Genomic DNA, 56,959 nt, shown 5'->3' with positions numbered 1-56,959 from the left:
GATGGCGAACGCGGCGGCCAGCGCCTGGCTGAGGATCGCGAAGTACGCGCCCTTCACCCGGCGGCGGAACACGAAGAAGCCGAGCAGCGCGGCCACCGCCATCGGCAGCAGCACGGTCGCCGCGAGGGCGAACACCGGGTCGGCGAACGGTTTCCACCACCACGGCAGGGCGTCGCCGGTGCCGTACAGCTGCATGAAGTCGGGCAGGGTCTGGCCGGTGACGGCGGCGTCGGCGAGTTTGAGGTGCATCGCCATGGCGTAGCCGCCGAGCCCGAAGAAGACGCCCTGGCCGAGCACCAGCAGCCCGCCGCGGCCCCAGGCGAGGCTGACGCCGACGGCGACGATGGCGTAACACAGGTACTTGGCGAGGAGGCTGAGCCGGAAGTCGGAGAGGACGAGCGGGGCGATCCCGAGCAGGAGCAGGGCGCCGAGGAGGAAGGCGCCGGGGACGCGGAAGCGTTCCAGGAACGGCGCCGGGGGCTCGGAGACCGGCGGCTTCGTGGCCGTCTTCCCGGCCAGGGGTGTCGTTGTGGTCATGCGAGGCTCCGGGTGCGGAGTGTGTACAGGCCCTGGGGTCGCCACTGGAGGAACACGACGATCGCGACGAGCACGACGACCTTGGCGACGCTGACGGTGGTGGAGTACTCCAGCACCGACTGGAGCACGCCGAGCGCGAAGGCCGTGATGACGCTGCCCTTGAGCTGGGCGATGCCGCCGACGACCACGACGAGGAAGGCGTCGACGATGTAGTTGGTGCCCATCGTCGGGCCGATCGGACCGACCAGGGTGAGCGCGACGCCGGCCACGCCCGCCAGGCCCGAGCCGATGAAGAAGGTGGTGCGGTCGACGCGTCCGGTGGCGATGCCGGACACCTCGGCGAGGTCGCGGTTCTGGACGACGGCCCGGATGCGCCGCCCGAGCGGGGTGAGCCGCAGGATCAGCGTGAGGGCGAGGACGCACAGCAGGGCGAGGCCGAGGATGAACAGCCGGTTGCCGGCGAGGGTGACCCCGCCGACGGTGATGTGCCCGGTGAGCAGGTCGGGGGCGGTGGTCTGCACGTTGGGGGCGCCGAAGACGTCCCGGGCGAGCTGCTGGAGCATCAGGGAGACGCCCCAGGTGACCAGCAGGGTGTCGAGCGGCCGGGTGTAGAGCCGGCGGATGAGCAGCCACTCCAGGAGGGCGCCCATCGCCCCGGCGACGAGGAAGGCGAGCGGCAGGGCGACGAGCAGGGAGACGCCCGCGCCGCTGACCGACTGCTGGAGCACGTAGGTGGTGTAGGCGCCGGCCATGATGAACTCGCCGTGCGCCATGTTGATGACGCCCATCTGCCCGAAGGTGAGGGTGAGCCCGAGGGCGATGAGCAGCAGCACGGCACCGATGCTGATGCCGGTGAAGGACTGGTTGAGGACGACCGTCATGAGGCGGCTCCGGATCGGGGACGGAGGGTGCGGGCGCGGGGCGGACCCGGCCTGCGGGAGGCCGGGTCGGCGTCGTGGGGGACGGGCGGCCTCAGGAGAGGCCGGCGGCCCAGTCGTAGCCCTTCAGGTACGGGTCCGGCTTGATCGGTGCGCCCGAGTTCCACACCTCGGTGATCAGGCCGTCCGCGCCGACCTTGCCGATGCGGGCCGTCTTGTGGACGTGCTGGGTGGCGCCGTCGACGGTGACCTTGCCCTCGGGTGCGTCGAAGGTGATGCCGTCCGCGGCGGCCTTCACGTCGTCCACGTCGAAGGAGCCGGCCTTCTCGACCATCGCCGCCCACAGGTGCACGGAGGTGTAGGCGGCCTCCATCGGGTCCGACGTCGGCTTGTCCTTGCCGTAGGCCGCCTGGTACGCCTTCACGAACGCGGCGTTCGCCGCGCCGGGGGTGGTCTGGTAGTAGTTCCAGGCGGTGAGCTGCCCCTCCAGGTACTGGGTGCCGATGGACTTGACCTCCTCCTCGGCGATCGACACCGACAGCACCGGCAGGCTCTTCGCGCCGAGCCCGGCGGACTTGTACTCCTTGAAGAAGGCCACGTTGCTGTCGCCGTTGAGGGTGTTGAACACGGCGTCCGCGCCGGCGTCCTTGACCTTGTTGACGATGGTGCTGAACTCGGTGGAGCCGAGCGGCGCGTAGTCCTCGCCGACCACCTCCATGCCGTTGGCCTTCGCGTACGCCCGGATCTCCTTGTTGGCGGTGCGCGGGAAGACGTAGTCGCTGCCGACCAGGTAGAGCCGGGTGAGTCCCTGCTTCTTGAGGTAGTCGAGAGCGGGGACGATCTGCTGGTTGGTGGTGGCGCCGACGTAGAAGATGTACGGGGACTGCTCAAGGCCCTCGTACTGCACCGGGTAGAACAGCAGCGACTTGTTGCGCTCGAAGACCGGCTTGACGGCCTTGCGGCTGGCAGAGGTCCAGCAGCCGAAGGTGGCGACGACCCTGTCCTCGGTGATCAGGGTCTGCGCCTTCTCGGCGAAGGTGGGCCAGTCGGAGGCGCCGTCCTGGCTGACCGGCTTCAGTTTCTTGCCGAGGACTCCGCCGGCGGCGTTGATCTCCTTGACGGCGAGAAGAAGCGCGTTGTGCACGGTCACCTCGCTGATGGCCATGGTGCCGGACAGTGAATTCAGCAGGCCCACTTTCACGGTGTCGCCGGAGGTGTCGGCTTTCGCGCCTGAGGCGGAGGACGTGTCGCTTCCGGTCTTGGCGCCGCATGCGCCGAGAGCGGCGGAGGTGCCGAGGACGGAGAGACCGGTCAGAAGACCGCGCCTGCTGATGCTGAGTCCGGACATGCGGAACCTCCTTGCCCGGAAGGGCGATTGAGGGAAGTGGGGACGGAGGGGGGACTCTCCGGGCCGGTCGCCGAAGTGCGTCCACAGCCTGGGGCGGAACTGTTTCCCCGGTGTTTCCGCGCAATTGACGAACCGTATCCAACGGCTTTTGTTCGCCCCTTTATTGCTTCCACGGGAAAGGATCAGTTCGCGTCAATGCCCTGTCATGCGAGCGTGATTCGCAGGTACGCTCGGCCCGTCCCCAGGGCGGGGACGTACCCCGGACGCATGCTGAGGAGTGCGATGGCGAGGCGGCCCCGGCGGCCCGAGGAACTGCTTCATCTGCTGACGCGGGCCGAGCGCCTCTCGGCGGAGCGGATCCGGTCCGTGCTCGACGAGTTCGGCTGTTCCGTGGAGGCGTGGCGGGTGCTGGGCCTGCTCTCCGACGGCGCGGGGCACAACATGACCGCCGTCGCCGACCACGCGTTCCTGCCCGCGCCGACGCTGACGAAGCTGGTCGACCAGCTCGTCGACGACAACCTGGTGTTCCGCCGTATCGACTCGGCGGACCGGCGCCGCGTCCTGGCGCAGCTCACCCCGCGGGGCCTGGAGCGCTGGCAGCAGGTGTCGCGTGCGGTGCGGGCGGAGTGGGCGGAGGCGGAGCCCTTGGCCCCGGGGGACGAGGACGCGCTGCGGACCCTGCTGGCCCGGCTCGGCGACGCGTGGGAGGAGACTCCGGAGGGGATCACAAGAGCTCGTGCGGGGCGCGCAGTTGAGCGAGGACGGTGAAGTCGGGCCCGTCCGCCTGCGCGAGATAGATGCGCTGGCGCACATGCCGTCCGTCGAGACCGAGCAGCCCGCGCGGCCCTTCGTAGCGGACGTCGCCTGCGGCCGCGCCGATGGCGGACACGTCGAGGGTTCGGGCCCGCTCGACGAGGGCGGCGAGCAGCAGCACGCCCTCGTAGCAGGACTCGCCGAGGCTGCCGGGCACGGGCGCGTCGACGCCGAAGCGCGCGGCGTAGCGGCCGTGGAAGTCGAGGGTGTTGCGGTCGGCGAGCGAGGCGAAGTAGCCGGCCGTGCTGAAGAGGTCGACGGTGGCCTCGGGACCGCTGGCGAGGAGCATGTTCTCGTCCATGAGCGTGGACAGCCGCAGACAGCGCCGGTCCAGTCCGGCGGCGGCGAACGCCCGGTGGAAACGGACGGCGTCACTGCCCACGAGGAGCACGATCACCCCGTCGGCGTCGGCGCGCTCGACGCGCCGCAGCAGCCCGGCGAACTCGTCGGTGCCGAGCGGGAGATACGCCTCTCCGCAGACGCGCCCCCGGCTCTCGCGGGCGTAGCGCCGGGCGGCGCGGGCGGTGTGCCGGGGCCACACGTAGTCGTTGCCGACGACGAACCAGCGGCGCACGCCCCGCTCCTCGGCGAGCAGCCGCATCGCGGGGAGCAGCTGCCAGGAGGGCGTCTCGCTGGTGAGGTAGACGCCGTCGGTGCGCTCGCCGCCCTCGTACAGGGCGGTGTAGACGTACGGCACGCGGTGCGCGATGCGCGGGGCGACGGCCTGGCGTACGGAGGAGATGTGCCAGCCGGTGACCCCGTGCACGGCGCCGGTGGCGACGAGGGCCTCGACCTCGTCGGCGACCTGCCGGGGGCCGGCGCCCCCGTCGACCTCCACCAGCCGTAGCTCCCTGCCGAGCACACCGCCGGACCGGTTGACCTCCTCGGCGGCGAGCTGTGCGCAGGACTCGCAGGTGGGCCCGAAGATGCCCGCGGGCCCCCGCATCGGGTACACGAGGGCGACGTTCAGGACCGACCCGTCGGCAGTGAACCACTCGGGGGCGCGGAGACGGGGCGGCGGCCTGTGCATGGCCCACATGATGGCGGCCCGGGGTGGAGCTCCCCAACCGGCGGTTCGCAGGGTGAGACCGCCGGCCGGGGAGGACGTGGCGTCCGGGGTCAGCCGGAGACGGTGATGGTGGAGCTGCCGCTGCTCTGGTAGCCCTCGGTCGCCATGATCATGTAGTACCTGAACTGGCCCATGTTCATGCCCGCGCGCGCCCAGGCGTCGAAGTGGTTGCCGGTGGTGATGGTGCCGGAGCCGCTGGTCACCTTGGACTGCCGGACGCTCCAGTACTGGTCGAACGTGCGGGTGCCCTCGACGGAGGGGGCGTTGTACCGGGTCGTCTTGTAGATGTCGTAGGTGCCGCCGTCGCTGTGGACGGTGCCCCGGTACTCGCCGGTGGGCCGGTAGCTGCCCCAGTTGTCGACGATGTAGTACTCGACGAGCGGGTTGGAGGTCCAGCCGTAGAGGCAGCCGTAGCCGTTGCCCGACGGGTTGAACCAGCCGGTGTACCGGACGGTCCGGCGCCCGCCGTTGGCCCAGCCCTTGCCGGCCACGAAGTTGCCGCAGTTGGTCCACCGGGTGCTGTAACTGCCGCCGCCGTTGAGCGTCATGGAGACGGAGCCGCCGCCGTCGGTCCAGAACGAGTAGTACATGCCGTCGTACCCGGTCTGGTTGGTGGTGATGGTGGTGGCGGCGTGCGCGGTGCCGGGCAGCAGCAGCCCGGACCCGGCGACGGCCGCGGCGGCGCCCGCGCCGGCGCCGACGAGGAAGCCCCGCCGGCTCAGGCCGCTGAAGGGGGGCGGGTTCTGCTCGGACTCGTACCGCTTGCCGTCCTGGTTCATGCGTCCTCCCGATGAAGGCTGGTGGGGGGCTGGGCGGCTGCTGCCACCCGCTGCCTTGCAGGGCCGACCTCCGTGACGCCCAAGTAACGCCTGGGGTACGGGGGTTGGCTGTCGTGCGGTGGCCACAGTGTTCGTAGGCGGACATGAGCGTGTCAACAGTTTCGGCAACCTTTCGGAAACTTCGCCTTCACACTTCAAGGCTCGCGCACCGTGTAAGCACAGGTCAGGCACCACGATGGCCGTACACCTTCGCCCGGATGCATGCACCTCCAAACAATCGAGGCGCAAGCCCGTGTGAAGGGATCGAAAGTTTCGCCGCCCGGGTACAGGCACGTGCACCCGTCACCACGGCCACCGGGACCCGCTCGCCGCACCGAGATAACGAAGCCCGCCCCACGACCCGCGAGAACCGGCCATCGGCGAGTTCACGCCACGCCGCGGGTCGAAGCGCCGCTTGACGTCAGCCGCTGCATTTCAGCCAATTCGGAGACTGAAGCACTTCGTTACCGAGAGCGTTACAACTGTTTCCCATGGTGACGGGCATCACTCCCGGTAACCGTGGGTTAACCCTGTTTCCACCCGTTTATCACGTTGGACGAGCCACCAAGATCCGGATTCGATAAGGGACTTGAACCACGGGGGGTGGCGGGATGTCCCCTCGGAGCCGAGAAGGGGGTCTCGATGCCAGGGGCACGGGAGACATTCAGCAGACGCCAGTCATTGGCCATCCTGGGCGGGATCGCGGCGGGTACCGCGCTGCCCCTGGGGGTGTTCGGGTCCCGGCCCGCGTACGCGGCGGACCCGGCGCCGGCCGACGGCGGCGTGGGGCTGCCCGACACCGACCGCGCCAAGGCCGTGCGGGCGTACCGGACGGGCGGCCGGGCGGTGCGCACGGCCGCGGCGGCGGCGCTCGTGGGCAACGCGGACGAGGTGACCGCGTTCCTCGGCGAGCGGCTGCCGGCGGCCCTGGCCGAGGACAACCGGTTCGTCCTCACCCAGGCCCTGGTCAGCGCGGGCAAGGCGACGCGGGCGGGGATCGGGGAGGCGCTGTCCGGCGGGGACGCGGCCGTCGCCGCCTACCTGGGAGGCGGCTTCCAGTCGGCGGTGCGCGAGGACCTGCGGGTGGCCGTCACCACGGTCAACGCGCACGGCGGCAAGGCCGTGAAGCGCGAGTCCTCCGAGGCGCTGACGGCCGGGACGGACTTCGCGCTGCGGTCCTTCCTCAGCGGCGGGCAGTACGACGCGCTCCACGAGGACCGGCGCGTCCAGGTGACCACGATCCTCGTCACCGCCTCGCCGCAGGTGCGGGAGTACGCCGAGCGGGCGCTCGACGACGGGTCACCGCGGGCCATCCAGTGGTTCCTGACGACGGGGCAGTACATCGCCCGGGCGCGGGACGAGGAGACGGCCACGATCCAGCAGCTGGTCAAGATCGTGGAGTCGGAGGGCAAGCTCGCCGAGCGCAGGACCGACGAGGCCGTCGAGCTGTCGCAGCAGGCGGTCCAGGCCGCCGAGAAGGCCAAGGCGGCCGCGCTGGAGGCGAAGGCCGAGGCCCTGGCCGCCGAACAGGACGTGCAGCGCTCGGCGAAGGCGGCGAACAAGGCGGCGCGGGCCGCCCAGGGAGCCGCGGCCGCCGCCTCGACCGCGGTGTCCGCCTCGCGTACCGCGCAGGCCGCCGCCCGGCGCTCGGTGTCCGCCGCGAACGCCGCCGCCGCCGCGGCCGCATCGGCGGGGCGCGCCGCGTCGCGTGCCTACCACGCCGCCATCAGCGCGTCGAAGAACGCGAACATGGCGGAGGCCGCCAACCAGGCGGCGCAGGCCGCGAAGGCGATGGTCAGCTGGGTCCGTACCGTGGCCGCGAAGGCCCGGCTCGCGGCCCTCGCCTCCGACGCCGCGGAGTCCGCGGGCCTCGCCGCCGCCGGTGCCGCGGTCGACTCGGCCGCCGCCGCGCGCGCTTCGGCCGACGCCGCCGCGGCCTCCGGCGCCGCGCAGTCCCAGGCCGCCGAGGCGCAGCGCCAGGCCGCCGTCGCCGAGGCCGCGGCGGGACGGGCCACCGCGGCCGCGAGCCGGGCCTCGGCCCTGTCCCGCAGGTCGGCGGCCGCCGCGCGCACCGCGGCCGCCGCCGCCGACAGCGCGGCCGACCACGCGGACAAGGCTGCCCTCGCCGCCGAGGAGGCGGCCCTCAACGCCGGCAAGGCCGTGGACTACGCCAACCGCTCCACGGCCGCCGCGAACGCCGCCGTCGAAGCCGCGAACAAGGCCTACGACGCCGTCACCGAGGCGCGGGAGGTCGAGCAGGAGGCCCGTGAGGCCGAGATCGCCCGGCTGAACGAGGAGACCGAGGAAGCGATCGAGGTCGCCCGGCAGCAGCGGCGCGAGGAGACCGACCTGCTGGAGCGCGCCAACCAGCGGCGGACCCAGCAGACCCGGCTCTCCGAGGAACTGCTCGCGCTGATCACCGCGATGGACACGGCGTTCGCCGAGGGCCGGACCGGGGAGGCCGTGGACAAGGGGCGGCAGGCCGCCGTCCTGCTCCTCGACCGGTCCGGTACGTGGACCCGGGAGGCCGCCGAGTTCGCGCTGGCCGGCTCGGACGAGGACGTCCTGCGCTGGATCGAGGCCGACCGGCTGATCGCCCTGGAGCAGGACAACGCGGAGAACGCGGCGGCCGTCGCCGCGATCTCCACGCGCAACGTGGCCGAGGCCGCCGCCAAGGCGCTGGGCGCCGAGGACGCCGCCACCATCAGGACGTTCCTGGAGAGGGGCGCGGTCGAGGCGGCCCGGGACGACAACGAGGTGGAGGTCACCACGCTCCTCGCCGACCCCACCACCGGCACCGCCGTACGCAGGGCCGCCGAGGCCGCCCTGGCGGACGGCTCCGCCGAGGCGCTGCACACCTTCCTGCACGTGGAGCGCGCCGCGGCCGTCCACGAGGACGACCGGGTGGCGGCCACCACGCTGCTGGCGAGCGGCGGTCCCTACGTACGGGCCGCTGCGCAGGTCGCGCTCGAGGGCGACACGCACATGCTGCGCCAGTTCATCGGGACGACTCAGTACGAGTTCGCGCGCATCGACCACGACCACGCCACGCACATCAGCGCGATCCGCGCGGCCATCGCCCGGGCGGCCAAGGTCGCGCAGGACGCGCTCGAGGACGCGGCGTATGCCTCCGAGGCCGCGGCGCTCGCCCGCCAGGCCGCCGAGGAGGCCACCGAGTGGTCCGACAAGGCGAAGGGCTGGGCGGCCGACGCCAAGGCCTCCGCCGAGGAGGCCCGCAGGAACGCGGAGGCCGCGGAAGCCTCCGCCGCCTCCGCCGCCAGGTCCGCCGAGACGGCCGCGAGCGCCGCCGCGACGGCCCGCAGGGCGAGCGCCGTGGCGCGGGACGCGGCCAACCGGGCCGTGCGCTCCGCCTCGACCGCCGCGGCCTACGCCGCCGACGCGCAGGCCTCCGCGACGAAGGCGCGGCAGGCGGAGCTGGCGGCCGGCAAGTCCTACGCCCAGGCGGCGAGGGCCGCCACCGAGGCGCGGATCCTGGTGATCCAGGCCGCGATCCGGCAGGCGATCCAGGACGCCATCGACAACTCCAAGGTGCCGATCGACGGCAAGACCGGGCTGCCCGACGGCGCGGAGAGCTGTCTGACGCCGTTCGGCGACCCGATCGAGCACAGCAACAGCACCAACCCGTGGGAGCTGGGCCTGAGCTGGCTGACCGGCGACGGCCCCCGGGCGCAGTGCTTCGGCCCGAACGACGAGTTCACCCGTCTCTACCGCGAGCACGCGCACACCAGGGGCGTGATCGCGTACTTCCTCAGCGAGTGGCAGCGCACCGGGAAGTACCAGCTGGGCAAGACCTACATGTACGACTACCAGCTCAGCGGCTTCGACGGCGTCGGCAAGTACCTCACCGACTACGGCACGCTCGCCACGGCCGGGCTCACCGGCAACCTCGCGTACACGTTCCTGGGCTCGCACCAGGTCCGTATGACTCCCGTCCGGGAGAACGCGGACGGCTCGGTCACCTGGCGGTACACCGCGTACAACGAGTCGGACATCGAGTCGGCGACGCACCCCCCGGTCATCGGGTACACGGACTGGTGGAGCGACACCGTGGGCGCGTTCGTCGACAAGGTCGTAGGTGACGAGGGGCCGATGTCGCCCAAGACCCAGGTGATCGAGTTCGACGTCACCCTCGGCCCGTGACGCGCGGGACGGCACGGGCACGGTGGCTGTCCGCCGTGCTCGCCGCTTCCGCCCTGCTCGTCTCGGGGTGCTCGGAGGAGGTCGACCCGCTCGAACTGCCCGGTGTGTACCGGAACGACGACGGCGGGCGGATCGAGCTCTCGGCGGACGGGACGTTCACGGCCACCGGGGTGACCACGGACGAGGGCGCCGGGCCGGCCGACTTCAGCGGCACCTGGGACTACGAGAGGCCGAGCACGTCCGGCGACTTCGTGTACCTGGGCGTGGAGGACGGCGGGCTCGGGACCACCGGCGGGATCCAGCTCTACGTGGAGGACCAGGACACGCTGTACTTCCAGCTCGATCCCGACGGTCCCGTGACGCAGACGTACGACAGGGCGAGCTGAGCCGCCCTCTTCCCCAAGGGCGCGAGCCCGAGAGATCCGACCATCTAGGACTGTGATGAAGACACGCAACGCACTCGTGCGCCTGCTGGGCGCCGCGGCCACCGCCGGCGCGCTGGCCTGGGCCGTGCTCGCCCAGGGCGGCGCCGCCGGTTCCCCCACCGAGGCCGTCGCAGGCGACACGCCCGGCTACGCCGTCGAGGACTACGCCTACCCGAACGCCGACACGATCCTGGCCGAGCAGGACATCGTCCTCAAGCGCGGCGACGGCCACATCGTGCTCGCCGACTGCGCCGCCGGGGCCGACCTGCTGCGGTTCCTCGCCCGCGACCGCGAGGACGTCTGCTTCGAGGTCACCGCCGACACCGGCTTCCTGACCCTCGAACTGCCCGCGGTGCACGGGGTGAAGACGGACGACTCCGCCAACACCCACCTGGAGATGACGGCCGAGGACGACCAGGTCGAGTACGACATCCCGGCGGACACCTGGGCGGGCGTCGGCGAGTCCGTCGACGGCCGGGAGCACGTACTGGTCGAGATCCACGTCACCAACTGAAGCCACGCCTCCCCATGATTGAGGAACCCACTTTCATGTCCTTCATCAGACGTCCTCGGCCGGCCGGGCTCTGCGCCGTCCTGGCCGCCGGGTCGCTCGCGCTGAGCGCGGCGCCCGCCCTCGCCGTCACCGGCGGTACGCCGGTGGCCGCCTCGGACACCACGTACGCCTACACGGCGAAGATCACCGTCGGCGCCCACGACCGCGGCTGCTCCGCCGTCCTGGTGGACCCGGAGTGGCTGCTGACCGCGGCCAGTTGCTTCGCCGAGGACCCGGCCGCCTCGCTCGCCGTCCCGGCCGGCGTTCCCGCCAAGGCGACGACCGCGGTGGTCGGCCGGTCCGACCTCACCGGCACGCAGGGCGCCGAGCGCCGCGTCGTCGAGCTCGTACCGCGCACGGACCGTGACGTGGTGCTGGCCCGCCTCAGCCGGCCGGTCACCTCCGTGACCCCGGCGGCGTTCGCCGGCGGCGCGCCCGCGGCCGGCGCGGAGCTGACCTTCGCCGGATACGGCCGGACGAAGACGGTGTGGGCGCCGAACGAGCTGCACACCGGCGTCCACACCGTGGACTCCACCGCGGGCACCTCAGTGAACGTCACCGGCAAGGGCGGGGTCGCCGCCTGCATGGGCGACGCCGGCGGCCCGGTCCTCTCCGGCGGCACGCTGGTCGGCCTCACCAGCCAGTCGTCCCAGGGCGGTTGCCTCGGCACCGACGAGACGCAGACCTCCACGGCGGGCGTCGTCGCGCGCGTCGACGACCTCGCCGCCTGGGTCGCCCAGAAGACCGGCGCCACCCGCATCACCGACTTCAACGGCGACGCCGTCGAGGACATAGCCGTCGGCGACCCGATGGCCACGGTCGGCGGCGACACCACCGCGGGTCTGGTCCGGGTCGTGTACGGCGGCGGCAAGGGCACCGCCGAGATCACCCAGGACCTCGACTGGGTGCCCGGCGGCTCCGAGCCCGGCGACCACTTCGGCAACCACCTCGCGACCGTCGACTACAACGAGGACGGCTACACCGACCTCGTGGTGTCCGCGTCGGAGGAGGATCTCGGCACCGCGACCGACGCCGGTTTCGTCGACATCCTGTTCGGCGGCAGGAACGGTCTCGGCACCGGTCCGGCCGCGCGCCACCTCGAGCAGGGCGCCGGCACCGGCTCCATCGGCACCGCCACGCCCGAGAGCAACGACCGGATGGGCGCCGCCCTCGAGGCGGGCACCACCGCCGAGGGCAGGCCGTGGGTCCTGATCGGCGCGCCGGGCGAGTCGATCGGTTCGCTCGCCAAGGCGGGCGCCGCCTTCTACGTGCACGGCGACACCAGCACCGACATCAACCAGGACTCGCCCGGCGTCCCCGGCGCGGCCGAGGCGAACGACGCCTTCGGCACGGCCGTGACGGGCGACTCCAACTACATCGCCATGGGCGCTCCCGGCGACGCCATCGGCGGCGACGCGAACGCCGGCAACCTCGCCGTGTTCAGCCACACGCTGGACGCCGCCGGACGGCCCACCCTGGTCACGGGACTGGACCAGGACAACGAGAAGATCAACGCCGGGGCCGAGGCCGGTGACAAGTTCGGTCAGGCCCTCGCGCTCGTCGCCTACCGCCCCGCCGGCGCGGCCGCGGCCACCGACTCGATCCTCGCGGTCGGCGCGCCGGGCGAGGCCCTGGCGGCCGAGACCGGCGGCGCGCAGCTGGCCGAGGCGGGCAACGTCCTCCTCCTGCACATCAAGGGCGACGGCACCTGGGACTACCTGCGCGCGCTCAACCAGGGCTCGGGGACCGACGACCGCTCCGGCACCATCGAGGCGGGCGACCGCACGGGCGCGTCCCTGAGCGCCGTCAACACCGCGCCGCGCCAGGTCGGTTCGGCCGAGACGCTGAAGGTCGCCGTGGGTGTCCCCGGTGAGGACCTCGCGGGCGTCACCGACGCCGGCGCCGTCCACACCTTCTCCCTGATGGGCGCGGCGGGCGCGAACGACTCGTGGATCGAGGCCGGCGACGGCGACGGCGTCCCGGGGCCCCCGAGCGCCGGCGCCAAGATGGGCACGAGCATCCACTTCACCCCGCGGAACCTCTACGTCGGCATGCCCTACGGGCCCGCCGCGACCGGGGCCGTGCACGTCCTGCCGTTCCCGAACGCCGTGACGGGCGGCACCAGCGCGCCCGCCACGACGTACCGGCCGGGCCAGGACGGACTCCCCGCCCACGGCGAGTACTTCGGCTACGCAGTGCGGTGACGGACGCGGGTGCACCACACCTCGGACGGCGGCGTCCTGCGCCGCCGTCCGAGGCAGCCACTCCAGGCCCCGCCGGGCGCGCCCCGGCGGGGCCGCGTGCTGCCCGGCCGGGCCGCACCGGCTCCTCCGTGCGGAGAGGTGACCTCACCGCACTCGCGGTGACGGTCCCTCCGCCGTCACGACCAGCGCCGCCTGGTCGTCGTCGACCGTGCGCCCGTTCGTGAACGCCTCGATGTCCTCCGTCAGCGTCCGCACGATGTCCGTCGCGGCCGGACGGGCCGGGGCGGAGGCCAGGGCCTTGAGCAGGCGTGCGTCCCCGTACTGTTCCCTGCCCGCGGCCCGGCACTCGGTGATGCCGTCGGTGTACAGCACCAGGCTCTCCGTGGGGCGCAGCGTGAGGCGGACGGCGTCGAGCCGGGGCGGGATGCCGATGCCGATCAGGCCGCCGTGGGCCTCGACCGGGGTCACCGTGTGACCGGCGTCCAGCAGGAGGGGCAGGGTATGGCCCGCCCGCACGAGCTCGACGGCGAGTCCGTCGTCGACCGGCGTCAGATGGCCGTAGACGAGCGTCACGAAGCCGTTGTTCTCCTGGGAACTGCGGTCGTTCAGGGCCCTGTCGACGGCTTTGACGATGCCGACCGGGTCGGCGAGGAGCGGGGCGACGGCACGGGCGGTGTGCCGGACCAGGGCCGTCGTGGTGGCGGCCTTGGCGCCGCGCCCGCAGACGTCCCCCAGGACGAAGGACCAACTGCCGTCCCCGCGGGGGAACACGTCGTAGAAGTCGCCGCCGATGTCGAGCCCTTGACCCGCCGGGTGGTAGAAGGCCGCCACCTGGGCGCCGGGGACGTCGGGCAGGTCCGGCAGCAGGAGGCCGCTCTGGAGGTCGCGGGCGAGGGCGGCGCGCTGCGCGTACTGGCGTGCGTTGCGCGCGGCCGACGCGGCGCGGCGGGCCACCTCCTCCGCCAGCGCGATCCGGTGGCCGTCGAGGGACGCGCCGTCCGTCGCGTAGAGGCTCAGCACGCCGAAGGGCCGCTCCCGGTCCATGAGCGGCACACAGACGTAGCCGGTGACGCCCAGTTCCTGCCACGGTCCGGGACCGGGCGGGGTGCGGCGGGCCACTTCGGTGAGGCCGGTGGCCAGGACCCGCGCGACGGCGTCGTCCTCGGTCTCGCGGACGGCGCTGTGGGAGGCGAGCAGTTCACGGGCGCGCCCGGTCGTGGCGGCGGACGCCACCCGGATCATCCGTCCGGCCTCCACGACGTCCACCGCGGCGAGCGGGGCCAGCGCCGGGACGGCCAGCTCGGCCAGGCGCCGCAGCGTCTGCCCCTCGTCCAGCGGTCCTGCCAGCGCGGTGCTCACGGTCAGCAGGTAGGAGAGGTCGTCGCGGGCCGCCCTCTCCCGGGCGTCGGCGGTCCGCCGGGCCTGCTCGGCGTGGTGCCGCTCGACGGCGAGGGCGGCGGTGTCGACGAACAGGCCGGCCAGCGCGAGGTCGGTGTCCTGGGGGGCGCGCGGTGTGCGGTGGTACATCGCGAAGGTGCCCAGCACCCGCCCGTCGCGCCCGAGGATCGGGGTGGACCAGCAGGCGGCCAGCCCCGCCTGGCCGGCCAGCTCACGGAAGTCGTCCCACAGGGGGTCGGTGGCGATGTCGGTGACGATCACCTTCTGCCGGCGGTGGGCGGCCGTGCCGCAGGAGCCGGCGCCCTCACCGGTGGCGATGCCGTCGATGGCCTGGTTGTAGAAGGCGGGCAGGCTGGGGGCGGCGCCGTGGTGCAGATGCCGGCCCTCCTCGTCCGCGAGCAGCACCGAGACGATGACGTCGGGGGACAGCTCCTCGATCACCCGGCACATGCCCTCCAGCACCTCCGGCAGGGGTGCCTGGCGGGCGATCTGCTCCAGGAGGGCGCGCTGCTCGGCGGCCAGCCGCCGGGCGTGCTTGACCTGGGTGGTCTCCACCCCGATCATGCGGACGCCCACCACGTTGCCGCCGGTGTCGCGGCGGGCCTCGTAGGTGAAGTCGACGTACGCCTCGCGGGCCCGGCGGCCGACGCCGAGGACGACGCGGGTGTCCCGGCCGACGTGCCGCTCCCCCGTCCGGTAGACCTGGTCGAGCAGCCGGAGGAAGCCCTGGGCCTCCAGTTCGGGCATCAGATCGCCGAGCGGCACACCGGTGCGCTCGCGCTGCCCGCCCCCGATCGCGGTGAAGAACGCCGGGTTCGCGGCCTCCAGCACATGGGCGGGCCCCGCCATGGAGGCGAACAGCGCCGTCGACGTGCCGAACAGCACCGACAGAGCGTCGTCCCGGTCCGGTACCGCCGACGACGGGCGCGAGACCTCGCCGGTCCGCGGTTCCCGTTCAGGTCTCATCCCGTTCCCTCCGCCGGCGCGTGCGCCGGGTCGGCGCCGCTTTCCCCGGAACCGGTCCGTTTTCCGCGGCCGGCCCGTGCGTCCTGGCGTCCCGGCTGCCCCGGACGGCGCCGCCCATGACGGGATGTGGCGCAACGAACGCGAGGGCGGCGGCGCCGCCGGGGGTGGTCGGAGCGGGGGGAGGGACCGTCCGCCGGTGCGAGGGCGGGGGTCCGTGAGGGGCGGTTCACCGGGACGGCCCGGCACCGCCGAAGGCATCGTCGACACCCTGATCCACGGATGCGGTCACGGACGCGTCCACGCCCGGGTCCCCGGATGCGATCGCGGATGCGTCCACGCCCGGGTCCACGGATGCGATCGCGGACACGTCCACGCCCGGGTCGGATGCGATCGCGGAGGCGTCCACGCCCCGGTCCGCGGATACGGCCACGGAGGCGTCCACGCCCCGGTCGGCCGATGCGTGCGCGGACACGTCCACGCCCGGGACCGCGGATGCGTGCGCGGACACGCCCGCGCCCCTGTCCGCGGATACGGTCACGCCCGCGCCCCGGTCCACGGATGCGGTCACGGACACGCCCGCGCCCCGGTCGGCGGACGCGCGCCCGCCCTGCTCCGCGGCGCCGTCCACGCCCTCGTGCCCGGCGTCGCCGTCCGTCCCCCCGGCCACGTCCAACGCCGCCAGCGCGTCCGCGACCGTGTCGTGCATGGGGAGCAGCTCGGCGATACCGGTCATGGTCACCATGCGCTCGAGACGCTCGGGCACGCGCGCGACGCGCACCGAGCCGCCCGCCTTCTCGGTGGCGTGCAGCAGGACGATCAGGGTGGTGAGGCCCGTGGAGTCGACGAAGTCCACCTCGGCCATGTCCAGGACGAGGTGTCGGGCGCCTCGCGTCACCGCGGTCAGCGCCTCCGCCCGCAGCACGGGGGCGGTGTGCAGGTCGACGTCTCCGGTGACGACGATCACGGCGGTGTGCTTGTCGGTGTACCGGACGGTCGTGTCGAGGGCCTCACTCACCTGGGGCAACTTTCCTGAACGGTCGGGCTCCGGAACAGCGTACGGCGGTGGGGCGTCGCCGCCGCACGGGCGTCCGGAAGGGACGGGCACCGTGCGTTTTCCCCGGTCCGGGTCGCTCAACCCTGCGGCCCGTCCCGAACCCCGGAGCGGTGGACGGTGGCCAGCGCGGCGAGACCCGAGACGGTGAGGACGGGCTCGAGCAGCGGAGGAACGACGAGTTCCAGCCGTTCGGCGTGGGCGAACAGCACGCTCAGCCCCGCGCTGTCGAGGTACTCCACCTCCGTCAGGTCCACGACGAGGGGGCCGGGGCGGCTGTCCAGGGCCTCGGCCAGACGACCGGCGTTGCTCATGTCGATCTCGCCGCCGACGGCGAGACGGGCGGCGCCGTCGGGGCCCCGTCCGGGCGCGAGCGTGAGCGGGGTTGTCATCAGTCGATCCTCATCTGCATGTCGACGGTGGTGCCGGACGGGCCGGGAGAGACGGTGACGTGCTGCATCATCGCCCGCATCAGGGACATGCCCCGGCCGCGGTGCGTGTCCGCGCCGGGCTGCGGGTCCTTCCACCGGCCGCTGTCGGCCACCGTGACCCGCAGGGTGTCCACCAGGGCCACGGCGCGCAGCCGTACGTCGTTCCCCGGGGCGTGCCGGTGGCCGTGCTCGATGGCGTTCGCGCACGCCTCGCCGACGGCGACGAGGACGTTCTGCACCGCGTTCGGCGGCAGCTCGCACCGGGCGAGCCAGCTCCGCAGCGCCCGGCGGACCGGAGCGAGCTGGGAGGACTCGGCCGGGAAGGTGATGTCCAGCGGGGCGGGGTGGCGGTACAGCAGCAGCGCCACGTCGTCGTCGTACCCGCCGTCCGGCTCGAGCCTCGCCATCACGGCTCCGGCGAGGTCCTCGACCGGCATGTCGCGGCCCTCCTGCACGGCGTCACCCGCCTGTGCGATGCCGGTGCTGAGCGGCAGCCGCCGGCGTTCGACGAGACCGTCGGTGTACAGCAGCAGCGTGGCCCGGGCGGGCAGGGAGCACGTGGCCTCCGGGCGCGTCCGGCCCGGTCGTACGGCGAGGGGCAGCGCACGTCCCTCCTCCAGCAGCCGTACGGTGCCGTCGCGGTGCACGAGGATGCCCGGCGGGTGTCCGGCGCTGGAGTAGGTGAGTTCTCCGGTGGCGGGGTCGAGCACCCCGCAGAAGACGGTCGTGCACAACGCGCCCGCCACGCCGGCCGCGAACTGGTCGAGCGCCTCCAGCGCGCGGCCGGGGCTCGGGTCCTGCAGCAGCAGGGCGCGGCAGGCGCTGCGCAGCTGCCCCATGACGCTGGCCGCCTCCAGGCCGCGTCCGACGCAGTCGCCGACGACGATGCCGATGCGCCCGTCCGGCAGGGTGACGGTGTCGTACCAGTCGCCGCCCACCTCCAGCGGGCGCGAGGCGGGTTCGTAGCGTACGGCGAAACCGTCGGGGAGCCGGGCGGGGCCGAGGATGGCGCGCTGGAGGGCGATCGCGGCCTCCCGCTGCTGGTCGATCTGGTGCGCCCGCACCAGGCCCTGGGCGAGGTGCCCGGACAGCAGCGACAGCAGCAGCCGGTCCTCGGAGGTGAACGGCCGGTTCCCGCCCAGGTCGACCCACAGGGTCAGCGGGCCCTGCGGGTGTTCCAGCAGGACGCCCGCGCCGCTGTCCTCCGTGACCACGGTGAGCGGGGGGCGGCCGCGCAGCGCGTCGAGCCGTTCCCGGCGAGCCTCCGGCAGGTCCTCCCAGCGCAGGTCCGGGCCGGTCGCGGTGAGCGCCGGGGTGTCGTCCCCGTCGAAGACGGCGGCCAGCACGACGTCCGCGCGCCACAGCGACCGCAGCTGGTCCAGGGCGCCGGACAGCGCCTCGGGCATGCTGGAGGCGCGGGACAGCGAGGTGCTGAGCGCCGCGAGCGCCGTCTCCCGCTGGACGGCGTAGTGCTCGGCGGTGACGTCGCGGAAGGTGCCGACGGTGACCCGGCGTCCGGTGTCCGGGTCCTCGGCCTTGTTGTAGTTCACGGCGACCCACCGGCGGCGGCCGTCGCGGCGGGTGACCGGCACGGTGTACGAGCCGCGCGGGTTCACCAGCAGGCCGGCGAAGGCTTCGCCGACCTGCGCGTGCGCGCCCGGGTCGGTGACCGCGTCCGGCCACCACGGGTGGGCCGGGGCGTACGGCAGGTCCTCGGGGCCGTAGCCGAGGATGTCGGTGAAGGCCGTGTTGATCTCCACGACGGCGCCGGACTCGTCGCAGACGAAGAACGCCTCCTGGAGCGAGTCGACGAGCGCGGTGCGCCAGCGCAGGTGGTGGCCGCGCAGCCGGGCCAGTTCGACGTTGGCGCGGACCCGGGCGAGCAGTTCGGCGGCGGCGAAGGGCTTCACCAGGTAGTCGTCGGCACCGGCCCGCAGTCCCTCGATCGACGCCTCCTGCCCGGCCCTGGCCGACAGCAGCAGCACCGGCACGGAGGCCGTGCGGGAGTCGCCGCGCAGCCGGGTCACCAGCTCCAGCCCGTCCAGCCGGGGCATCATCACGTCGCTGACGACGAGGTCGGGCGTGCGGCGGCGCGCGGCGTCGAGGGCTTCGACGCCGTCGGTGACGGCGGTGACCTCGTATCCCCCGGCGGTCAGGATGCGGGTGAGGTACTCGCGCATGTCGGCGTTGTCGTCGGCGACCATCACGCGTGCGCTGCGGGTGGGACCGGCGTCCGACCCGAGCGGGGCGGCTGCCGCCTCCCCCGGGCCGTCGCCTTCCGCCGCGCCCACCGGGAGCCAGCGGAGGGCCTCGTGGACGTACGGGCCGGCGGTGGCCGAGGCCCTGGCGGCGGCCGGCTCCGACACCACGGAGCCCTCGGGCAGGTGCGCGGTGCCGAACGGCACGCGGACGGTGAAGACGGTGCCCTTGCCCTCGGCGCTCTCGGCGTCGATCGTGCCGCCGTGCAGCCCGACGAGTTCCCGCACCAGGGCCAGCCCGATGCCGCTGCCCTCGTTCGACCGGGAGCGGGCGTTCTCGATGCGGTGGAAACGCTCGAACAGGCGCGGCATCTCCGCCTCCGGCACGCCGGTCCCGGTGTCGGCCACGGTGACCACGGCGTGCGGGCCGGAGCGGCGCACGGTCACGCGGACGGTGCCCTCGAAGGTGAACTTCAGCGCGTTGCTGAGGAGATTGAGGATCACCTTCTCCCACATGGTGCGGTCCACGTGCACCGGTTCGTCGAGGGCGGGGCAGTCCACGTCGAAGGTGAGCCCGGCCCGTTCGACGGCCGAGCGGAACACGCTGGCCAGCTCCGCCGTCACCGCGCCGAGTTCGACCGGCTCGTAGCGGGCCTGCATGCGGCCGGCCTCGATACGGGAGAAGTCGAGCAGCGTGTTGACGAGTTTGCCCAGCCGCAGCCCGTTGCGGTGGATGGCGTCGAGTTCCGTCGTTACGTCGTCGCCCGCGTCCGCGAGCCGGGTCCGCAGCTCCTCGACCGGGCCCATGATCAGGGTGAGCGGGGTGCGCAGCTCGTGGCTGACGTTGGAGAAGAAGGCGGTCTTGGCCCGGTCCAGCTCGGCGAGTTCCTCCGCGCGCCGCTGCTGCGCCTCGTAGCTGCGGGCGCTGCCGATGCCGGAGGCGATGTGTCCGGCCGCCAGCTCGACGAACCCCCGGTAGCGGTCGTCGAGGGCGCGGTAGCGGTTGAGGCCGGCCACGAGGAAGCCGTACGGCGCGCTGCCCTGCTGGAGCAGGGGCACCACGAGCGCCTCCACGGGCGGCTCGGACCGGCCGCCGCCGGGCAGGTCGTCGAAGGGCGCGCCGGTCAGCGGGACGAGGCGTGCCTCCCCCTCGGCCAGCGCGGCGACGGGCCAGACGCCTTCGTCGCCGCTCTCGTCGCCGGTCCGGTTGCCGCCCACGGGGAGGACGCGGGGCGCGACGGGAGTGCCGGGGGTGACGCCGCTCGCGCCGGCGAGCCGGGCGTCGTCGCCGTCGAACAGGTAGGTCAGGGTGAAGGGCAGGTCCTGCGGATTGCGGGACAGCTGCCGGTCGGCGAAGGCCAGCACCTCCTGCTCGGTGCGGATCACACTGGGGTCGGAACCGAGGTCGCGCAGGGTGGCCATGCGCCGCTCGCCGATCACCCGCTCGGTCTCCTCGCTGACCACACAGAGCATGCCGACGACGTCGCCGGTATCGTCCCGCAGCGGGCTGTAGGAGAACGTGTGGTACGTCTCCTCGGTGTAGCCGGACCGCTCCAGGAAGAGGAGCAGCCCTTCGTCCCAGGTGGCCCGGCCCGTGCCCAGCACGGCCTCGATGCGGGGCCCGATGTCCCCCCAGATCTCCGCCCACACCTCGCTCGCGGGCCGCCCCAGCGCCCAGGGGTACTTACGGCCGAGGGTGTCACGCCGGTAGGCGCCGTTGCAGAAGAACGTCAGCTCCTCGCCCCACGCCATCCACATCGGGAACCGGGAGGAGAGCAGGATGCTGACGGCCGTCCGCAGACTCTGCGGCCACTCCTCCGGCGGGCCGAGCGGGGTGGCCGCCCAGTCCACCCGGGCGAGGTCCGCGCCGACCTCCGGATCGGAGGTGAACACCTGCGCGCCGACGCCGTCTCCCGGCGGGCCTGATCGCTCCACGCAACACCCTTTCCCGTCATGCCGGCCGGTGCCTTCGGCCACGCCCGTGTTCGTCCGATGCGGTCACCCCGCCCGCCTTCGCGGCCATGCGCTCCGCCCACGCCACGCCGTGAAACGTGGCGGTCCGTCGCGGTCCACCGTGCCCCGCATTCGCCCGGCCATGCCACCCCGGCGATGGCCACCACCGGGGTGTGCGCGGCGGGGACGGGACGTCGCGGCCGGGGCGCGAGTACAGTGTCAGACCCGTCCGCCTCATTCTTTCTCCCGCCCCTCGGCCGGATGGCCGGCCTCTGCCGGAAGCGACGGATACATGGCTCTGGTGGTGCAGGACCGCACGTTCCTCGACGCCCTCAGCGACGAAGCGCGGAAGGATCTGCTCCGGATCAGTGTCGAGCGAACGTTCCGGGCGGACGAGCGGCCGGCTGCGCCGGATCGATCTGCTGGACCCCGGCGCGGACCGGGCCGCCGAGCTCGCCACCACCCTCATGGACCACTACCTGCACTGGCGGTCCGACGTGAAGTACCGGCGTCTGCTGGACACCGACCCGAACTCGGCCGACCCCGCGCACCGGCGCTTCCACGACCTGCTCCGGGACGTGTGGCCCGGTAGGTACGACGGGGCGGGAGGGACGGACACGGGGCCCGTCCCCGTGGCCACCCCGGCGCAGGTGCGGGCTCCGGCTCCCTCACCTGCCCCTGCCCCGTCCGTCCCGGTCCAGGAACACAGCCAGGACCCCGCTCCGACCCACCGGCGACAGCCGCAGCCGGACGTCCAGCGGTTCCCCAGCCGTCAGCCGGCCGGACAGGCATCCGTCTCCGACCCGAGCTGGACCTCGCCGTCGGAGTGGCGGCAACAGCAGGCCGAGGACGTGCGGTCCGCCCCTCGGCAGCCGGGCCCGGAGACGGAGCCGGAGCCGGAGGCAGCGGGGCAAGCCGCGACGGGTACCGCGGAGGGGACGGACTGCTCACTCGAAGCGCCGGACGGACGGCCCGCGGAAACCCAGGGCCCGTGCGGGTCCGTCCCGGCCGTGCGGCGGGAACGGCCCGCCCACGGAGTACCGTCGGGGCCCGTCACCCACCATGGACACCCAGGGCCGTCGACCACGCCGACCCCGTATCCGCCACCGCCGAGCGCGCCCCCTGAGTTCCACCCAGGAGTGGACGCGCCCGCCGCCCGTGGCACTACGGGTGACGGCGCGGGTTTCACCACGGTCCCGGGACGGGGGGCGATCACCGACCGGCTGACTCCGGAGCGTCAACGGGCGCTGCGGGACGAGGCGTTGCCGGTGCTCTTCGACCAGCCGGTCGCGGGACGGTCGACGGTCTCCAAATTCCTGGGGCACAGGGGCCGCCGGGCCCGTCTGGAGATGTCCCAGGTCCGTGCCCTGGCCGACGACCTGACCTGTGCGACGAACCGTGCGGGACACGCCGCCGACCTCCGGCACAAAACAGAGGAACGCCTGTCGCAGACCCACCACGAGGACCTGCTGTCCCTCCTGCGCCAGCCCCTGACCTACGCGGCGCAGAGCATCGTCCTCGAGCACCTGCCGCACGCGGTCCAGACGGAGGAGACGGCGCGCGACCTGCTCGCCGGACTTCTGGCGGTGGACTTCCGCGTCACGCCTCGCCTGGACCACTCGGACCCGTACGCGGCCGACCTGCACACCCGGCGCATCGCCCGCATGGTCCGTTGGTTCTTCACGTGGCTGGTCGATCCCCGGACCACGAAGTACCAGGTCCCCCGGCTCACCAAGTACCTGCGCTCGATCGCCTCGTCCGACGCGCCGGAGGACCACCACATCCTCCAGGAACTCCTGATCGACGCGGAGGAGAACCGGATCCCCGACCTCCCGAGGGAGACCTGGCTCGCCGTCACCCGCGCGCTGTACGAGAAGGCCCACGCCGTGCAACGGCACTGACTCCTCCCTAGCGTCGACGCCACTGGTCGGCGACGTGCGCGTACCCGGGTTGCCGGCTTCGCCGCGCCGTGGACCGATGCTGCAGCGGCGATCACGGCCGGTAGATCATCTCCAGCAGCCCGGCTGCGATGAGCGTCCACGCGCCGACGCCGATGAGCCACATCGAGTCAGCGAGAGCACCCCCGGCGATCAGGACGACCGAGCCGCTCGTGAGGCCGACGATCCGGGACCGCATACCCCATTCCCGGGGTGGCTTCATGTCTGCACAGTCCTCTCGGTGGTGCGTGGGCTCCGGCCCCCGTAGGACCGTCCGCCTCGTCGGGACCGCGTGCGCGCGTACGCTCCCCGGGCCATCAGGACGTGACCGCGGGGGACACGTCCGGCCGCTCCCGCCGGCGCCCGGGCGCGGTCCGTACGGCGAGCACCATGGTCAGGCCGCCGCCGGGGGTGTCCTCGGCGTGCAGAGTGCCGCCGATGGCCTCGGCGAAGCCGCGGGCGACCGCCAGTCCGAGTCCCACCCCGTCGCCGCGCGGGGCGTCGCCGTAGCGCTGGAAGGGTTCGAAGATGCGGTCCTTGACCTCGTCCGGGACACCGGGGCCGCGGTCGACGACCCTGATCTCCACCCGGTCGGCCATGGCGCTCGCGGAGACCAGGACGCGCTCGCCCGGCGGGCTGTACTTCACCGCGTTCTCGACGATGTTGGCGACCGACCGTTCCAGCAGGCCGCGGTCCACGCCGACCATGGGCAGGCTCTCGGGCACGTCCAGGTCCACGCTGTCCTCGGGTACGGCGCCGAGCGCCATGGGGACGACCTCGTCCAGGTCGGTCTCGCGGATGATCGGCGTGACGGTGCCGGTCTGCAGGCGGGACATGTCCAGCAGGTTGCCTACCAGGTGGTCGAGGCGGTCGGCGCCCTCTTCGATGGCTTCCAGCAGCTCCGCCTGGTCCTCCTCGGACCACTCGACGTCGTCGGAGCGCAGGGACGTCACGGCCGCCTTGATCCCGGCGAGCGGGGTGCGCAGGTCGTGGCTGACGGCGGCGAGCAGCGCGGTGCGGATACGGTTGCCCTCGGCCAGTTCCTCCGCGCGGTCCGCCTCGCCCTTGAGACGCCGGCGGTCCACGACGACAGCGGCCTGGGCGGCGAAGGCGGCCAGTACCCGCCGGTCGGCGGCCGGCAGGACCCGGCCGCACAGGGACAGGGCCATATGGTCGCCGACGGGGACGTCGACGTCCGCGGCGTCCGGGGTCGTGGCGGGCCGGGGGCCCACGCTGCCGGCGCACGTCCAGGGATCCTTCTCACCGGCCCGCTCCAGCAGCGCGACCGACTCCATGCCGAAGGTCTCGCGGACGCGTTCCAGCAGGTCCTCCAGCCCGGTCTCGCCGCGCAGCACGTTGCCCGCGAGGAAGGACAGGATCTCCGACTCGGCCCGCAGCCGGGCGGCCTGGTGGGTGCGGCGGGCCGCGAGGTCCACCACGGAGGCCACCGCCACGGCCACGCCGACGAAGACCACGATGGCGACGATGTTCTGCGGGTCGGCGACGGTCAGGGTGTGGACGGGCGGGGTGAAGAACCAGTTCAGCAGCGTGGAGCCGACCACGGCGGAGGCCAGCGCCGGCAGGAGTCCGCCCAGCAGCGCCGCCGCCACCGTCAGGGTCAGGAACAGCAGCATGTGGTTGGCGAGGCCGATGTCCGGCACGACGCTTTTCAGGAGCCAGGTGAGCAGGAGGGGACCGAGCACGCCGGCCAGCCAGCCGCTGATCACCCGCGAGCGCCCGAGGCGTGCGCCGCGCGCCACCGGCAGTCCGCGGCCCTTGCCGACCTCGGCGTGCGTGATGAGGTGGACGTCGAGGTCGGGGCCGGACTCGCGGGCGACCGTGGCGCCGACGCCGGGCCCGAAGACGTACTGCCAGCTGCGGCGCCGTGAGACGCCGAGGACGATCTGGGTGGCGTTCGCCCCCCGGGCGAAGTCGAGCAGGGCGGCGGGGATGTCGTCGCCGACGACCTGGTGGAAGGTGCCGCCGAGATCCTCGACGAGCGTGCGCTGAAGGGCCAGCTCCTTCGGGGACACGGCGGTGAGGCCGTCGCTGCGGGAGATGTAGACGGCCATGACCTCCCCTCCGGCGCCCTTCTCGGCCAGCCGCGCGGCGCGCCGGATCAGGGTGCGCCCCTCCGGGCCACCGGTGAGGCCGACCACGATCCGCTCCCGCGAGCCCCATATGGCCGAGACATGGTGCTCGCTGCGGTACTCGGTGAGGTGGGCGTCGACCCGGTCGGCGACCCAGAGCAGAGCCAGTTCGCGCAGGGCCGTGAGATTGCCCGGCCGGAAGTAGTTGGACAGCGCCGCGTCGACCTTGTCCGGCTTGTAGATGTTGCCGTGCGCCATACGGCGGCGCAGCGCCTGCGGGGACATGTCGACCAGCTCTATCTGGTCGGCACGCCGTACGACCTCGTCGGGGACGGTCTCACGCTGCCGTACACCGGTGATCGACTCGACCACGTCGCCGAGGGACTCCAGGTGCTGGATGTTGACCGTGGATATGACGTCGATGCCCGCGGCGAGGAGTTCCTCGACGTCCTGCCAGCGCTTGGTGTTGCGGGAGCCCGGCATGTTGGTGTGGGCCAGCTCGTCGACCAGGGCGACCTTGGGGGCGCGGCGCAGGACGGCGTCCACGTCCATCTCGGTGAAGGTCCCGCCGCGGTACTCGATCTCCCTGCGCGGGAGCTGTTCGAGGCCGTGGAGCATCACCTCGGTGCGCGGCCGGTGGTGGTGCTCCACGAAGGCGACCACGCAGTCGGTGCCCCGCTCGACGCGACGGTGGGCCTCCGACAGCATCGCGTACGTCTTGCCGACGCCCGGTGCCGCGCCGAGGTAGATCCGGAGCGTGCCTCGTGCCATGTCGTCCCTCGGTTCAGCGTTCGAAGCGGTAGCCCATGCCGGGCTCGGTGATCAGGTGGCGGGGGTGGGAGGGGTCCCTCTCCAGTTTGCGTCGCAGCTGGGCCATGTAGACCCGCAGGTAGTTGGTCTTGCTGCTCTGCGAGACGCCCCAGACCTCCTTCAACAGGTGCTTCTGTGTGATCAGCCGGCCGGGGCTGGTCACCAGTGTCTCCAGCAGGTGCCACTCGGTGGGGGTCAGCCGCACGTCCCTGCCGTCGCGCACCGCCCTCTTGGCCAGCAGGTCGAGGGTGAAGTCCTCCGTCTCGACGAGCGTCTCCGCCGGACCGGCCGGGACGACCTCGGTGCGGCGGACGGCGGCCCTGAGGCGGGCCAGCAGTTCGTTCACGCTGAACGGCTTTGTGACGTAGTCGTCGGCACCGGCGTCCAGCGCGGCCACCTTCTCGTCGGACGCCTGCCGGGCGGACAGGACCAGGATCGGCACCCGGCTCCAGCCGCGCAGGCCCTTGATGACGTCGACGCCGTCCAAGTCGGGCAGGCCGAGGTCGAGCAGTACGACGTCGGGCTGCCGTGCGGCGGCGAGCCGCAGGGCGGTGGCGCCGTCGGGCGCGGCGTCCACGCCGTAGTGACGTGCCTGCAAGTTCAGGACGAGGGCCCGCACCAGCTGCGGGTCGTCCTCGACCACGAGCACCCGGGTCATGGGTGTCTGCCTCTCCTGTCGTACGTCGAGCCCTGCACGTCCGGAAGCGGGGCGCCCGACGTCGCTGCTGCGGAAGCCGGCGGGGCCGGGACGTCCCCGCCCCGCCGGTTCCCGAGGACATCGCGTCACGTCGTCAGCTCTTCGCCGTGAGTTCCTTCAGGGCGACGTTGAGTTCGAGGACGTTCACGCGCGGCTCTCCCATGAAGCCGAGGGTGCGCCCCTCGGTGTGCTCCTCGACGAGCTTCCGCACCTGCGCGGTGGACAGGCCGTTCCTCTCGGCGACCCGGTGGACCTGGAGGTCCGCGTACCGCGGGGAGATGTCCGGGTCCAGGCCGGACCCGGAGGAGGTGACCGCGTCCGGGGGCACCTGGGACGGCTTCACCTTGTAGGTGTCCGTGGAGTTGTCCTTGACGACGGCGGCCTTGGCGTCCTTCACCCACTGGACGAGCTCTTCGTCGTCCCCGGACCGGTTGGTCGCGCCGGACAGGACGAGCTTGTACCGGGTGTTGACGCTGTTGGTGCCGAGGCCGTTCTGCGGGCGGCCCTGGAACCACTTCAGGTCCGGTGCCGGGGTCTCCCGGCCCTCCTCCGGCGGCAGGTTGTACGCCTGCCCGATCAGGGAGGAGCCGACGACCTTGCCGTCCGCCTTGATCTCGGAGCCGTTCGCCCTGCCGGGGAACAGCCCCTGCGCGATGCCGGTGACGACCAGCGGGTAGAGGACACCGGTCACCAGGGTCAGCACGAGGAGGGCGCGCAGGCCCGCCCCGAGCAGCCGGGCGGTGTTCGTGACGGAGTTGTTCATGGCCTCAGCCGATCCCGGGAGTGAGGGAGATGAGCAGGTCGATGATCTTGATGCCGATGAAGGGGACGACCAGTCCACCCAGGCCGTAGATCGTCAGATTGCGCCGCAGCAGCTTGTCCGCGCTCACCGGCCGGTACCGCACGCCCTTCAGGGAGAGCGGCACCAGGGCGATGATGACGAGCGCGTTGAAGATCACCGCGGACAGGATCGCGGAGTCGGGCGAGGACAGGCCCATGATGTTGAGCTTGTCCAGGCCCGGGTGGACGGCCGCGAACAGCGCCGGGATGATCGCGAAGTACTTCGCGACGTCGTTGGCGATGGAGAACGTGGTCAGCGCGCCGCGCGTGATCAGCAGTTGCTTGCCGATCTCGACGATCTCGATGAGCTTGGTCGGGTTGGAGTCGAGGTCGACCATGTTGCCGGCCTCCTTGGCGGCCGATGTGCCGGTGTTCATGGCCACGCCGACGTCCGCCTGCGCGAGTGCGGGGGCGTCGTTGGTGCCGTCGCCCGTCATGGCGACGAGCTTGCCGCCGGCCTGTTCGCGCTTGATGAGGGCCATCTTGTCCTCGGGGGTGGCCTCCGCGAGGAAGTCGTCGACGCCCGCCTCCTCGGCGATCGCCTTGGCCGTCAGCGGGTTGTCACCCGTGATCATGACGGTCTTGATGCCCATGCTGCGCAGTTCCTCGAACCGCTCCCGCATCCCGTGCTTGACGACGTCCTTGAGGTGGATGACACCCAGGACGCGGGCCCCGCGGGCATCCTCGACCGCGACGAGCAGCGGCGTACCGCCCGCCTCGGAGATGCGCCGGGTGATCTCCTCGGCGTCCGGGGCGACCGTGCCGCCTCGCTCCTCGACCCAGGCGACGACCGAACCGGCCGCGCCCTTGCGGATCCTGCGTCCGCCGACGTCCACCCCCGACATGCGGGTCTGCGCGGTGAAGGCGATCCACTCGGCGCCCGCCAGTTCGCCCTGGTGGCGCTCGCGCAGGCCGTACTCCTCCTTGGCGAGGACGACGACGGAGCGCCCCTCGGGTGTCTCGTCGGCCAGCGACGACAGCTGCGCCGCGTCGGCGACCTGCGCCTCTGTCGTGCCCCGCACCGGCACGAACTCGGCCGCCTGCCGGTTGCCCAGCGTGATGGTGCCGGTCTTGTCCAGCAGGAGGGTGGAGACGTCGCCGGCGGCCTCGACCGCCCGGCCCGACATGGCCAGCACGTTGCGCTGGACCAGGCGGTCCATGCCCGCGATGCCGATCGCGGAGAGCAGGGCGCCGATCGTGGTCGGGATCAGGCAGACCAGCAGGGCGACCAGCACGACCATCGTCAGGTGCGTGCCCGCGTAGTCCGCCAGGGGCGGCAGTGTGGCGCAGGCCAGCAGGAAGACGACGGTCAGCGAGGCCAGGAGGATGTTGAGCGCGATCTCGTTCGGCGTCTTCTGCCGTGCCGCGCCCTCGACCAGGTTGATCATCCGGTCGATGAAGGTCTCGCCGGGCTTCGTCGTGATCCTGACGACGATCCGGTCGGAGAGGACCTTCGTGCCGCCGGTGACCGCCGAGCGGTCGCCGCCGGACTCCCGGATCACGGGCGCGGACTCGCCGGTGATCGCCGACTCGTCGACCGAGGCGACACCCTCGACGACGTCACCGTCACCGGGGATGACGTCACCGGCCTCGCAGACCACCAGGTCGCCGATCCTCAGCTCGGTGCCGGGCACGCGCTCCTCGGTGGAACCGCTGATCCGGCGGGCGACCGTGTCGGTCTTGGCCTTGCGCAGGGTGTCGGCCTGGGCCTTGCCGCGGCCCTCGGCGACGGCCTCCGCCAGGTTGGCGAAGATCACCGTCAGCCACAGCCAGGCGCTGATCGTCCAGCCGAACCAGTCGCCCGGGTCGGTGAAGGAGAAGACGGTGGTCAGGACGGACCCGCTCCACACCACGAACATCACGGGGGACTTGACCATCACCCGCGGGTCGAGCTTGCGGAAGGCGTCCGGCAGCGACCTGACCAGTTGCCCGGGGTCGAAGAGGCCCGCGCCCACGCGGCCCTCGGGGGCCTTGTGCCCGGTGGGTGGGTCCTGGTGGGGCGCGAAGGCGCCAGTGGACATGGAGTCCTGCTTCTTTACGTCGGTGGTCATCACGCCAGCCCTTCGGCCAGCGGTCCCAGCGCGAGCGCGGGGAAGTACGTCAGACCGGTGATGATGATGATCGTGCCGACCAGCAGCCCGGTGTACAGCGGCTTGTCGGTGCGCAGGGTGCCCGCGGTCACCGGGACCGGCTTCTGCTCGGCGAGCGAGCCGGCCAGTGCCAGGACGAACACCATCGGCACGAAGCGGCCGAGGAGCATGGCCAGGCCGATCGTGGTGTTGAACCACTGCGTGTCCGCGTTCAGGCCGGCGAACGCCGAGCCGTTGTTGTTGGCTCCGGACGTGTAGGCGTAGAGGATCTCGGAGAATCCGTGCGCCCCGCTGTTGGTCATGGAGTTCGCCGGGGTCGGCAGCGCCATGGCGCAGGCGGTGAAGACGAGCACGAGGGCGGGGGTGATCAGGATGTAGCAGGCCGCCAGCTTGATCTCGCGGGAGCCGATCTTCTTGCCCAGGTACTCGGGGGTGCGGCCGACCATCAGACCGGCGATGAACACCGCGATGACCGCCAGGATCAGGATGCCGTAGAGGCCGGAGCCGACACCGCCGGGCGCGATCTCGCCCAGCATCATGCCGAGCAGGGTGATACCGCCGCCGAGGCCGGTGAAGGAGGAGTGGAAGGAGTCCACCGCACCGGTCGAGGTGAGCGTGGTCGAGACCGCGAAGATCGAGGACGCGCCGACGCCGAAGCGGACCTCCTTGCCCTCGTACGCCCCACCCGCGGCCTCGAAGGCCGGGCCGTGGTGGGAGAACTCGGTCCACATCATGAGCGCGACGAAGCCGACCCAGATGGTGGCCATGGTGGCGAGGATCGCGTAGCCCTGCCTCACCGAGCCGACCATCGAACCGAAGGTCCGGGTGATCGAGAACGGGATCAGCAGGATCAGGAAGATCTCGAAGAGGTTGGTGAAGGGGGTGGGGTTCTCGAAGGGGTGGGAGCTGTTGGCGTTGAAGTAGCCGCCGCCGTTGGTGCCCAGCTCCTTGATGGCCTCCTGCGAGGCGACCGCGCCGCCGTTCCACTCCTGCGTACCGCCCATGAACTGGCCGACCTCGTGGATCCCGGAGAAGTTCTGGATCGCGCCGCAGGCGACCAGCACGACCGCGGCGACAGCCGCCAGGGGCACCAGGATGCGTACGACACCGCGCACCAGGTCGGCCCAGAAGTTGCCCAGCTCACCGGTGCGGATGGGGGTCCCCCCGCTCGAGCGCAGCCGAGAGTGGGGGAGGGCGAATCCGCGCACGAGCGCGACGGCGACGGCCATGCCGACGGCGGCGGAGACGAAGTTCTGCACGGCCAGGCCGGCGGTCTGCACGACGTGGCCCATGGCCTGCTCGCCGTAGTACGACTGCCAGTTGGTGTTGGTCACGAACGACACGGCCGTGTTGAACGCCTGGTCCGGGTCGATCGAGGCGAATCCGAGCGAGCCCGGCAGGTGGCCCTGGAGCCGCTGGAGCAGGTAGAGGAACAGGACGCCGACGGCCGAGAAGGCGAGGACGCCGCGCAGGTACGCGGGCCAGCGCATCTCCGTGTCGGGGTCGGCACCGATGCCCTTGTAGATCCACTTCTCGACGCGCAGGTGCTTGTCGGAGGTGTAGACCTTGGCCATGTAGGCGCCGAGCGGTTTGCAGGCGAGCGCCAGCGCCGCCATCAGGGCGAGCAGCTGGAGCACGCCCGCGAGTACGGGACCCATCTCTTGTCTCAGAACCTCTCCGGGAAGATCAGGGCGAGGATGAGATAGCACAGCAGGGAGACGGCCACGACGAGGCCGACGATGTTCTCGGCGGTCACAGCTTCGTCACCCCCTTGGCGACAAGGGCCACCAGCGCGAAGACCGCGATCGTGGTGACGACGAAGGCCAGATCGGCCATCGCGAACTCCTGGAGTGAGGTTCGGTCGGAACGGACGATTCGAGGAAAGCGCAGCGGTGGCCGGATCAGGCCGGTCGTTGACGCCTCCCTTACGGCGAGGCCCACGGCTTTGACGCAACGCTGACGGCGCCCCGTCCGGAGGATGAGCGGACGCCGGTGACCGGGCAGGTTTCGACTTGTGAGCCCGCTCCGGCGCGTGAGGCATTCGCCCCTACTCGGGTTTCTCTCCGGGCAGGCCTCATCGTGCCGACCGGGGCTCGTGGGGGTGGGTGGTTCAAGCGCCGCGGGACACCGACCCCGTAAGAGCCGTGCCGGCAGGCTCGCGTGCCTCACCACAGGACTGGTTCCCCGTCCCCCACGGAAGCTCCGGAGCCTGTTCGTCCGGAGCTTCCGTGTCGCGTGGACCCCTCACCGGGTGATTCCGGGGGCCGTCAGGCCGCGGCGCCCACAGGGTCGGCTCGCTCTGCCTCGCGCAGGGACTTGATCAGTGAGGAGCGGGCGCGGGCGACCCGGGAACGGACGGTGCCGACCGGGCAGTCGCCGAGCTCGGCGGCTTCCGCGTACGGCAGGCCGACGAGCTGGGTGAGGACGAACGCCTCGCGGCGTTCGTCGGGCAGCGCCTCCAGCAGTTCGGCGAGGGCGATGCCCTCTTCGAAGCCGAGCCGGCCGCGGGGCTGGGCGAACTCGGCGACGGTCTGCCAGTCGTCGGTGTCGGCCAGGCGAGGCCGTGCCGAGGCGTGCCGGTAGCTGTCGATCACCGCACGGCGGGCGATGGACAGCAGCCAGGTGCGCGCCGACGAGCGGCCCTCGAAGCGGTGCAGGCTGCCGAGGGCCCGCAGGAAGGTGTCCTGGGCCAGATCGTCGGCGGCCTGGGGGTCGGCACCGAGGTAGGTGACGTAGGTGCGGACGTCCCGGTGCAGGGCCCGGACGAAGTGCTCGACGGCCGCGGGATCACCGCCGCGGGCAGCGAGCGCCCAGGCCGTTGTCGACTCGTCCGCGTATGTCTTCTCGTCACTCGTTCTCGCAGCGTGTGGTGTCTCGTCGAATGCGACAGACACGGCAGGACTGATCACCATGTGTCCTTCTCGGGTGTCCGGAAGAGGTCCGGCATGGAGCGATCCGACGTGCGGAAGCCCGGCATGCGGAACCGGGCCGCGCACGACTCGCCGCAGCTCCGGTGTTGGTGGGGAGTGGCGGGTGTACGCGCGCTCGGCGGTCCGCACCCGTTGCCCGAGCCGTCCGGGCGCGGGGCGCCCAGGGCGGTGGTCGGGAAGCCGGCTGTCTCAGAGGACAGCGGTCCCCGCGGGCGGACCCCGAGAAGTGATCGTGCAGACGAGAAGCAGCCGGCGCGGTGTACGGGCCGCGCGGCTGCGGCGGACGCGGAGGCGCGGGTGATGCGGCGGCGCGGGCAGGGTGAGCGGCAGCCGCAACGGCGCGGCCAGCCACCCGGCGAAGGCCCGCAGGATGCGAAACGCCGCGCGTTCACCGTGCGCGAGCCACAGGCCGCACAGCAGTGCGGCCAGCACGTGGGCGGCGAGCATGCCCGTGGAGGACATCCCGCCCAGGGCGTGCCCGGTCGCGGGCATGGCGTCCAGGGAGCTCATGGCACCCATGGCGTCCGTCGACCCCCCGGAACGGCCACCGTGGGTCATGGAGTGCATGGCGTGCATGGCGTGCCCCATGTGAGCCGTCGACGCCATGTGGTCCAGGGAGGAGGCTCCCTCACCAGCGGCCATGCCGTGCATGGACATCGGGGGCATCGGGCGGACGGGCGGCCGCGACAGTTCCTGGGCGTACGAGAACCACACATGCAGTGCGGTCTGGGCCGCCACCACGACGGAGGAGACGACGAGGAGTCCGCGCTCCCGGCCGGCCAGGCACCAGGCCGCGCCGCCGGTCACCGCCACCGCCACCGCGAGAGCCCACGAGGGCACCGCGGTGCCTGACATCAGGACGTGCCCCAGGGCGGCGAGCAGCACGCAGACGGCCGCGAACACCGCGGCCCGTAGCATGCGGAAACACCACCCAGCGGTCATGGCGGCTCATCCTCGCATCCCTGGCTCCGCCGTCATGAGGGAGTACGGGAAGGGCCCCCGTCCGGCACTCAGCATCCTCCCCGTGATCCGCATCACGGTAAAGGGCGCGAATTCGGCAGGAGTTGGGCCCGCCCGTTGTCCGGGAGGAGCGTCCGTGACGACGGATCGGACGGGAGGCGCGGCGCACATGCTCGTCGGGGCCGGGCCGCAGGCCGAGCAGCGGGCGGTGGACAGCCTCCGCGACGACCTTTCCTCGGGCCGATGGGCCGATCGCAACCGGGACCTCATCGCCCTCGACACGGCCGAGCTGGGCCTGCGCCTGCTCGTGGCCTGAGCCACCGTGCACCGCTCACCCCGCCATCCAGGGCGAGAAGTCGATGCCGGCCTACTCCGTCGGCGACACCCCGAAGGGGGTCGGGTTCACGTTCGGACGGGCCACTGCTCGTACCGCACGTCGCGGAGGCCGCAGAAGGTGCAGAGGGGGCTGGTGCGGTTCACGGCAGAGCCGGCCCGTCGGGTGGTGCGGGGCCGGTGGAAAAGACCTGATCGACGGCGGCGTTGAGGGTCTGGGTCTCGGCGACGAAGACGGATTCGCGGGTGGGCATGGCGCGTTCGAACGAGAGTCCGTTGAGGACGGTGAGAAGGAACCTGACGTTGCGGGTGTGGTCTCCCGGGGGCAGGGCGCCCTCCTCGACGAGCACGGCCAGCCAGTGTTCGACCCGGCGCTCCGCCTCCCGCTCAAGGCGGAGGTACGCGGCGCGCACCGGCTCGGTCGGCTCGGGTTCGATGAAGGCCCTGTACGTCGCACCCCATGCGGCTCGCGCCTCTTCGTTGGTGCCGGTCAGTGCGAGGACCTGCCGCAGGCAGTTCAGCAGCCGTTCGCGGGGCGGCAGCGAACGGTCCTGGATCGGGTCGCCGGGCAGGAGGTGTCCGTAGATCCGCGCGAGCAAGCTGTCCTGCAGGGCGCGCTGGGTGGGGAAGTGGAACCTCAGCGAGCCGGTGCTCACTCCCGCACGCGCGGCGACCGCTCGCACGCTCAGCTTCGCCGTCACGTCCTCGGCAATCATCTCCGCAGCGGCCTTGAGGATCCTCTCGCGCGTGTCCATGCCCCGCTCTCCTTCGCTTCTCCCAGCGCCCCTCACTGTACTAGCACGCCGTACTAGTACAGTGTGTTAGCGTCTCACTAACACGCTGTACTAGTGAGTAACCGGCGCCGGGCCCCTCCCCGGCCGGCCTCCCGCGCGACCGGCACGGTCCGTTCGCGCCGAACGACACGAGTACGGAGAAGGGGAAGATCATCATGATCCGGTCGAGGTCACGGCTCACCGCCCGGTACGGGGTGACGCTCGCCGCGGCCCTCGTGGTCCTGACGGGGTGTTCGTCCGGAGCCTCGGGGCCGCGCGGCACGTCCGCGGCGGGGGCATCGGTCCCGGCTCCCTCACCGGGCCCGCTCACGTGGAGCACGTGCGGGAAGCAGCTCGAATGCGCCACGCTCGAGGTGCCGCAGGAGTACACCGAGCCCGACGGCAGGCAGATCCCGCTCGCGGTCATGCGGCACCGGGCCACGGATCCCGACCGCCGCATCGGCAGCCTGGTCTTCAACCCGGGCGGACCCGGAGTCTCCGCCACCGAGACACTGCGCGATCTGCCCAGGACGACCGGTACTCCCGGCGCCTTCTCAGCCGAAGTGCTCGCCAGATTCGACATCATCGCGATGGACCCGCGCGGCGTCGGCCGATCGCAGGCCGTCCGCTGCCTGACCGACGAGCAGCGGGCCGACGCCGCCGGCACCGGCTTCGACCCGGCCGTCCCCGGGGGCAAGCCCCTGCCGCGACTGCTGGCCGACGCCGTCGCGTTCACCGACGGCTGCGCCAAGCACCAGAGCAAGAAGTTCCTGGCCGGCCTGTCCACCGACAACGTGGCCCGTGACATCGACCAGGTGCGCTCCGCCCTCGGCGAGGACACGATCACGTACTACGGCCTGTCCTACGGCACCGTGGTCGGACCGATGTACGCCACCCTGTTCCCCGACCGGGTCCGCCAGATGGTGCTCGACGCACCCGTCGACACCAACCAGTGGTTCGGCAACCCCCTCCCCTTCCAGCAGGAGGTCGCCGTGGCAAGCGAACGGACGCTCGACGCCTGGTTCGAGACCTGCCGCACCGAAGGGACCGCGGTGTGCCCGTTCGGAACGGGGGACCCCCAGGCGGCGTTCGACACACTGATCGACACACTGGAGGCGAAACCGCTGAAGATAGCCCCCGTCGAGGGGGTCACGCCGGGCGGTGAACTCGACGGCGCCATGGCCCTCGAGGCCACCCGGGCATTGGCCGGCGACCAGAACACCTGGCCGTTGCTGACCTCGGCCCTGCTGGCCGCGCAGAAGGGCAACGGCGCACCCCTGCACACCATGTGGAGCAGTGTCACGGTCTCCCCCTTCCCCGTCCCCACTGCGATGTTCGAAACCCACACCGCGGTGCGCTGCGCCGACTGGCAGACCCCGGCCGGCATCGCCGCGCACAAGGCCGCGGCCACCAAGGCCGTCACCGAGGCCGAGCGGATCGGACCCCGGGCCGCCTACTCCGCCCTGAACTGCGCTCGGTGGCCGGCGCCGAACAAGGACCGCGTCACCGAGCCGCTCACCGGCGCCGGTACGCCGACCGCACTGGTGGTCGCAGGCCGGCTGGACCCCGTCACCCCGCACCACTGGGCCGAGACCATGACCCGCACCCTGGACTCCGCGGTCCTGCTCACACGTGAAGGAGTCGGACACGGCTCCTACGGCACCAACGCGTGTGTCGGCAGCGCGGTCGACGCTGCCCTCGTCCACGGCACCCTCCCCGCCGACGGCACCGTGTGCGAGACGGACACACCCGCCACCACCCGCCCCCTCGTCCCCCAGAACCGTTGAACTGCTGAACCGCTGAACCGCAGCCCTCACGCGATCGGGGAGTATGCGAGGTGTAGGTGCGGGAGCATTAGAGTGAGGAGGAAGCGAGGGAGGAGTAGTGAGAACGCCGCGCGTACTGCCAACCCTGGACGCGGTCGACATCAGCGATCATGTCTGCCACCTGCTGGGTCGTACCGACGACGTCGTCGACCGCAGCCGGGCTTTCGTCGCGGACGGTGCGTTGCACGGCGACAAGGTCGTGATCGTCGGACCCGCCCCGCGGACGCGAAGCGAGTTCGCCCCGCTCGTGCTCGACCCTGCGCGGTTGCAGGGTTCTCTTCTCTCCGCGGTCCGCCGGGAGGCGGCGGTGGCGGACCGGGAGGGCTTCCGCTCCCTTCGTGTGCTGCACCATGTCGTGCCCGGCCCGGGCGCGGACCGGAGCGGCGGGTGGCTGCGCAGCGAGCTCGACCTCGAGGAGTTCGCCGCCGACACCGGAGCCATGGTGGTCTGCGCCTACAGCAGTGCCGACTGGGACCTGCCGGTGCTGCAGCAGATCATGTGTGTGCATCCCCATCATGTGGGAAGCCGACCGGTCTCCCCCGCGTTCCGGGTGTACCGAACCGAGCAGGAAGGCTGGACGGTGACAGGGACCGTCGACAGTGACGGCGCGGTGACTTTCCGCACCATCCTGTGCACCCTCCTCGCCCACACGCCGACGGTGCGTCTGCGCTGCCAGACCCTGGAGTTCTTCGACGCCGCCGGGATGAGCGCGCTGGCCGATGCCGCCAGACACCTTCCGGATCGGAAAGTGGTCCTGGAAGGCACCAACGAGACCGTGCGGCTCGCCTGGAAGCTCTCGGGCTTCGCGGTTCCCGACGTTCCGGTGGTGATGGCGCCGTGACATCCTCCTCATCCGTTCCCGCCGGGAGCACGGGGTACCGGCACGAGCTGTATCCGTACTCCGGCAGCGACGAGTTCGTCGCGGGCGCCGTGGACTTCATCCAGGAGGCGCTCGACGGTGACGAGGCCGTCGTCGTGGCCGTGCCGCAGGAGAAGGCGTCCTTGCTGCGTGCCCAGGTCCGTGAGGGGGACACCGTGCGCTATGTCGACACCAGTCGGGTGGCGCATCATCCGGGACGGCTCATCGCCGCCTGGCAAGAATGGATCAAGGAGCGCGTCTCGGAGGGGCGGCCCGTCCGCGGGATCGGCGAATCCCCCTGGGACCAGGTCGGCAGTGCGGCCGAGGCCTCGGAACTGCGCTACCACGAGTGGCTGCTCAACAGGGCCTTCGCCCAGGGCCCGGCCTGGTGGCTGCTGTGCCCTTACGACGTCGCACGTGACGACGCCGCCCTGACCCAGATGGCACGCTGCCACCCCGAGATCCGCAGGAACGGCCGGACGGTGCTGTCCGAGGACTACGACCCGCGAGCACCGTACGAGTTCGCGGCCCTCACCGACCCCTGCGATCCGTACGACGAGTTCCTCTACACCAGCGGCGACCTGCCCGCCCTCCGGGAGAAGATCGCCGCCTGCGCCGAGCAGCACGGCCTGACCGGCCGGCGCCTGCGCGAGCTGCATCTGGCCGCGACGGAGGTGGCCACCAACAGCATTCGTCACGGCGGCGGACACGGCGTGCTGCGCACGTGGAGCGAGGCGCGACGGCTCGTCTGCGAGTTCCGCGACGCCGGCTACCTGGAGGACCCACTGACCGGACGTGCGATGCCGACCGCGAGGCAGGTGGGTGGTCGCGGACTGTGGCTCGTCCACCAGCTCTGCGATCTCGTCGAGATCCGGTCCACGCCGCACGACGGGACCACGATCCGCCTGCACACCGAGCTGCCCGGGTGAGCCCGCCGGCGGCGGCCACGGGTCTGCCCGAGGACGCGGCGCTCCAAGGCACGCGTGCCGGGGTCGCCCCGGGGTAGACGCGAGTGCGGCGAACGGACAGGCGCCGGAGCACGGACAGGCGCCGGAGCACGGGCGGGAACGATGGGAATGGGAGTCGGTTCTCCATGCTGAGGGTGCGGGTACGGCACGCGGACACGACGGTTGTCCGGCTGCCGAGCGAGGTCGACCACGAGAACGCCTCCGACATCGGCGCCCGGTGCCAGGAGCTGATCGAAGAGGGCTGCGCCACCCTCGTACTCGACGCCTCCGACGTGCAGTACCTCGACTCCTCGGGTGTCAGCGTGATCGTCGCGCTGTCCAGCGCGCTCGACAGCCATGCGGGCGCCCTGCGCCTCGCCGCCCTCAGCGACCACTACCAGCAGGTGTGGCGCATCCTCGGCCTCGACACGCTCCTCCCCGTCTTCCCCACCGTGGGCGCCGCGCTCGACGGGCACGACGCACGCGCCTGTGCCGATACCGGGGAGTCACTGGACCGCGCCTGAGGAGGATGCCGGGCAACCCGCAGCCCTCGACCAGGACGACCGCATGACTGGCACCGCCCCTGCCCGGGAACGGGCGGTACGGCGCCATGGGCGGCGCCAACGCGGTCGCACGCTCCCAGGAGCAACCGCTGCCCGCGGCCCGGCGGGACGCCGACACATCCAGCGCGTAGTGAGCCGACCGCTGACCGCGCCGGCGCCCACGGACCACAGGACCTGTGGGCCGTGCGGGCCAGACCGGAACGACGCCCGCGTGGCCGGCCTGCTCGTCTCGTGCGTCAGGGACGGGTTTCCCCCGGATGGGCGTACGTGTGTCCGCCCCGCGGACTCCCACAGTGCGTCCGGCGGGTCCGGCGGCAGCCTCACCGACCTGCCGTCAGGACGAGTCTCCGCACCGTGCACCTCGGGTATCAGGTCGCGCACTACTGGCCGCACCTGGGGAACCCAAGAGAACCGCAGCTCAGTTCCCCTTCTGATCGGGCTCGAGAATCGCCACGCACTCCACATGATGCGTCATCGAGAAGACGTCAGCCGGAACCGCATCCGGGAAACTGCAGGTCAGATAGGTTTTCCCGCCTCATCGGAGAGTCCACGCGCGCCGCGAGCGTCACGCGAGCGTCACGACCAACGGAATCTGACGACACAGCCGGACAGATCCGACATCAGATCGGAAAGTCGTCGGGCAGCACCCGGAACGCCTTGTGCCGGCCCAACGGGCGCACAGCCCGGAAATCGCGACGGTCGAGCGTGAGTACCGCGTCGGTGTCGTACTCAGCGGCAAGGGCCACGTTCACCGCATCCGCGAGGTCCAGGTCCAAGTCGCGATAGCGGGCGCGCACCGACTGGGCGACACCCAGGTGATCCTCCGTGATCTCGGGCAGAACGACACGGCCGCGGCCCACCCAGTGGCGGATGTCGTCGACCGCACTGAGGGCCGCTTCACGACCGAGCTCGCGCGTGGCGACGTGGTCGATCTCTGCGAGCAGCAGCGGGGACATCACCAGGAGCCCTGCAACCATGATGGCTTCGTTCGACGCCTGGTGCTCGGGGTGGCAGGAGTCGAGCGCCGCAAGCAGCCCGGAGGTGTCCGCGATGACGACGATCACGCAGCGGTCCCGGTCCCGGTCTCGCGGCGCACCGCGTCGGCGACAGCGTCACGCACGTCAGGCTTACCGGGAGTGCGTCCCGCTCCCCGGAAGGTGCGGGAGAAGAGAGGCTCGTCCCATACACGGTTGGCCATGGCCGCGAGATGGATGCCCTGGCGGATGATCTCGGCCTCGCTGATACCGCGCCGCTTCGCAGCCTCTTTGATGATCGCGAGGTCTTCCGGATCGGCGTAGACGTTAGTGCGCTTCATCGACATGTACCAAGACTAGCGTATGTACCACAATGATGTATGTCTATTGCGCCTGAGCGCTCCATGAGCGATGCATCCCGATCGTGCAGCAGAACCGGCCCCCGCCTGACGCATCCAATGCCGCAGCACCCGGCCGGCGCCGAGCGTAAGAACCTGCGCAGCACAGAGCCGGAGCACCACACGCCGCCCCAAGGCTCCGCCCCACACTGCACTGATGTATCTGGAGGTGAGTCTGCCGCCCTTGGCGATGTCGGCAGTGCAACGCGCAGGCATTCCGATGGCGCATCTTGCATGCCTACGCGCCTCCGCGCGCCCCCACATGCACCCTCGTTGCGCCCCACGCTCCCCTCCTACGGTCGTGGAAAGGGAGGGCTGGAATGAAGTCCGGCCCCGACGGGAGCAAGGTGCGGCAGATAGCCGCACCGACCTGACGTCGGCCGGATCTGCCCGCCTTGGGGATGGGGCGGTATGAGTGCCCGACGCAGGATCCATGACAGCTTCGAGCAGGCAGTCCAATCCGCTGTGTCCGCGTTTGGAGCGGAGGTCACGCCGAAGCTGAGAGGCAGCGGGTGGCAGGAGGACCAGCTTCGGGGGCCGCTGGAGAACATGATCCGGTCCGTGTGCCGTGGCCTCGGTCTGGACGTCACCCTCATCGGCGAGGTTCCACTCGTCGACATGGGAGCCCGCCCTGACTATGCGGTTGAGGTCGGCGGCGCTCTCGTCGGTTACATCGAGCTCAAGAAGCCGGGCAGCCAGGCCGACCCGTCCGTCTACACAGGCCGCAACGCCGAACAGTGGGCGAAACTGCGGCTGCTCAACAACGTACTGCTCTGTGACGGAAACGAGTTCTCCGTCCACCAGCAGGGCCAGCAGATTGGCGAAGTGGCCTACCTGCGCGGCTCGGTCCTCACCTCCGGCGCCCGGCTTACGCCCGCCGACGGGGCGCTTGCGCGGGTGTTGTACGACTTCCTGACCTGGGAGCCGCAGACACCCCGCACCACCAGTCAGCTCATCCGAGCAGTCGCCGGGCTATGCCAACTTCTGTCGGAAGAGGTCGGTGAGGCGATCGAGCAGGAAAAGAGCCGACGCCGTCTGCCGGCCTTCACGAAACTGGCCAAGGACTGGCGGCACTTGCTGTTCCCGGAGGCTACCGACGCCGAGTTCGTCGAACAGTACGGTCAAGCCGTCGTGTTCGCCCTTCTGCTGGCTCGGGTGGAGGAGATCACCTTCGAGGGCGAGACCATGCACAGTATCGCCACGAAGCTGGGCAAGAAGCACTCGCTGATGGGCCAGGCACTGGACGCCCTCGCCGGAGACTCGGTCGCTGGGCTGTCCACCACACTCAACACACTGCTCCGTGTCATCGGCGCGGTCAGATGGGACGTGCTGGACGACGGAACGGGCGACGCCTATTTCCTGCTCTACGAGCACTTCCTCCATATTCACGACCCTGATCTGCGGATACGCACTGGCTCGTACTACACACCGCGTGGTGTCGTCTCGGCCATGGTACGGCTGGTCGAGGACGTCCTGAGACGGGAGGGATTCCGTATTCCGTCCGGCTTCGCTTCTCCCGATGTGGTCCTTGTCGATCCGGCCATGGGTACCGGCACTTTCCTGTTGTCGTCGCTAGAGCTCGCTGCCGAGACCATCGCCGAAGAAGAGGGTCCGGGCGCGGTGGGACCGCGTCTGCGAGAAATGGTGGGACGTCGGCTGGTCGGTTTCGAGATGCAGGTCGGTCCGTTCGCCGTCGCAGAACTGCGTATGCACGCCATGCTCAAGCAGTACGGGTCCGCGGCCCCCTCCCAAGGTCTCAGACTGCTGGTGGCTGATGCTCTGGACAGCCCGACAGCCGAGTTCAACTGGATCCCTCATACCTACCGGGCGCTCGCCGAATCCCGCCGCCAGGCCAACCAGGTCAAGCGGGACGAGCGTGTCATGGTCGTCATGGGCAACCCCCCTCACGACGCTGTAAGTCGAGGCGCCGGCAAGTGGGTGGAACGGGGGGGGAACCCGAGGCGGACATCCCCGCCCCGCTGAGGGCCTTCCGGCAACCCGGTAACGGTAGGTACGAGTCGAAGATCGCCAACCTTTACGTCTACTTCTGGCGCTGGGCCACGTGGAAGGTATTCGACGCACACGACGACGCGCCATTCGGTGTGGTCGCGCTGATCACACCGAAGGCATGGCTCAAGGGGCGGGCGTTCGCCGGAATGCGGCGTTACCTGCGTGAAACCGCCGATGAGGGCTGGATCATCGACCTGTCCCCCGAGGGCCACCGCGCAGATGGCGCGACCCGTATCTTCCCCGAGGTCGCCCAGGAGTTGTGCATTGCGATCTTCGTACGATGGCGGGACAGCCCCAGGCCGCGGACAGACCGGCGGGCCGCAGAAGTAAGACACCTCAAGATCGGCGGGCGCCGCAGCGAGAAGGTCGAACGCCTGACGACCCTCAGGCTCGATGACCCGGAATGGCGCGAGTGCGCCACAGGCGAGACAGACGCCTTCCTGCCACCCGGCAGCGACCTGTGGGAGTCCTGCCCGCAGCTGAGAGACCTGATGCCGTGGTCGTCGCGTGGCGTCACCCCCGGGCGCATGTGGGTCTATGCACCGGACGAGGGCACGCTCCATGAACGGTGGCGGCGGTTTGTCGCCGCGGACACCGACCGGCGCACCGAGATGCTCGGACCCTCTGGCGAGCGAACGCCTGGAGACAATGTCCCGCCCCTGCCCGGGGTTGAATCCCACGGGCGGATACCACTCGCCGCCGAGCACAGGACAAACACTCAAACGGTGCGCATCGGGTTCCGGTCGTTCGACCGGCAGTATGTACTGCCGGACAGTCGATTGATGGAACGAGGCAGGGCAGACCTCTGGCGAGTCCGCAGCGACCGCCAGATCTACACCGTAGAGCAGAACGCCCACCCGGTGGCCAACGGTCCGGCACTGGTCTTCAGCGCCCTCATTCCCGACATGCACTACTTCAACAACCGCAGCGGTTGCGCCCGTCCTCTCCACCGCAACGCTGCCGGTACGCTGCCCAACGTCACGCCCGGTCTGCTCCCCCTGCTCGCCGGGCGGCTCGGCATACCGGTCGTCGCCGAAGACCTGCTGGCCTACATCGCCGCGATCGCGTCCCACCCGGAGTACACAGCTCGATCCAGGAAGACCTCGAAGTCCCGGGCGCGCGGATACCCCTCACCGCCGCCCCTTGCCTGTGGGAGCGGGCGGTTGCCATCGGCCGCCGAGTTCTGTGGCTGCACACCTACGGCGAGCGGTACGCCGACGAGACGGCCGGAAGGCCGTACGGCAGAGTGTTGCTACCACACGACCGCCCCCGATGCGTCACGGAGATCCCAGACGATGTGGAAGCCATGCCGGAGAAACTGGCATACGACCCCGTGACGCAGGACCTGTGCGTCGGCAGTGGACGGATCAGTCCGGTACCTCGCACGGTCCGGGAATACGAAGTGTCCGGGATGAACGTTCTCGACAAGTGGTTCGGCTACCGCCGGAGGAATCCCGCCGGCAAGCGACGCCTCGAACTGGACCACGTGGTGGCTACGCGCTGGCTTCCCTCATGGACCACGGAACTGCTGGAGTTGCTGAACGTCCTCGGCCTGCTCAAACGGGAGGAGCCAGCGCAGGCTGACCTCTTGAACGAGGTGTGCGCGGGCCCACTGATCACGGTGACGGACCTGACCACAGCGGGCATCCTTCCCGTGCCCACAGAGGCAACCAAGGCACTGCAGGCGAAGTCGGACGCGGGCGACGCACTATTCGACCTGTGAGCGAAGCAGCGGCTCGTCGGCAGTGGACCGCTGATCATTGACACATGAGTCGAATGCCCCTGACCGTCGCCCTCATACACATCTGACGCCCCGGCAGAACGAGCGTCAAACGAGCGTCGAGATTGTCTTGCGCTGGCTCCGCGGTAACCGGAGGACATCACTGCGATCCCCCCGTTCCCTGGTCGAAACCGCAGGTCAGAAGTGTTTGCCCGACAAGCGACGCACGTTCACGTCGTATGCCCATGGAAACATGTGGGCGCGACCCACCCGAAACTGGACAATCAGCAAACTAGCAGGTCATCGGCCCTTTTCAGCAGGCTCAAGGATCGCCACGCACTCCACGTGCGACGTCATCGGAAGGGTGTCGGTCCGGACAAGGCCCGAAAAACGGCAGGTCATAGGCGGTTTCACGGCTCATCGCCGCTACGCTGAGGCGCCCAGAGCGTCAAACGAGCGTCACGGGGTTCGAAGACGACATCGCCCGGAGTGAGCAGACCCCCTCCGGCGCCGGCGGCTTCCGATCCGATGCCGAAGGGGGGCAGCTGAACCCGGCAGCCGACGCTCCGTTCACCTGCATGCACGGGGAATGTTCGCGGAAAGACCGCCCCCGACCGAGTAAGACGCGCCCGGCTGGGAACCCGGCCGGTACGAGGGGCAGCGTCACGATGGGCCGACGCTGCTGGCGGCACCTCTCCGGTCAGCGTCCGCGACCGCCACCAGAACTCACTGGGCGGCGGCCCGGAGCCGCCCGCGCAGCTAGCAGAGAGTTTACCCAATCATGACGAGTGTCACCGTCCGCGCTCCGCGTTCCGAGAGTTCCGGCAGCGACTTCGCCCGGCTGTCGAGGAAAATCGCGGATGCCGGACTGCTGGAACGCCGCCCCGGCTACTACACACTCCGGATCACCGCGGTGGCCGGGCTCTACGCCACCGGATGGATCGCCTTCGCACTCGTCGGCCGCTCATGGTGGACGTTGGCGGTCGCAGTCTTCCTGGCTGTCGTCTTCGGGCAGGTGGCCCTGGTCGCCCATGACGTGGCCCACCGTCAGGTGTTCCGCCGGCGCAGGGCCAGTGAGGTGTCCGGACGGATCGCCGGAGCGGGCATCGGGATGGGGTACGGCTGGTGGCAGGACAAGCACACCCGTCACCACGCCAACCCCAACAACGAGGACCTCGACCCCGACGTCGCCCCCGACCTGCTGGTCTGGTCCCAGGAGCAGGCCCGCGCCGCCACCGGACTCCCCCGTCTCATCGGTCGCTGGCAGGCGTTCCTGTTCTTTCCCCTCCTCACGCTGGAGGGCCTCAACCTGCACGTGTCGAGCGGTAGGGCGGTCGCCAACCGCTCGCTCAAGCACCGGGCCCTCGACGGCGTTCTGTTGGCCGCGCACTGCGCGGCGTACCTGACCGCCCTGTTCTGGGTCCTGCCGCCCGGCATGGCCATCGCCTTCCTCGCCGTCCACCAGGGCTTGTTCGGCCTCTACCTCGGCTCCCTCTTCGCCCCCAACCACAAGGGCATGCCGATCCTGAAAGGCGACGACCGCCCGGACTTCCTCCGCCGCCAAGTACTCACCTCACGCAACGTGAACGGCGGCTGGTTCACCGACATCGCCCTGGGCGGCCTGAACCACCAGATCGAACACCACCTCTTCCCCAGCATGCCCAGCCCCAACCTGCGCAAGGCACGGCCCCTCGTCCGGCGCTACTGCGAGGAACTGGGCGTGGACTACCTGGAGACCGGACTGATCGCCTCCTACCGACAGGCACTCACCAGCCTCCATAGGGCGGGAGCGCCCCTCCGGCACAACCGCCTCCCCGCCTAGAAACTCCCGGGCGCCCGCGGCCGACGCCGGTCGCGGGCGCAGTACCGGTCCGCCGAAGCCCTCTCCTGCGCAGGTCAGGGGCATCAACGGAGCACTCCCCCGACCTCATGGCTCCTGCCCGCCATCGAGCGGTCAGCCCACAGAGCCCTCCGCGGTGGCCGGAACGTCGTGGGGCGGTCTCGGGCCAGGGCGGACGAAGTGGAGCAGGAAACCGGAGCCGGTGATCTCGGTGATACGCACCAGGGACCGCGGAGGCCGGTGCAGGCGCATAAGTGCTCCCGAACGTCCGGTGAGCTGCGCCATCTCCAGGAAGAGGTTGAACCCGCTGACGTCACAGAAGGTGACTGCGGAGAGGTCGATGTCGACGGTGCGGGTGTGGTCGCCGAGACCCTCGACCAGCACGCTGCGCACCAGCGGGATCGTGGTCAGGTCGATCTCCCCGGACAGGGCGATCAGAGCGCGCGGGCCGCGGTCCCGGCGGGGGACGTCCGGCAGTGGAGGGGACATGGCTCCTCGTTCCGAGAATCGTTCGAAGACGCCGTGCGACAGACAGAACCAGCTGCCGCCGTCACGGCCTCTCCGACTGGTCCGCCTGCACAGCGGCGGCCGTCCGGCCCGGTGCGCGAGCAGCCGGGTCCGAGGCTTCGCGTCCGCCTTCGGACTCCCAGGCCGCCTGTGCGGTCCGGTCGTCCTCGGTCACCGGCCGCGGGGCGTCCGCCGTCAGCCGGCTCGCGGAATCGCTGCGCCGCGGGTCGCTCGCAGCGGCCATCAGCCACGCGGCCCGAACCGGATCCGTCCCCGGAGGAACGACCAGCAGGTTCCAGCGGCCCACGCGGTACGAGAGCAGCAGCAGCTCGTACGGGTCCTGCTCGGCCCGGAACCAGCCCACCTTCACCACGTGCCCGGCGACGGTGACCTTGCGCGGTACAACCGGCCACCGGGCGGGGTTCACCGTGATCCGGGTGATCCGCCCCCACAGCGGATCGAGCACGGCCGCCAGTGCGGGCAGTTCGGCGTGGAGGTCGGACGAGCGCGGCCACCAGGCGCCGTCCAGCAGTGCCGGCACGGAGCCGGCCGGTGCGAGAGCAAGGCGCGGACGAGAGGGGGCCGGCCGACCTTCGGATGTCGTCGGGCGGGAGATGGTCACATTCATGACGCCGGCCCTGCCCCGGACCGGTCGTAGCCGGCCCGGCGTATTCGATCGCCGAAAACGACACAGGTACGGATGCCGGTGCCCCAAGGATTCTCGGTGCTCCCTACCGTACTCCCCGAAACACCCGAACGGGCGGCAGCACCCGCCCCCGGCCCTCCGGGACCTTCCCCGCACGGTGTTCCTCGGACCACCCGGCCCGAGGAGAGGCGTCGAGGTCCGAGGCGGGTGATGTGTGCGACTAGAGTGATCGGCGCTCTGGTCCGATCACATCCAGCCGCGCAGTGAGGTCGCCATGGAGTCCCAGGAAGCGCCCTCGGCCGGGTATGCCGAGGTTCACGTCGTCGCCGCGTCGCCCGAGGACGCACGGCGGGTGGCGGAAGTTCTCCGTCGTTGCTTCGCCGCCACCGAACAGCGCAGTTATCCGGCGAACGGCGAGGGCGGCACCCGTCTCGAACTCACCGTGGACACCACCCGCGCGGCCGAGCCCGCCCGTTCGTGGCTGGAGTCCAGCCGGTCGACCGGACACACCGGTCAGGAGCCCGGGTGCGACTGATCGTCCGCCCACCCCGTGTCGGGACGGCGTACGGCCTCGACCCGGCTCAGGTCGGATCGTCTGCCCCGGGCGGGATGAGCGTCTGATGCCCCCCTCCTCACCTGCGTCGTTTCCATGTGCGTGTCACGCGGGGGATCTCCTCGTAGAACAATCGGCCGACCAGCGCGCCACCGAAGATCACGACTCCCACGCCGAGCAGCCAGGACTCGACGACCAGGAGGGTTCCGACGGGTCCGTAGGCGACGGCGTTGGATGCGATCAGCGGCGAGAAGACGAGGGCGGAGAAGATCCTCAGACCGAGCAGCCCGATCACGGTGGCCACGGCACCCGGCAGCAGGGCGCGCCAGCGGATGCGCCCGCCGAGCAGCAGGTGCTGGGACCACCAGAGAAACGGGACAGCGCTCAGCGATGCGACAGCCCCGCCTGCCAGCGGTTCCGGCCGTAGTGTGGTGGTGGCGGAGGCGAAGAGGAAGACGGTGAGGACGCTGAGCCAGACCACGTGCCGCCACCTGGCCCACCAGCGAGCCGGCGGCAGGTCCCAGACCTTCTCGTAGCCGGTCTGCACCGCTGCCCCGAAAGCCAGGCCGAACAGGGCGAGGGCGGCGATACCGAACACGGTCGTGCTCCGCAGCGCCTGGCCGGGCCGAGCGAACAACCTCTCGACCTGCTCCCTGGCGGCCGTCGACACGCCCAGCCCTTCGCCCAGCCACTGCGCGAACCCCCGGCCGTGCTCGGGATCGGCAGAGGAGACGATGATCAGCAAAGGCACCAGCGTGAGCAACCCCAGCGCCGAAAAGCCCAGCGAACGCGACCCCAGCTCCATCTGCGCGCCCCGTCGCCATCCGCGCCCGACCGGCGAACGGCTGACGGCGCGGCGCAGCCGCCCGAACCGAAACGAACGGTCCGCGGCCTCGGGGGACTTTTCAGGCATGTCTGTCGATTATCACGGGCGATGCCTTCAACGGGTGAGGGCGCGACATGAGGTTCCCCGACAGGCTGCCTGATGGACGAGCCCGCCGGTCCGGGAGTCGGGCCACGCGTCGGGCTTTCCGGCGCCCCGGCCGTCCCGGTCCACAGCACCGGTCTGCGCCATCCTGCGACGGGAAGTGTCACCACGGCTGGTACGGGCACTCGGCGAAGTGCCCGTTTCGGGTACACCGCCGCGCGAAGGGAAGCCGAAGGATGATCCACAGTGCGGACATCCGCGAGTGGCGCGCCCACGACGTCGTCGACGCGGGTGGCCACAAGATCGGCACGCTGGAGGCCGTCTACGTGGACACCAGCACCGACGAGCCGGCCATGGGCACCGTTCAGGTCGGACTGCCCACCCGCCGCCATTTGGTCTTCGTCCCCTTGCACGGCGCGGTCGTGGGACCGGGCTACGTGAAGGTCGCCTACGAACGGGCGCTGGTGAAGAAGTGCCCGGCGATCGGGACCGACGACGTGCTGCCCGTCGAGGACGAGGCGGCGGTGTTCGCGCACTACGGCCTGCCCTATCAGCCCGGTGCGAACGGTGAGCGGCAACTCGCCCGACGCTGACCGACCCCGCCGAATCGAAGAGGTGCATTACCTCATGAGGCTCTTCCTCCTCCTCGTCATCGCGGCCATCGTGCTGGGCATCATCGGCGTGGCCGCAGAAGGATTGTTCTACCTGCTCGTCATCGGCATCGTGGTGCTGGTCACGGCCCTGGTGTACCTGGGCATGCACATGCGAGGCTCCGGCCGGCACCAGCGCCTGCGCTGAACGTCCTGAGGCTGCCGGGCCGGGAGGGGGCCCAATGCCCACCGGCCCGGTTCAACAGCTCCGGGCAGGCTTCCATCTCACCATCCGCCATGACGGTACGCGCGATGTCGCCCCCCGGTGGGGCCCAGCACGTCTTCCTTGACGTCGCCCTACCGACGAAGGCCGCCCCCGCGCTACGCCTCCCCCACCCTTCGGCCTCGGACCACCCGGCGACAGGTCCTGACATGACATCAGAACGAGCGTCGGATGAGCGTCACGAGGGGCCACCTGCCGTCCATGCGAATATCACGTTCCAGACCCGGCGCCCTCTTGGCCGCTGGTCGAAACTGCAGGTCGGAAGCGGTCCCGGACATACGGCAAGTCTCCACACCATGCACTTCGGGAAACAGGTCGAGCACCGCCGAGCACACCTGAAGAACCCGATAAAACCGCAGGTCACAGCCCCTTATGGGCAGGCTCAAGAATCGCCACGCACTCCACGTGCGAGGTCATCGGAAACAGGTCGAACACCCGCAGCGTCCGCACCTTGTAGCCGCCGTCGCGGAAGTACGCGAGGTCGCGGGCCAGGGCGGCCGGGTCGCAGGCGACGTAGGCGATGCGGCGGGCGCCCAGGGAGGAGAGGTGCTCGACCGTCCTGCGGCCGGCGCCCGCGCGGGGCGGGTCGAGGACGACCAGGTCGACCTCGGTGATGCCGGTGCGGGGCAGCACCGACTCGACCTTGCCCTGCTCGATGCGCACGCGCGGGAAGTCGGCCAGGTTGTGCCGGGCGTCCTCCACCGCGCGCTTGCCGGACTCGATGCCGAGCACCGCGCCCTGCTCGCCGACCCGGTCGGCCAGCGCGCCCGCGAACAGGCCCACGCCGCAGTACAGGTCGAGCGCCATGTCGCCCTTGCGCGGCAGCAGGCCCTGCATGACCGCGGTGACGAGGGTGTCGGCGGCCTTCGGGTGGACCTGCCAGAAACCGCCGTTGCCGACCCGGTAGGTGCGGCCGTCGGCGCGCTCGCGGACGAACGGGCGGCCGTGCACGCGGTGCACCTGGCCGTTGCGTTCGTCGATGCGCAGCACCGAGACGGGGCGGTCCAGTTCGACCAGCGGAAGGCGGGCGCCGGGCTTGGGGGTCAGAACGACCTGGCGGTCCTGGGAGCCGGTCGCGGCGATCGCCTCGACCGAGTCCATGCCGGTCCAGTCCCGCTTCTCGATGCCCAGCTCGCTGACGCCCTCCGCGGCGATCAGGCAGTGGTCGATCGGCTCGACCTCGTGCGAGCGGTGCCGGCGCAGTCCCGCGCGGCCGTCCGCGGTCACGGCGTACTGCACACGCGTGCGCCAGGACGGGACCTGGCCGGCCGGCACCTTGTCGCCCTCGGCGGGCATCACCGTGCCGTCCCAGCCGGCCTCCTCGGGCGTCAGCCCGGCCAGCCGCTGGAGCTGCTCGGCGACCACCTCGCCCTTGAGCCGCCGCTGCGCGCCCGGCTTGGCGTGCTGCCAGTCGCAGCCGCCGCAGCGGCCGGGGCCGGCGAACGGGCAAGGCGCGTCGATGCGGTCCTTGGACGCCTCCAGCACCGTCACCGCGTCCGCGCGCAGGAACCGCGCACCCTCCTCGCCCTCGGTGACACGGGCGACGACGCGCTCGCCGGGCAGGGCGTGCCGGACGAAGAGGACCTGCCCCTCGGAGGTACGGGCGATGCAGTGGCCGCCGTGGGCGACGGGGCCGATCTCGACCTCGTACTCCTCCCCCACCAGTGATTTCCTCGGTTCTGCCTGCATGGCGGGGTGACTCCACAACATCGGGTACGGGCGGGCGGGCCTGGCGGCCCGGGACAACAGCCCACCAGTCTACGTGCGCGGCGAGGTGTCCTTCGCCCGCTCCGCGGGTCCCCTGCGCGCCGAGCCGGGCGCTGCCCAGTCCTGCCGCTTACGGGCGCGCAGTTTCGCCGCTTCGGAGGACTCCAGCTGGTAGGGCACCGAGGTGACCATCACGCCCGGCGTGAACAGCAGCCGGCCCTTGAGCCGCAGCGCGCTCTGGTTGTGGAGGAAGTGCTCGTACCAGTGGCCGACCACGTACTCCGGGATGATCACGGACACCACGTCCCGCGGCGACTGCGCGCGCAGGCTCTTGACGTACTCGATCACCGGACGGGTGACTTCCCGGTACGGGGAGTCGAGCACCTTCAGGGGTACGTCGATGCCGCGCCGCTCCCACTCCTCGCGCAGCGCCCTGGTCTCCTCGGCGTCCACGTTGACGGTGAGCGCCTCCAGGGTGTCGGAGCGCAGCAGCTTGGCGTAGGCGAGGGCGCGCAGCGCGGGGCGGTGCACCTTGGAGACCAGGACGACGGAGTGGACGCGGGACGGCCGCACGGTGTCCTCGCTCGGGGTGTCCGGCGCGGCGATCTCGTCGGCGACCCGGTCGTAGTGGCGGCGGATCGCCGTCATGGTCGCGTAGAAGATGCACATGCCGAGCAGCGCGACCCAGGCGCCGTGGGTGAACTTGGTGAGCAGCACGACGACCAGCACCAGGCCGGTGAAGAAGGCGCCGAAGGCGTTGATGGCCCGGGAGCGGACCATGCGGCGGCGCTCGGCCGGGTCCTTCTCCGTGCCGAGCAGCCGGTTCCAGTGCCGGACCATGCCGGTCTGGCTGAGCGTGAAGGACACGAACACGCCGACGATGTAGAGCTGGATCAGCCGGGTCGAGTCGGCGCCGTAGATCGACACCAGCAGCGCGGCGGCGCCCGCGAGCAGGACGATGCCGTTGGAGAAGGCGAGTCGGTCGCCGCGGGTGTGGAGCTGACGGGGCAGGTAGCGGTCCTGGGCGAGGATCGACCCGAGCAGCGGGAAGCCGTTGTAGGCGGTGTTCGCGGCGAGGAACAGCACGAGCGCGGTCGCGGCGGCGAGGACGACGAACAGCAAGCTGCCGTGCCCGAAGACGGCCTCGGCGACCTGGGAGATGACCGGGTCCTGGACGTAGTCCGGGCCGAGCGGCACGCCGTTGTGGACGAGGTCCTTCGCCGGGTTCTCTGCCATCCGTACGTCGGTGGCGCCGGCCAGCGCGATGATGCCGCAGAACATGGTGACGGCGAGCAGGCCCATCAGGGCGAGGGTGGTCGCCGCGTTGCGCGACTTGGGCTTGCGGAAGCCGGGGACGCCGTTGGAGATCGCCTCGACGCCGGTGAGCGCGGCGCAGCCGGAGGAGAAGGCGCGCAGCAGCAGGAAGAGGAGGGCGAAGCCGGCCAGGCCGGGGTGCTCGGGCTTGATCTCGAAGTCGGCGGTGGGCGCGCGCATGTCGTCACCGAGGACGCCCCCGCGGAAGGCGCCCCACGCGATCATGAGGAAGACGCCGGCGACGAAGACGTAGGTGGGGATCGCGAAGAGTGTCCCCGACTCCCGGACGCCGCGCAGGTTCATCAGCGTCAGCAGCACGATCACGCCGACCGCGCAGGCCACCTTGTTCTCGACGACGAAGGGGATCGCCGAGCCGAGGTTCTCGATGCCGGAGGAGATCGACACGGCGACGGTCAGGACGTAGTCGACGAGCAGGGCGCTCGCGACGGTCAGGCCGGCCTTCGGGCCGAGGTTGGTGGTGGCCACCTCGTAGTCGCCGCCGCCGCTGGGGTAGGCGTGCACGTTCTGCCGGTAGGAGGCGACCACGGTGAACATCAGCACGACGACCGCGACGGCGATCCAGGGGCTGAAGTGGTACGCCGACAGGCCCGCGATGGACAGGACCAGCAGCACCTCGCCGGGCGCGTACGCCACGGAGGACAGCGGGTCGGAGGCGAACACGGGGAGTGCGACGCGCTTCGGCAGGAGCGTCTCGCCCAGCCGGTCGCTGCGTAGTGCGCGCCCGATGAGGATGCGTTTGGGCACGTCGGTCAGTTTGGACACAAGTGAGGATCGTAAGCCGTCCGGCGGCGGGTGACGCACCCGCCACCCCCGATCCATACGGCATCCATACGGCCGCTGCCCTCCGGGTGAAAAGTCGGGGCGCCCGGGTGCGGATTGGGCAGATCGGGGGAGTCCCATGCCTGTATGACCACATGCCCGGCCGTTGTCGCCACGTCTCGTGGAGGTCCCATGCACACGACCGCAGAACTGATCGGCGCGGCGGCCGGCCTCGTCGTCCTCGGCGTCCTGGCGATCGCGAGCGTGCGCAGCATCACGCGCCGCTAGGTTGTGGGGCCCCGTATCCCGCCGTGGCGGTTCAGGCCGCGTTCGGGTGCGGGTCGTCGTGGGCCGCTCGCGCAGTTCCCCGCGCCCCTGAGGGCGCTGCCGTGGAGGCGCCCGGGAAGGGGCGCGGGTAACTGCGCGCCGAGCCCCCACCGCGCCGCGGACGATTCGCGGCGACCCCCGCGTACCGTCGGTTACGGCGGGCAGGACCGCCCCCGAGGGGCGTCAGGGTCGGTGGACCCCGGCATGATGTTGCCCGGCGGCCGCCAACAGGCCGCGACGTGTTGCCTGGCGAGCCGAAAGAGAGACATGAGCACGAAGGTCATGAAGGTCGCACGGCCTGCAGGAAGCGCGGTGTAACGCGATGCATATCGTCATCATGGGCTGCGGCAGGGTCGGTTCCGCCCTGGCCCAGGCCCTGGAGGAACAAGGGCACACGATCGCCGTGATCGACCAGGACCCCACCGCGTTCCGCCGGCTGGGCTCCTCGTTCGGCGGCCGCCGGGTCACCGGCGTCGGTTTCGACCAGGACACCCTGCGCGAAGCCGGCATCGAGGACGCCGGCGCCTTCGCCGCCGTGTCCAGCGGCGACAACTCCAACATCATCGCCGCCCGCGTGGCCCGCGAGATGTTCGGCATCGAGAACGTCGCCGCCCGGATCTACGACCCCCGGCGCGCGGAGGTCTACCAGCGCCTGGGCATCCCCACCGTCGCCACCGTCCGCTGGACGTCCGACCAGATGCTGCGCCGGCTGCTCCCCTCGGGCGCCGAGCCGCTGTGGCGCGATCCCACCGGCGGGGTGCAGCTCGCCGAGGTGCACACGTCCACGGCGTGGGTGGGGCACCGTATCTCCCGGCTCCAGGACGAGACGGGCGTGCGGGTCGCGTTCCTCACCCGGCTCGGGGAGGCCATCCTGCCCAGCTCGCAGACGGTGTTGCAGGAGGGTGACCTGGTGCACGTGATGATGCGCACGGACGAGATCGACCGGGTCGAGGCGGCCTTCGCCAAGGGACCCGAAGAGGAGGGCGGTCGCTGATGAGGGTCGCCATTGCCGGAGCCGGCGCGGTCGGCCGCTCGATCGCGGGCGAGCTGCTGGAGAACGGTCACGAGGTCCTGCTGATCGACAAGGCGCCGACCGCGATCTCGGTGGAGCGCGTCCCGCAGGCGGAGTGGCTGCTCGCCGACGCCTGCGAGATCACGTCCCTGGACGAGGCGGCGCTCCAGCGCTGCAACGTCGTCATCGCCGCGACCGGCGACGACAAGGTCAACCTGGTCGTGTCGCTGCTGGCGAAGACCGAGTACGGCGTGCCCCGCGTCGTCGCCCGGGTGAACAACCCGAAGAACGAGTGGCTGTTCAACGAGTCGTGGGGCGTGGACGTCGCCGTCTCCACCCCGCGTCTGATGTCGGCGCTGGTGGAGGAGGCGGTCAGCGTGGGCGACCTGGTCCGGCTGCTGCGCTTCAGCCACGGCGACGCCAACCTGGTGGAGCTGACCCTGCCGGAGGAGTCCGCGCTGGCCGGCACCCAGGTCGGGGACGTGGAGTGGCCGCAGGACACCTCGCTGGTCACGATCATCCGCGGCACGCGGGTGCTGACGCCGACCCGCGAGGACTCCCTGGAGGCCGGCGACGAGCTGCTCTTCGTGGCCGCGCAGGCCCGTGAGGAGCAGCTGGAGGACCTGCTCTCGGTCCGCAAGGAGTCGTAGGAGCGGGAACATCCCTAGGAGTGGAGAAGGGGCGCCCGGAGTGATCCGGGCGCCCCTCACTCACGCATGCGGGAGGCTCAGGACTGGCGGCGGTGCCGGCCGGCCGGGGCTCCTTCGCCCTCCTCCTCGGCGGCGGCCTTCCGCTCCTCCTCCGCGCGCTCCTCCGCCTCCATCTCGGCGAAGACGTCGATCGGCGGCGGGGCCTTCGCCAGGAACACCCAGGTCAGGTAGACGGCGAGCAGGAACGGCGGGATCTTCAGCGCCACCAGCACCCAGCCGAGCTGGGTGGTGTCCGCCCACCAGTACAGCGGGAAGAGGATGGCGCACTTGGCGAGCAGGATCAGGCCCCAGGCCCAGCTGGCCTTGATGTACGCCTTCTTGCGGCCCGGGTTCCTGGTGCGCCAGGAGAGGTTCTCCTTGAACACCGGGCCCAGCATCAGGCCGATCAGCGGGACGCCCGCCATCGCCGTGACGATGTACGCCAGGGCCAGGCCCAGGGTGTACAGCATGCCCGGCAGGTAGAAGTCCTTGGCGTTGCCGGTCATCATCGCGAAGACCACGCCGAAGCCGACGCCGAAGACACCGCTGAAGGCGTGCTTCACGGTGTCCCTGCGGGCCAGCCGGACCACGACCATGACGAGCGCCACGCCGAGCGCCGCGAGCGCCGACATGTGCAGGTTCTTGTTGACCGTGTAGATGCTGACGAAGAGCAGTCCCGGCAGCACCGTCTCGACCATGCCCCGGACACCGCCGAACGCCTCGAACAGGGCGGCTTCCGTCACCGCCCGGGCGTCGTCCGCGGACGTGTCCGCGGAGGTCTCTTCGGTTGTCGGCCTGTCGAGCGACGTCACCGGCTACTCCCGTCCGAGGGGTCTCAGTTCGTATTTCGGATTGAACAGCACCCGGCGACCACGGCTCATGGCGATCCGGCCCGATGCGATCAGCTTGCGCCCCGGCTCTATCCCCGTGATGGAGCGCCTGCCGAGCCACACCACGTCCAGCGCGGCGGAGCCGTCGAACAGCTCGGCCTCCAGAGCCGGCACTCCCGCGCGCGGCCGCTGCGTGACCGTGCGCAAGGTACCAGTTACCGTGACGATCTCGCGGTCCTGGCAGTCACCTATCCGTGTGCAGCCGGCCGTCGCGGCGTCCTCGCGCAGCTCCTCCGACTCCAGGTCCTCCTGGGAGGACGAGAGCCGGTCGAGCATGCGGCGGAACCGGCCTGCCGGCTTCTCGGACCGAGGAACAGCACTCATATCTGAAGCGTACCGGGGTGCACTGACGGTTACGTACCCCCTGCTTCCCCGGTCCGAACGGCCCGCCGTCACTTCTCGAAGCGGTATCCCATGCCGGGCTCGGTGATGAGGTGTCTCGGCCTCGACGGGTCCGCCTCCAGCTTGCGGCGCAGCTGCGCCATGTAGACCCGCAGGTAGTTGGTCTCCGTCCCGTACGACGGCCCCCACACCTCCCGCAGCAGCTGCCTCTGCCCCACCAGCCGGCCTCCGGCGCGCACCAGCGCCTCCAGCAGATGCCACTCGGTGGGCGTGAGCCGTACGTCACGTCCGTCGCGGTGGACCTTCTTCGCGGCGAGGTCGACGGTGAACGCCTCGGTCTCCACGACCACGTCTCCCCCGTCGGCGGGCTCCGCGCGCCGTACGGCGGCCCGCAGCCGGGCGAGCAGTTCGTCCATGCCGAAGGGCTTGGTGACGTAGTCGTCGGCGCCCGCGTCCAGCGCCTGGACCTTCTCGCCCGAGGCGTGCCGCGCGGACAGCACCAGGATCGGCACCCGGCTCCACTCGCGCAGCCGCCGGATGACGTCGACGCCGTCCGTGTCGGGCAGGCCCAGGTCGAGGACCACCACGTCCGGGTGGCGGGCGGCGGCTGCGCGCAGGGCGCCCGCCCCGTCGTCGGCGGAGTCCACCTCGTACTGCCGGGCCCTGAGGTTGATCACCAGGGCCCGCACGATGGCCGGGTCGTCGTCGACCACCAGCACGCGGGTCATGAGGTTCGCCTTTCGTCCTGGGCGGTCACGAGGCCGCGCCCGCTGTCGTCCGGGCCGTCCTCCGGCCGGGCGTCCGCCGCGTGCAGGGTGAGGGTCATGGTGAGGCCGCCCCCGGGGGTGTCGTCGGCGTTCGGGGTGCCGCCCATGGCCTCGGTGACGCCGCGGGCGACGGCCAGGCCCAGGCCGACGCCGGAGCCGCGCGGCGCGTCCCCGTGCCGCTGGAACGGCGCGAAGATGCGCCCCTTGGCCTCGTCGGACAGGCC

Annotated in this window: 49 protein-coding genes and 2 pseudogenes (2 of these 51 cut by a window edge); 20 read left to right on the top strand and 31 right to left on the bottom strand. The window is 71.3% G+C overall.

The genetic code is table 11. From position 1 onward, the window contains the following. The 3 genes from urtC to urtA all read right to left on the bottom strand — a co-directional run. Positions 1-537 carry the start of an urea ABC transporter permease subunit UrtC gene (gene urtC, locus MTR79_RS08675; RefSeq protein WP_244789675.1) on the bottom strand. 600 nt of this gene lie to the left of the window's left edge, so the window shows 537 of its 1,137 coding nt (coding positions 1-537); it begins with the start codon at positions 535-537; its stop codon lies off the left edge, out of view. After that, entirely contained in the window at positions 534-1,418 is an 885-nt protein-coding gene (gene urtB, locus MTR79_RS08670; protein WP_086700342.1) for an urea ABC transporter permease subunit UrtB, read from the bottom strand. Before urtB ends, urtC begins: the two co-directional genes overlap by 4 nt. Before the next feature lie 91 nt (positions 1,419-1,509). Next, complete coding sequence (gene urtA / locus MTR79_RS08665; RefSeq protein WP_189365640.1) at positions 1,510-2,763, bottom strand: urea ABC transporter substrate-binding protein; 1,254 nt, start codon at positions 2,761-2,763, stop codon at positions 1,510-1,512. 282 nt (positions 2,764-3,045) lie between these two features. Here urtA and MTR79_RS08660 point away from each other — a divergent pair, with 282 nt between their 5' ends. Beyond that, positions 3,046-3,531, top strand: a complete 486-nt coding sequence (locus MTR79_RS08660; protein ID WP_244789674.1) for a MarR family transcriptional regulator — start codon at positions 3,046-3,048, stop codon at positions 3,529-3,531. On the opposite strand, the gene MTR79_RS08655 is transcribed toward MTR79_RS08660, so the two are convergent. Both MTR79_RS08655 and MTR79_RS08650 read right to left on the bottom strand, forming a co-directional pair. Next, positions 3,488-4,606 carry a substrate-binding domain-containing protein gene (locus MTR79_RS08655; RefSeq protein WP_244789673.1) on the bottom strand — a complete coding sequence of 373 codons (1,119 nt, stop codon included), beginning with the start codon at positions 4,604-4,606 and terminating at the stop codon, positions 3,488-3,490. The genes MTR79_RS08660 and MTR79_RS08655 overlap by 44 nt on opposite strands. Before the next feature lie 89 nt (positions 4,607-4,695). Beyond that, on the bottom strand, positions 4,696-5,424 hold the full coding sequence (locus MTR79_RS08650; RefSeq protein WP_048456130.1) for a glycoside hydrolase family 11 protein: 729 nt from the start codon (positions 5,422-5,424) through the stop codon (positions 4,696-4,698). A gap of 681 nt (positions 5,425-6,105) precedes the next feature. On the opposite strand from MTR79_RS08650, the gene MTR79_RS08645 reads away from it, so the two are divergent. The 4 genes from MTR79_RS08645 to MTR79_RS08630 are packed head-to-tail and all read left to right on the top strand — an operon-like array spanning position 6,106 to position 12,806. Next, positions 6,106-9,624, top strand: coding sequence for a hypothetical protein (locus MTR79_RS08645; protein ID WP_244789672.1), 3,519 nt, complete (start codon positions 6,106-6,108; stop codon positions 9,622-9,624). After that, positions 9,621-10,010, top strand: a complete 390-nt coding sequence (locus MTR79_RS08640; protein WP_086700336.1) for a hypothetical protein — start codon at positions 9,621-9,623, stop codon at positions 10,008-10,010. Before MTR79_RS08645 ends, MTR79_RS08640 begins: the two co-directional genes overlap by 4 nt. Before the next feature lie 55 nt (positions 10,011-10,065). Then, positions 10,066-10,563, top strand: coding sequence for a hypothetical protein (locus MTR79_RS08635; protein WP_244789671.1), 498 nt, complete (start codon positions 10,066-10,068; stop codon positions 10,561-10,563). A 35-nt stretch (positions 10,564-10,598) separates the two neighbouring features. After that, positions 10,599-12,806: a S1 family peptidase gene (locus MTR79_RS08630; RefSeq protein ID WP_244789670.1), complete on the top strand. Its 2,208-nt coding sequence runs from the start codon at positions 10,599-10,601 to the stop codon at positions 12,804-12,806. Positions 12,807-12,950: 144 nt separating this feature from the next. Here MTR79_RS08630 and MTR79_RS08625 read toward each other — a convergent pair whose 3' ends face one another. From MTR79_RS08625 to MTR79_RS08610, 4 genes are all read right to left on the bottom strand, one after another. Next, the gene (locus tag MTR79_RS08625; RefSeq protein WP_244789669.1) at positions 12,951-15,170 is read right to left on the bottom strand and encodes a SpoIIE family protein phosphatase; all 2,220 of its coding nucleotides are present in this window, start codon (positions 15,168-15,170) and stop codon (positions 12,951-12,953) included. Between the two features lie 226 nt (positions 15,171-15,396). Continuing rightward, positions 15,397-16,185 carry an STAS domain-containing protein gene (locus tag MTR79_RS08620; protein ID WP_244789668.1) on the bottom strand — a complete coding sequence of 263 codons (789 nt, stop codon included), beginning with the start codon at positions 16,183-16,185 and terminating at the stop codon, positions 15,397-15,399. Positions 16,186-16,301: 116 nt separating this feature from the next. Continuing rightward, entirely contained in the window at positions 16,302-16,613 is a 312-nt protein-coding gene (locus MTR79_RS08615) for an STAS domain-containing protein (RefSeq protein WP_086702556.1), read from the bottom strand. Further along, positions 16,613-20,785, bottom strand: a complete 4,173-nt coding sequence (locus MTR79_RS08610; protein WP_244789667.1) for a SpoIIE family protein phosphatase — start codon at positions 20,783-20,785, stop codon at positions 16,613-16,615. The genes MTR79_RS08615 and MTR79_RS08610 overlap by 1 nt, the downstream gene beginning before the upstream one ends. Positions 20,786-21,171: 386 nt before the next feature. Here MTR79_RS08610 and MTR79_RS08605 point away from each other — a divergent pair, with 386 nt between their 5' ends. Next, a complete protein-coding gene (locus tag MTR79_RS08605; RefSeq protein WP_244789666.1) occupies positions 21,172-22,704 on the top strand; it encodes a hypothetical protein in 1,533 nt (510 codons plus the stop codon). Between the two features lie 91 nt (positions 22,705-22,795). Here MTR79_RS08605 and MTR79_RS08600 read toward each other — a convergent pair whose 3' ends face one another. From MTR79_RS08600 to MTR79_RS08555, 10 genes are all read right to left on the bottom strand, one after another. Continuing rightward, the gene (locus MTR79_RS08600; protein WP_189365635.1) at positions 22,796-22,963 is read right to left on the bottom strand and encodes a hypothetical protein; all 168 of its coding nucleotides are present in this window, start codon (positions 22,961-22,963) and stop codon (positions 22,796-22,798) included. 94 nt (positions 22,964-23,057) lie between these two features. After that, positions 23,058-25,601: a DUF4118 domain-containing protein gene (locus MTR79_RS08595; RefSeq protein WP_244789665.1), complete on the bottom strand. Its 2,544-nt coding sequence runs from the start codon at positions 25,599-25,601 to the stop codon at positions 23,058-23,060. 13 nt (positions 25,602-25,614) lie between these two features. Further along, complete coding sequence (locus tag MTR79_RS08590; protein ID WP_086702561.1) at positions 25,615-26,298, bottom strand: response regulator; 684 nt, start codon at positions 26,296-26,298, stop codon at positions 25,615-25,617. Positions 26,299-26,431: 133 nt separating this feature from the next. Further along, the gene (locus MTR79_RS08585; protein WP_189365633.1) at positions 26,432-27,100 is read right to left on the bottom strand and encodes a potassium-transporting ATPase subunit C; all 669 of its coding nucleotides are present in this window, start codon (positions 27,098-27,100) and stop codon (positions 26,432-26,434) included. A 4-nt stretch (positions 27,101-27,104) separates the two neighbouring features. Further along, the gene (gene kdpB, locus MTR79_RS08580; RefSeq protein WP_244789664.1) at positions 27,105-29,228 is read right to left on the bottom strand and encodes a potassium-transporting ATPase subunit KdpB; all 2,124 of its coding nucleotides are present in this window, start codon (positions 29,226-29,228) and stop codon (positions 27,105-27,107) included. Next, a complete protein-coding gene (kdpA, locus tag MTR79_RS08575; RefSeq protein WP_244789663.1) occupies positions 29,228-30,925 on the bottom strand; it encodes a potassium-transporting ATPase subunit KdpA in 1,698 nt (565 codons plus the stop codon). The genes kdpB and kdpA overlap by 1 nt, the downstream gene beginning before the upstream one ends. Before the next feature lie 8 nt (positions 30,926-30,933). Further along, the gene (kdpF, locus tag MTR79_RS08570) at positions 30,934-31,023 is read right to left on the bottom strand and encodes a K(+)-transporting ATPase subunit F (protein ID WP_048456165.1); all 90 of its coding nucleotides are present in this window, start codon (positions 31,021-31,023) and stop codon (positions 30,934-30,936) included. Further along, positions 31,020-31,208, bottom strand: a complete 189-nt coding sequence (locus MTR79_RS08565) for a hypothetical protein (protein WP_143637144.1) — start codon at positions 31,206-31,208, stop codon at positions 31,020-31,022. The genes kdpF and MTR79_RS08565 overlap by 4 nt, the downstream gene beginning before the upstream one ends. A gap of 326 nt (positions 31,209-31,534) precedes the next feature. Beyond that, positions 31,535-32,176, bottom strand: coding sequence for a sigma-70 family RNA polymerase sigma factor (locus tag MTR79_RS08560; protein WP_086702600.1), 642 nt, complete (start codon positions 32,174-32,176; stop codon positions 31,535-31,537). 210 nt (positions 32,177-32,386) lie between these two features. Continuing rightward, positions 32,387-33,139, bottom strand: coding sequence for a hypothetical protein (locus MTR79_RS08555; protein WP_244789662.1), 753 nt, complete (start codon positions 33,137-33,139; stop codon positions 32,387-32,389). A gap of 202 nt (positions 33,140-33,341) precedes the next feature. Here MTR79_RS08555 and MTR79_RS08550 point away from each other — a divergent pair. After that, positions 33,342-33,473 (top strand): annotated as a pseudogene (locus tag MTR79_RS08550) (MerR family transcriptional regulator); the annotation flags it as partial. Between the two features lie 160 nt (positions 33,474-33,633). Here MTR79_RS08550 and MTR79_RS08545 read toward each other — a convergent pair. Next, a complete protein-coding gene (locus MTR79_RS08545; protein WP_244789661.1) occupies positions 33,634-34,245 on the bottom strand; it encodes a TetR/AcrR family transcriptional regulator in 612 nt (203 codons plus the stop codon). Between the two features lie 194 nt (positions 34,246-34,439). Between MTR79_RS08545 and MTR79_RS08540 the strand changes: the two genes are divergently transcribed. From MTR79_RS08540 to MTR79_RS08525, 4 genes are all read left to right on the top strand, one after another. Next, positions 34,440-36,050 (top strand): alpha/beta hydrolase, encoded by a 1,611-nt coding sequence (locus MTR79_RS08540; RefSeq protein WP_244789660.1) that lies wholly within the window; start codon positions 34,440-34,442, stop codon positions 36,048-36,050. A gap of 97 nt (positions 36,051-36,147) precedes the next feature. Further along, positions 36,148-36,930 (top strand): MEDS domain-containing protein, encoded by a 783-nt coding sequence (locus tag MTR79_RS08535; protein ID WP_086702573.1) that lies wholly within the window; start codon positions 36,148-36,150, stop codon positions 36,928-36,930. Further along, positions 36,927-37,877 (top strand): sensor histidine kinase, encoded by a 951-nt coding sequence (locus MTR79_RS08530; protein ID WP_086702574.1) that lies wholly within the window; start codon positions 36,927-36,929, stop codon positions 37,875-37,877. Before MTR79_RS08535 ends, MTR79_RS08530 begins: the two co-directional genes overlap by 4 nt. Positions 37,878-38,041: 164 nt before the next feature. Beyond that, on the top strand, positions 38,042-38,419 hold the full coding sequence (locus tag MTR79_RS08525) for an STAS domain-containing protein (RefSeq protein WP_244789659.1): 378 nt from the start codon (positions 38,042-38,044) through the stop codon (positions 38,417-38,419). A gap of 659 nt (positions 38,420-39,078) precedes the next feature. Here MTR79_RS08525 and MTR79_RS08520 read toward each other — a convergent pair. Further along, positions 39,079-39,522: a PIN domain-containing protein gene (locus MTR79_RS08520; RefSeq protein ID WP_244789658.1), complete on the bottom strand. Its 444-nt coding sequence runs from the start codon at positions 39,520-39,522 to the stop codon at positions 39,079-39,081. Continuing rightward, on the bottom strand, positions 39,519-39,779 hold the full coding sequence (locus MTR79_RS08515; RefSeq protein WP_109296451.1) for a CopG family transcriptional regulator: 261 nt from the start codon (positions 39,777-39,779) through the stop codon (positions 39,519-39,521). Before MTR79_RS08515 ends, MTR79_RS08520 begins: the two co-directional genes overlap by 4 nt. 462 nt (positions 39,780-40,241) lie before the next feature. On the opposite strand from MTR79_RS08515, the gene MTR79_RS08510 reads away from it, so the two are divergent. From MTR79_RS08510 to MTR79_RS08500, 4 genes and pseudogenes are all read left to right on the top strand, one after another. Beyond that, positions 40,242-41,813: an N-6 DNA methylase gene (locus tag MTR79_RS08510; RefSeq protein WP_244789657.1), complete on the top strand. Its 1,572-nt coding sequence runs from the start codon at positions 40,242-40,244 to the stop codon at positions 41,811-41,813. Positions 41,814-41,986: 173 nt separating this feature from the next. Next, positions 41,987-42,919, top strand: a pseudogene (locus MTR79_RS33685) (type ISP restriction/modification enzyme); the annotation flags it as partial. Positions 42,920-42,930: 11 nt separating this feature from the next. After that, complete coding sequence (locus MTR79_RS33565; RefSeq protein ID WP_280518387.1) at positions 42,931-43,563, top strand: type ISP restriction/modification enzyme; 633 nt, start codon at positions 42,931-42,933, stop codon at positions 43,561-43,563. Between the two features lie 778 nt (positions 43,564-44,341). After that, positions 44,342-45,382: an acyl-CoA desaturase gene (locus MTR79_RS08500; RefSeq protein WP_244789656.1), complete on the top strand. Its 1,041-nt coding sequence runs from the start codon at positions 44,342-44,344 to the stop codon at positions 45,380-45,382. Between the two features lie 132 nt (positions 45,383-45,514). On the opposite strand, the gene MTR79_RS08495 is transcribed toward MTR79_RS08500, so the two are convergent. Together MTR79_RS08495 and MTR79_RS08490 are read right to left on the bottom strand one after the other, a co-directional pair. After that, positions 45,515-45,889 (bottom strand): STAS domain-containing protein, encoded by a 375-nt coding sequence (locus MTR79_RS08495; RefSeq protein WP_125503735.1) that lies wholly within the window; start codon positions 45,887-45,889, stop codon positions 45,515-45,517. A gap of 61 nt (positions 45,890-45,950) precedes the next feature. Next, the gene (locus MTR79_RS08490; RefSeq protein WP_244789655.1) at positions 45,951-46,535 is read right to left on the bottom strand and encodes a DUF5994 family protein; all 585 of its coding nucleotides are present in this window, start codon (positions 46,533-46,535) and stop codon (positions 45,951-45,953) included. A gap of 292 nt (positions 46,536-46,827) precedes the next feature. Between MTR79_RS08490 and MTR79_RS08485 the strand changes: the two genes are divergently transcribed. After that, complete coding sequence (locus tag MTR79_RS08485; protein ID WP_024885574.1) at positions 46,828-47,088, top strand: hypothetical protein; 261 nt, start codon at positions 46,828-46,830, stop codon at positions 47,086-47,088. A gap of 97 nt (positions 47,089-47,185) precedes the next feature. Here MTR79_RS08485 and MTR79_RS08480 read toward each other — a convergent pair whose 3' ends face one another. Beyond that, complete coding sequence (locus MTR79_RS08480; RefSeq protein ID WP_125503738.1) at positions 47,186-48,019, bottom strand: YhjD/YihY/BrkB family envelope integrity protein; 834 nt, start codon at positions 48,017-48,019, stop codon at positions 47,186-47,188. 251 nt (positions 48,020-48,270) lie between these two features. On the opposite strand from MTR79_RS08480, the gene MTR79_RS08475 reads away from it, so the two are divergent. Together MTR79_RS08475 and MTR79_RS08470 are read left to right on the top strand one after the other, a co-directional pair. Further along, positions 48,271-48,627, top strand: coding sequence for a PRC-barrel domain-containing protein (locus MTR79_RS08475; RefSeq protein ID WP_125503740.1), 357 nt, complete (start codon positions 48,271-48,273; stop codon positions 48,625-48,627). Between the two features lie 34 nt (positions 48,628-48,661). Beyond that, complete coding sequence (locus MTR79_RS08470) at positions 48,662-48,832, top strand: hypothetical protein (protein ID WP_244789654.1); 171 nt, start codon at positions 48,662-48,664, stop codon at positions 48,830-48,832. 435 nt (positions 48,833-49,267) lie between these two features. On the opposite strand, the gene MTR79_RS08465 is transcribed toward MTR79_RS08470, so the two are convergent. Together MTR79_RS08465 and MTR79_RS08460 are read right to left on the bottom strand one after the other, a co-directional pair. Then, positions 49,268-50,596, bottom strand: a complete 1,329-nt coding sequence (locus tag MTR79_RS08465) for a class I SAM-dependent RNA methyltransferase (protein ID WP_244789653.1) — start codon at positions 50,594-50,596, stop codon at positions 49,268-49,270. A gap of 69 nt (positions 50,597-50,665) precedes the next feature. After that, entirely contained in the window at positions 50,666-52,711 is a 2,046-nt protein-coding gene (locus tag MTR79_RS08460) for an APC family permease (RefSeq protein ID WP_189365625.1), read from the bottom strand. A 646-nt stretch (positions 52,712-53,357) separates the two neighbouring features. Here MTR79_RS08460 and MTR79_RS08455 point away from each other — a divergent pair. Both MTR79_RS08455 and MTR79_RS08450 read left to right on the top strand, forming a co-directional pair. Further along, positions 53,358-54,029, top strand: coding sequence for a TrkA family potassium uptake protein (locus MTR79_RS08455; protein ID WP_048456196.1), 672 nt, complete (start codon positions 53,358-53,360; stop codon positions 54,027-54,029). Beyond that, positions 54,029-54,697 (top strand): TrkA family potassium uptake protein, encoded by a 669-nt coding sequence (locus MTR79_RS08450; RefSeq protein ID WP_037930094.1) that lies wholly within the window; start codon positions 54,029-54,031, stop codon positions 54,695-54,697. The genes MTR79_RS08455 and MTR79_RS08450 overlap by 1 nt, the downstream gene beginning before the upstream one ends. Positions 54,698-54,774: 77 nt before the next feature. Here MTR79_RS08450 and MTR79_RS08445 read toward each other — a convergent pair whose 3' ends face one another. From MTR79_RS08445 to MTR79_RS08430, 4 genes are all read right to left on the bottom strand, one after another. Further along, entirely contained in the window at positions 54,775-55,548 is a 774-nt protein-coding gene (locus MTR79_RS08445; protein ID WP_244789652.1) for a DUF3159 domain-containing protein, read from the bottom strand. 3 nt (positions 55,549-55,551) lie between these two features. Next, the gene (locus tag MTR79_RS08440) at positions 55,552-55,950 is read right to left on the bottom strand and encodes an OB-fold nucleic acid binding domain-containing protein (RefSeq protein ID WP_086703654.1); all 399 of its coding nucleotides are present in this window, start codon (positions 55,948-55,950) and stop codon (positions 55,552-55,554) included. A gap of 68 nt (positions 55,951-56,018) precedes the next feature. Further along, positions 56,019-56,696, bottom strand: coding sequence for a response regulator (locus MTR79_RS08435; RefSeq protein ID WP_048456199.1), 678 nt, complete (start codon positions 56,694-56,696; stop codon positions 56,019-56,021). Next, positions 56,693-56,959: the 3' end of an ATP-binding protein gene (locus MTR79_RS08430; RefSeq protein ID WP_244789651.1), read on the bottom strand. 1,095 nt of this gene lie beyond the right edge of the window; the window shows 267 of its 1,362 coding nt (coding positions 1,096-1,362); its start codon lies off the right edge, out of view — the gene reads right to left on this strand; it ends in the stop codon at positions 56,693-56,695. The genes MTR79_RS08435 and MTR79_RS08430 overlap by 4 nt, the downstream gene beginning before the upstream one ends.

The organism is Streptomyces sp. BJ20 (assembly GCF_022869105.1).
Lineage (GTDB): Bacteria > Actinomycetota > Actinomycetes > Streptomycetales > Streptomycetaceae > Streptomyces > Streptomyces griseoincarnatus.
This window is presented reverse-complemented; position numbering and strand designations above follow the sequence as displayed.

What these genes read in the sequence shown, in the direction of transcription:
- urtB (WP_086700342.1), bottom strand. Translation starts at nt 1,418, where the DNA reads ATGACGGTCGTCCTCAACCAGTCCTTCACCGGCATCAGCATCGGTGCC.
- urtA (WP_189365640.1), bottom strand. Translation starts at nt 2,763, where the DNA reads ATGTCCGGACTCAGCATCAGCAGGCGCGGTCTTCTGACCGGTCTCTCC.
- MTR79_RS08660 (WP_244789674.1), top strand. Translation starts at nt 3,046, where the DNA reads ATGGCGAGGCGGCCCCGGCGGCCCGAGGAACTGCTTCATCTGCTGACG.
- MTR79_RS08655 (WP_244789673.1), bottom strand. Translation starts at nt 4,606, where the DNA reads ATGCACAGGCCGCCGCCCCGTCTCCGCGCCCCCGAGTGGTTCACTGCC.
- MTR79_RS08650 (WP_048456130.1), bottom strand. Translation starts at nt 5,424, where the DNA reads ATGAACCAGGACGGCAAGCGGTACGAGTCCGAGCAGAACCCGCCCCCC.
- MTR79_RS08645 (WP_244789672.1), top strand. Translation starts at nt 6,106, where the DNA reads ATGCCAGGGGCACGGGAGACATTCAGCAGACGCCAGTCATTGGCCATC.
- MTR79_RS08635 (WP_244789671.1), top strand. Translation starts at nt 10,066, where the DNA reads ATGAAGACACGCAACGCACTCGTGCGCCTGCTGGGCGCCGCGGCCACC.
- MTR79_RS08630 (WP_244789670.1), top strand. Translation starts at nt 10,599, where the DNA reads ATGTCCTTCATCAGACGTCCTCGGCCGGCCGGGCTCTGCGCCGTCCTG.
- MTR79_RS08625 (WP_244789669.1), bottom strand. Translation starts at nt 15,170, where the DNA reads ATGAGACCTGAACGGGAACCGCGGACCGGCGAGGTCTCGCGCCCGTCG.
- MTR79_RS08615 (WP_086702556.1), bottom strand. Translation starts at nt 16,613, where the DNA reads ATGACAACCCCGCTCACGCTCGCGCCCGGACGGGGCCCCGACGGCGCC.
- MTR79_RS08600 (WP_189365635.1), bottom strand. Translation starts at nt 22,963, where the DNA reads ATGAAGCCACCCCGGGAATGGGGTATGCGGTCCCGGATCGTCGGCCTC.
- MTR79_RS08595 (WP_244789665.1), bottom strand. Translation starts at nt 25,601, where the DNA reads ATGGCACGAGGCACGCTCCGGATCTACCTCGGCGCGGCACCGGGCGTC.
- MTR79_RS08590 (WP_086702561.1), bottom strand. Translation starts at nt 26,298, where the DNA reads ATGACCCGGGTGCTCGTGGTCGAGGACGACCCGCAGCTGGTGCGGGCC.
- MTR79_RS08585 (WP_189365633.1), bottom strand. Translation starts at nt 27,100, where the DNA reads ATGAACAACTCCGTCACGAACACCGCCCGGCTGCTCGGGGCGGGCCTG.
- kdpB (WP_244789664.1), bottom strand. Translation starts at nt 29,228, where the DNA reads ATGACCACCGACGTAAAGAAGCAGGACTCCATGTCCACTGGCGCCTTC.
- kdpA (WP_244789663.1), bottom strand. Translation starts at nt 30,925, where the DNA reads ATGGGTCCCGTACTCGCGGGCGTGCTCCAGCTGCTCGCCCTGATGGCG.
- MTR79_RS08555 (WP_244789662.1), bottom strand. Translation starts at nt 33,139, where the DNA reads ATGACCGCTGGGTGGTGTTTCCGCATGCTACGGGCCGCGGTGTTCGCG.
- MTR79_RS08545 (WP_244789661.1), bottom strand. Translation starts at nt 34,245, where the DNA reads ATGGACACGCGCGAGAGGATCCTCAAGGCCGCTGCGGAGATGATTGCC.
- MTR79_RS08540 (WP_244789660.1), top strand. Translation starts at nt 34,440, where the DNA reads ATGATCCGGTCGAGGTCACGGCTCACCGCCCGGTACGGGGTGACGCTC.
- MTR79_RS08525 (WP_244789659.1), top strand. Translation starts at nt 38,042, where the DNA reads ATGCTGAGGGTGCGGGTACGGCACGCGGACACGACGGTTGTCCGGCTG.
- MTR79_RS08515 (WP_109296451.1), bottom strand. Translation starts at nt 39,779, where the DNA reads ATGTCGATGAAGCGCACTAACGTCTACGCCGATCCGGAAGACCTCGCG.
- MTR79_RS08510 (WP_244789657.1), top strand. Translation starts at nt 40,242, where the DNA reads ATGAGTGCCCGACGCAGGATCCATGACAGCTTCGAGCAGGCAGTCCAA.
- MTR79_RS08500 (WP_244789656.1), top strand. Translation starts at nt 44,342, where the DNA reads ATGACGAGTGTCACCGTCCGCGCTCCGCGTTCCGAGAGTTCCGGCAGC.
- MTR79_RS08495 (WP_125503735.1), bottom strand. Translation starts at nt 45,889, where the DNA reads ATGTCCCCTCCACTGCCGGACGTCCCCCGCCGGGACCGCGGCCCGCGC.
- MTR79_RS08490 (WP_244789655.1), bottom strand. Translation starts at nt 46,535, where the DNA reads ATGAATGTGACCATCTCCCGCCCGACGACATCCGAAGGTCGGCCGGCC.
- MTR79_RS08485 (WP_024885574.1), top strand. Translation starts at nt 46,828, where the DNA reads ATGGAGTCCCAGGAAGCGCCCTCGGCCGGGTATGCCGAGGTTCACGTC.
- MTR79_RS08480 (WP_125503738.1), bottom strand. Translation starts at nt 48,019, where the DNA reads ATGCCTGAAAAGTCCCCCGAGGCCGCGGACCGTTCGTTTCGGTTCGGG.
- MTR79_RS08475 (WP_125503740.1), top strand. Translation starts at nt 48,271, where the DNA reads ATGATCCACAGTGCGGACATCCGCGAGTGGCGCGCCCACGACGTCGTC.
- MTR79_RS08470 (WP_244789654.1), top strand. Translation starts at nt 48,662, where the DNA reads ATGAGGCTCTTCCTCCTCCTCGTCATCGCGGCCATCGTGCTGGGCATC.
- MTR79_RS08465 (WP_244789653.1), bottom strand. Translation starts at nt 50,596, where the DNA reads ATGCAGGCAGAACCGAGGAAATCACTGGTGGGGGAGGAGTACGAGGTC.
- MTR79_RS08455 (WP_048456196.1), top strand. Translation starts at nt 53,358, where the DNA reads ATGCATATCGTCATCATGGGCTGCGGCAGGGTCGGTTCCGCCCTGGCC.
- MTR79_RS08450 (WP_037930094.1), top strand. Translation starts at nt 54,029, where the DNA reads ATGAGGGTCGCCATTGCCGGAGCCGGCGCGGTCGGCCGCTCGATCGCG.
- MTR79_RS08440 (WP_086703654.1), bottom strand. Translation starts at nt 55,950, where the DNA reads ATGAGTGCTGTTCCTCGGTCCGAGAAGCCGGCAGGCCGGTTCCGCCGC.
- MTR79_RS08435 (WP_048456199.1), bottom strand. Translation starts at nt 56,696, where the DNA reads ATGACCCGCGTGCTGGTGGTCGACGACGACCCGGCCATCGTGCGGGCC.